The organism is Clostridium fessum, from assembly GCF_003024715.1.
Taxonomy (GTDB): Bacteria; Bacillota; Clostridia; order Lachnospirales; family Lachnospiraceae; genus Otoolea; species Otoolea fessa.
This window is the reverse complement of record NZ_PYLO01000003.1, coordinates 230,686-288,356: the sequence shown is the minus strand read 5'-3', so window position 1 is coordinate 288,356 and position 57,671 is coordinate 230,686. Positions and strand designations below refer to the sequence as shown.

At 43.9% G+C, this 57,671-nt stretch carries 59 protein-coding genes and 1 pseudogene (2 of these 60 only partly in view); 57 read left to right on the top strand and 3 right to left on the bottom strand.

Annotated features, from left to right (window positions below; translation table 11 throughout):
• The 46 genes from C7U56_RS16335 to C7U56_RS10380 all read left to right on the top strand — a co-directional run.
• Positions 1 to 220: the 3' portion of a hypothetical protein gene (locus C7U56_RS16335; protein ID WP_182434588.1), read on the top strand. Its footprint begins 227 nt before the window's first position; 220 of the gene's 447 nt are visible here — the last part of the coding sequence; the start codon falls outside the window, past its left edge; the stop codon is at positions 218 to 220.
• Between the two features lie 8 nt (positions 221 to 228).
• Positions 229 to 477: a DNA cytosine methyltransferase gene (locus C7U56_RS16330; protein ID WP_243035821.1), complete on the top strand. Its 249-nt coding sequence runs from the start codon at positions 229 to 231 to the stop codon at positions 475 to 477.
• Complete coding sequence (locus C7U56_RS10600) at positions 440 to 1,195, top strand: antirestriction protein ArdA (RefSeq protein ID WP_267895318.1); 756 nt, start codon at positions 440 to 442, stop codon at positions 1,193 to 1,195. Before C7U56_RS16330 ends, C7U56_RS10600 begins: the two co-directional genes overlap by 38 nt.
• A gap of 26 nt (positions 1,196 to 1,221) precedes the next feature.
• Positions 1,222 to 2,259 (top strand): hypothetical protein, encoded by a 1,038-nt coding sequence (locus tag C7U56_RS10595; RefSeq protein ID WP_227589682.1) that lies wholly within the window; start codon positions 1,222 to 1,224, stop codon positions 2,257 to 2,259.
• Between the two features lie 91 nt (positions 2,260 to 2,350).
• Positions 2,351 to 2,821, top strand: a complete 471-nt coding sequence (locus C7U56_RS10590; protein ID WP_107001182.1) for a PcfB family protein — start codon at positions 2,351 to 2,353, stop codon at positions 2,819 to 2,821.
• Entirely contained in the window at positions 2,818 to 4,641 is a 1,824-nt protein-coding gene (locus C7U56_RS10585) for a VirD4-like conjugal transfer protein, CD1115 family (RefSeq protein WP_107001181.1), read from the top strand. Before C7U56_RS10590 ends, C7U56_RS10585 begins: the two co-directional genes overlap by 4 nt.
• Before the next feature lie 89 nt (positions 4,642 to 4,730).
• A complete protein-coding gene (locus C7U56_RS10580; RefSeq protein WP_016306504.1) occupies positions 4,731 to 4,946 on the top strand; it encodes a Maff2 family mobile element protein in 216 nt (71 codons plus the stop codon).
• Between the two features lie 39 nt (positions 4,947 to 4,985).
• Positions 4,986 to 5,852 carry a VirB6/TrbL-like conjugal transfer protein, CD1112 family gene (locus C7U56_RS10575; RefSeq protein WP_009901636.1) on the top strand — a complete coding sequence of 289 codons (867 nt, stop codon included), beginning with the start codon at positions 4,986 to 4,988 and terminating at the stop codon, positions 5,850 to 5,852.
• A 41-nt stretch (positions 5,853 to 5,893) separates the two neighbouring features.
• Positions 5,894 to 6,433, top strand: a complete 540-nt coding sequence (locus tag C7U56_RS10570) for an MT-A70 family methyltransferase (protein ID WP_107001180.1) — start codon at positions 5,894 to 5,896, stop codon at positions 6,431 to 6,433.
• A gap of 42 nt (positions 6,434 to 6,475) precedes the next feature.
• Positions 6,476 to 6,898 (top strand): SpoVG family protein, encoded by a 423-nt coding sequence (locus C7U56_RS10565; RefSeq protein WP_227589684.1) that lies wholly within the window; start codon positions 6,476 to 6,478, stop codon positions 6,896 to 6,898.
• 42 nt (positions 6,899 to 6,940) lie between these two features.
• Positions 6,941 to 7,561: a DUF7007 domain-containing protein gene (locus C7U56_RS10560; RefSeq protein WP_182435827.1), complete on the top strand. Its 621-nt coding sequence runs from the start codon at positions 6,941 to 6,943 to the stop codon at positions 7,559 to 7,561.
• Positions 7,562 to 7,605: 44 nt separating this feature from the next.
• Entirely contained in the window at positions 7,606 to 7,992 is a 387-nt protein-coding gene (locus C7U56_RS10555; protein WP_016306500.1) for a PrgI family protein, read from the top strand.
• Positions 7,910 to 10,339 (top strand): VirB4-like conjugal transfer ATPase, CD1110 family, encoded by a 2,430-nt coding sequence (locus C7U56_RS10550; protein WP_370823662.1) that lies wholly within the window; start codon positions 7,910 to 7,912, stop codon positions 10,337 to 10,339. Before C7U56_RS10555 ends, C7U56_RS10550 begins: the two co-directional genes overlap by 83 nt.
• Before the next feature lie 279 nt (positions 10,340 to 10,618).
• Positions 10,619 to 12,286 (top strand): C40 family peptidase, encoded by a 1,668-nt coding sequence (locus C7U56_RS10540; RefSeq protein WP_107001176.1) that lies wholly within the window; start codon positions 10,619 to 10,621, stop codon positions 12,284 to 12,286.
• 22 nt (positions 12,287 to 12,308) lie between these two features.
• Entirely contained in the window at positions 12,309 to 12,575 is a 267-nt protein-coding gene (locus C7U56_RS10535) for a DUF4315 family protein (protein WP_005927622.1), read from the top strand.
• Positions 12,562 to 13,209 carry a DUF4366 domain-containing protein gene (locus C7U56_RS10530; protein ID WP_107001175.1) on the top strand — a complete coding sequence of 216 codons (648 nt, stop codon included), beginning with the start codon at positions 12,562 to 12,564 and terminating at the stop codon, positions 13,207 to 13,209. Before C7U56_RS10535 ends, C7U56_RS10530 begins: the two co-directional genes overlap by 14 nt.
• Positions 13,206 to 13,403, top strand: coding sequence for a hypothetical protein (locus C7U56_RS10525; RefSeq protein ID WP_005927616.1), 198 nt, complete (start codon positions 13,206 to 13,208; stop codon positions 13,401 to 13,403). The genes C7U56_RS10530 and C7U56_RS10525 overlap by 4 nt, the downstream gene beginning before the upstream one ends.
• On the top strand, positions 13,404 to 13,805 hold the full coding sequence (locus C7U56_RS10520) for a cysteine-rich VLP protein (protein ID WP_050005650.1): 402 nt from the start codon (positions 13,404 to 13,406) through the stop codon (positions 13,803 to 13,805).
• Between the two features lie 132 nt (positions 13,806 to 13,937).
• Positions 13,938 to 14,528: a defense against restriction DarA-related protein gene (locus tag C7U56_RS10515; RefSeq protein ID WP_227589686.1), complete on the top strand. Its 591-nt coding sequence runs from the start codon at positions 13,938 to 13,940 to the stop codon at positions 14,526 to 14,528.
• A 12-nt stretch (positions 14,529 to 14,540) separates the two neighbouring features.
• On the top strand, positions 14,541 to 14,723 hold the full coding sequence (locus tag C7U56_RS10510) for a DUF4316 domain-containing protein (protein WP_107001173.1): 183 nt from the start codon (positions 14,541 to 14,543) through the stop codon (positions 14,721 to 14,723).
• A complete protein-coding gene (locus tag C7U56_RS10505; protein WP_015553878.1) occupies positions 14,723 to 15,064 on the top strand; it encodes a plasmid mobilization protein in 342 nt (113 codons plus the stop codon). Before C7U56_RS10510 ends, C7U56_RS10505 begins: the two co-directional genes overlap by 1 nt.
• 160 nt (positions 15,065 to 15,224) lie before the next feature.
• The gene (locus C7U56_RS10500; RefSeq protein ID WP_016306492.1) at positions 15,225 to 15,563 is read left to right on the top strand and encodes a hypothetical protein; all 339 of its coding nucleotides are present in this window, start codon (positions 15,225 to 15,227) and stop codon (positions 15,561 to 15,563) included.
• A gap of 3 nt (positions 15,564 to 15,566) precedes the next feature.
• Positions 15,567 to 15,935, top strand: coding sequence for a VapD family protein (gene vapD, locus C7U56_RS10495; protein WP_016306491.1), 369 nt, complete (start codon positions 15,567 to 15,569; stop codon positions 15,933 to 15,935).
• A 161-nt stretch (positions 15,936 to 16,096) separates the two neighbouring features.
• A complete protein-coding gene (locus tag C7U56_RS10490; protein WP_023042378.1) occupies positions 16,097 to 16,387 on the top strand; it encodes a CD1845 family protein in 291 nt (96 codons plus the stop codon).
• A gap of 94 nt (positions 16,388 to 16,481) precedes the next feature.
• Positions 16,482 to 17,882 (top strand): relaxase/mobilization nuclease domain-containing protein, encoded by a 1,401-nt coding sequence (locus C7U56_RS10485; protein WP_431833070.1) that lies wholly within the window; start codon positions 16,482 to 16,484, stop codon positions 17,880 to 17,882.
• Between the two features lie 635 nt (positions 17,883 to 18,517).
• Complete coding sequence (locus C7U56_RS10480) at positions 18,518 to 19,054, top strand: hypothetical protein (protein WP_107001171.1); 537 nt, start codon at positions 18,518 to 18,520, stop codon at positions 19,052 to 19,054.
• 808 nt (positions 19,055 to 19,862) lie between these two features.
• Positions 19,863 to 20,285 carry an RNA polymerase sigma factor gene (locus C7U56_RS10475; RefSeq protein WP_107001170.1) on the top strand — a complete coding sequence of 141 codons (423 nt, stop codon included), beginning with the start codon at positions 19,863 to 19,865 and terminating at the stop codon, positions 20,283 to 20,285.
• 490 nt (positions 20,286 to 20,775) lie between these two features.
• Positions 20,776 to 20,976, top strand: a complete 201-nt coding sequence (locus tag C7U56_RS10470) for a hypothetical protein (protein ID WP_107001169.1) — start codon at positions 20,776 to 20,778, stop codon at positions 20,974 to 20,976.
• Between the two features lie 400 nt (positions 20,977 to 21,376).
• Entirely contained in the window at positions 21,377 to 22,885 is a 1,509-nt protein-coding gene (locus C7U56_RS10465) for a recombinase family protein (protein WP_107001168.1), read from the top strand.
• Positions 22,886 to 23,174: 289 nt separating this feature from the next.
• Positions 23,175 to 25,847, top strand: coding sequence for an NACHT domain-containing protein (locus C7U56_RS10460; protein ID WP_107001167.1), 2,673 nt, complete (start codon positions 23,175 to 23,177; stop codon positions 25,845 to 25,847).
• A gap of 11 nt (positions 25,848 to 25,858) precedes the next feature.
• A complete protein-coding gene (locus C7U56_RS10455) occupies positions 25,859 to 26,050 on the top strand; it encodes a helix-turn-helix domain-containing protein (protein ID WP_092071476.1) in 192 nt (63 codons plus the stop codon).
• 14 nt (positions 26,051 to 26,064) lie between these two features.
• A complete protein-coding gene (locus C7U56_RS10450; protein WP_107001166.1) occupies positions 26,065 to 27,681 on the top strand; it encodes a type I restriction-modification system subunit M in 1,617 nt (538 codons plus the stop codon).
• A complete protein-coding gene (locus C7U56_RS10445; protein ID WP_107001165.1) occupies positions 27,678 to 28,901 on the top strand; it encodes a restriction endonuclease subunit S in 1,224 nt (407 codons plus the stop codon). Before C7U56_RS10450 ends, C7U56_RS10445 begins: the two co-directional genes overlap by 4 nt.
• A 23-nt stretch (positions 28,902 to 28,924) precedes the next feature.
• Positions 28,925 to 29,542, top strand: coding sequence for a restriction endonuclease subunit S (locus C7U56_RS10440; RefSeq protein WP_207655661.1), 618 nt, complete (start codon positions 28,925 to 28,927; stop codon positions 29,540 to 29,542).
• Positions 29,543 to 29,562: 20 nt separating this feature from the next.
• Complete coding sequence (locus C7U56_RS10435) at positions 29,563 to 32,754, top strand: type I restriction endonuclease subunit R (RefSeq protein ID WP_107001163.1); 3,192 nt, start codon at positions 29,563 to 29,565, stop codon at positions 32,752 to 32,754.
• Between the two features lie 31 nt (positions 32,755 to 32,785).
• Positions 32,786 to 35,272 carry an AAA family ATPase gene (locus C7U56_RS10430; protein WP_107001162.1) on the top strand — a complete coding sequence of 829 codons (2,487 nt, stop codon included), beginning with the start codon at positions 32,786 to 32,788 and terminating at the stop codon, positions 35,270 to 35,272.
• Complete coding sequence (gene mcrC, locus C7U56_RS10425) at positions 35,269 to 36,324, top strand: 5-methylcytosine-specific restriction endonuclease system specificity protein McrC (RefSeq protein ID WP_107001161.1); 1,056 nt, start codon at positions 35,269 to 35,271, stop codon at positions 36,322 to 36,324. The genes C7U56_RS10430 and mcrC overlap by 4 nt, the downstream gene beginning before the upstream one ends.
• The gene (locus tag C7U56_RS10420; protein ID WP_107001160.1) at positions 36,321 to 36,629 is read left to right on the top strand and encodes a DUF6508 domain-containing protein; all 309 of its coding nucleotides are present in this window, start codon (positions 36,321 to 36,323) and stop codon (positions 36,627 to 36,629) included. The genes mcrC and C7U56_RS10420 overlap by 4 nt, the downstream gene beginning before the upstream one ends.
• 811 nt (positions 36,630 to 37,440) lie before the next feature.
• Entirely contained in the window at positions 37,441 to 38,136 is a 696-nt protein-coding gene (locus C7U56_RS10415; RefSeq protein WP_107001159.1) for a hypothetical protein, read from the top strand.
• 21 nt (positions 38,137 to 38,157) lie between these two features.
• Positions 38,158 to 38,871, top strand: a complete 714-nt coding sequence (locus tag C7U56_RS10410; protein ID WP_107001158.1) for a hypothetical protein — start codon at positions 38,158 to 38,160, stop codon at positions 38,869 to 38,871.
• A 575-nt stretch (positions 38,872 to 39,446) separates the two neighbouring features.
• Positions 39,447 to 41,570 (top strand): penicillin-binding transpeptidase domain-containing protein, encoded by a 2,124-nt coding sequence (locus C7U56_RS10405; RefSeq protein ID WP_107001157.1) that lies wholly within the window; start codon positions 39,447 to 39,449, stop codon positions 41,568 to 41,570.
• Positions 41,571 to 41,658: 88 nt separating this feature from the next.
• The gene (locus tag C7U56_RS16030; RefSeq protein ID WP_267895328.1) at positions 41,659 to 42,006 is read left to right on the top strand and encodes a DUF6070 family protein; all 348 of its coding nucleotides are present in this window, start codon (positions 41,659 to 41,661) and stop codon (positions 42,004 to 42,006) included.
• A 4-nt stretch (positions 42,007 to 42,010) separates the two neighbouring features.
• The gene (locus C7U56_RS10395) at positions 42,011 to 43,276 is read left to right on the top strand and encodes a DUF6070 family protein (RefSeq protein WP_107001295.1); all 1,266 of its coding nucleotides are present in this window, start codon (positions 42,011 to 42,013) and stop codon (positions 43,274 to 43,276) included.
• Between the two features lie 59 nt (positions 43,277 to 43,335).
• Complete coding sequence (locus C7U56_RS10390) at positions 43,336 to 43,767, top strand: hypothetical protein (RefSeq protein WP_107001156.1); 432 nt, start codon at positions 43,336 to 43,338, stop codon at positions 43,765 to 43,767.
• 25 nt (positions 43,768 to 43,792) lie between these two features.
• Positions 43,793 to 45,019 (top strand): hypothetical protein, encoded by a 1,227-nt coding sequence (locus tag C7U56_RS10385; protein WP_107001155.1) that lies wholly within the window; start codon positions 43,793 to 43,795, stop codon positions 45,017 to 45,019.
• A 52-nt stretch (positions 45,020 to 45,071) separates the two neighbouring features.
• Entirely contained in the window at positions 45,072 to 45,512 is a 441-nt protein-coding gene (locus C7U56_RS10380; protein WP_107001154.1) for a hypothetical protein, read from the top strand.
• Between the two features lie 96 nt (positions 45,513 to 45,608).
• Here C7U56_RS10380 and C7U56_RS10375 read toward each other — a convergent pair whose 3' ends face one another.
• Both C7U56_RS10375 and C7U56_RS10370 read right to left on the bottom strand, forming a co-directional pair.
• A complete protein-coding gene (locus C7U56_RS10375) occupies positions 45,609 to 47,405 on the bottom strand; it encodes a BlaR1 family beta-lactam sensor/signal transducer (protein WP_107001153.1) in 1,797 nt (598 codons plus the stop codon).
• Between the two features lies 1 nt (position 47,406).
• Positions 47,407 to 47,793 (bottom strand): BlaI/MecI/CopY family transcriptional regulator, encoded by a 387-nt coding sequence (locus tag C7U56_RS10370; RefSeq protein WP_107001152.1) that lies wholly within the window; start codon positions 47,791 to 47,793, stop codon positions 47,407 to 47,409.
• 289 nt (positions 47,794 to 48,082) lie between these two features.
• On the opposite strand from C7U56_RS10370, the pseudogene C7U56_RS10360 reads away from it, so the two are divergent.
• A pseudogene (locus C7U56_RS10360) lies at positions 48,083 to 48,682 on the top strand (terminase TerL endonuclease subunit); the annotation flags it as partial.
• A gap of 51 nt (positions 48,683 to 48,733) precedes the next feature.
• On the opposite strand, the gene C7U56_RS10355 reads toward C7U56_RS10360, so the two are convergent.
• Entirely contained in the window at positions 48,734 to 49,255 is a 522-nt protein-coding gene (locus C7U56_RS10355; RefSeq protein ID WP_107001151.1) for a type III toxin-antitoxin system ToxN/AbiQ family toxin, read from the bottom strand.
• Between the two features lie 269 nt (positions 49,256 to 49,524).
• On the opposite strand from C7U56_RS10355, the gene C7U56_RS10350 reads away from it, so the two are divergent.
• The 10 genes from C7U56_RS10350 to C7U56_RS10310 all read left to right on the top strand — a co-directional run.
• Complete coding sequence (locus C7U56_RS10350) at positions 49,525 to 49,752, top strand: hypothetical protein (RefSeq protein WP_420867023.1); 228 nt, start codon at positions 49,525 to 49,527, stop codon at positions 49,750 to 49,752.
• A gap of 142 nt (positions 49,753 to 49,894) precedes the next feature.
• Positions 49,895 to 50,299 (top strand): SH3 domain-containing protein, encoded by a 405-nt coding sequence (locus tag C7U56_RS10345; RefSeq protein WP_107001150.1) that lies wholly within the window; start codon positions 49,895 to 49,897, stop codon positions 50,297 to 50,299.
• Positions 50,300 to 50,466: 167 nt separating this feature from the next.
• Positions 50,467 to 50,883 carry a recombinase family protein gene (locus C7U56_RS10340; protein ID WP_107001149.1) on the top strand — a complete coding sequence of 139 codons (417 nt, stop codon included), beginning with the start codon at positions 50,467 to 50,469 and terminating at the stop codon, positions 50,881 to 50,883.
• A 218-nt stretch (positions 50,884 to 51,101) separates the two neighbouring features.
• Entirely contained in the window at positions 51,102 to 51,680 is a 579-nt protein-coding gene (locus C7U56_RS16235) for a recombinase family protein (protein ID WP_420867022.1), read from the top strand.
• A gap of 57 nt (positions 51,681 to 51,737) precedes the next feature.
• Positions 51,738 to 52,154 carry a recombinase zinc ribbon domain-containing protein gene (locus tag C7U56_RS16230; protein WP_338108861.1) on the top strand — a complete coding sequence of 139 codons (417 nt, stop codon included), beginning with the start codon at positions 51,738 to 51,740 and terminating at the stop codon, positions 52,152 to 52,154.
• Between the two features lie 78 nt (positions 52,155 to 52,232).
• Entirely contained in the window at positions 52,233 to 53,420 is a 1,188-nt protein-coding gene (locus C7U56_RS10330; protein ID WP_338108864.1) for a recombinase family protein, read from the top strand.
• 129 nt (positions 53,421 to 53,549) lie between these two features.
• Positions 53,550 to 53,801, top strand: a complete 252-nt coding sequence (locus C7U56_RS10325; protein ID WP_107001148.1) for a single-stranded DNA-binding protein — start codon at positions 53,550 to 53,552, stop codon at positions 53,799 to 53,801.
• A 1-nt stretch (position 53,802) separates the two neighbouring features.
• A complete protein-coding gene (locus C7U56_RS10320; RefSeq protein ID WP_107001147.1) occupies positions 53,803 to 54,933 on the top strand; it encodes a DNA cytosine methyltransferase in 1,131 nt (376 codons plus the stop codon).
• A gap of 13 nt (positions 54,934 to 54,946) precedes the next feature.
• Positions 54,947 to 57,568, top strand: coding sequence for an ATP-binding protein (locus C7U56_RS10315; RefSeq protein ID WP_181357226.1), 2,622 nt, complete (start codon positions 54,947 to 54,949; stop codon positions 57,566 to 57,568).
• 1 nt (position 57,569) lies between these two features.
• On the top strand, positions 57,570 to 57,671 hold the 5' portion of the coding sequence (locus C7U56_RS10310) for a hypothetical protein (protein ID WP_107001145.1). It continues 1,920 nt past the right edge of the window; only the first 102 of its 2,022 coding nucleotides appear in the window; it begins with the start codon at positions 57,570 to 57,572; its stop codon lies beyond the right edge, outside the window.

The window sequence follows — 57,671 nt, the reverse complement described above, 5'->3', positions numbered from 1 at the left end:
TTTAAGCCCCGTCCAATGCTCCCACTTCCTCCGCCTTGCGGAGAGGGCGGGCGGGCCGCCGCCGAAGGAGATCGAACAGCTTCTTTTGAAACAGGGCGGCAGATACCAGTCATCCACCCCTTTCAGTGCTTCCGTATGCGGGGAGCGGCAAAAAGGCAGGAAGAAACGGCCTTCCGAAACAGCTTCGGATTACCAACTGACCCTTTTCCCACTCTTTTAGCCAGTGACGTGACGCCCTTCGCCTTCTGGTATGAGGGCGACCCGGAGGGCGGCTGTATCCGTTTTCTGACGGAAACGGAAAGCGAACGGCTGATGGGGCTGCCAGAGGGCTGGACAAAGTACGGGGCGGACGGCGTGGAGATCCGGCCTCTGCAACGCTACAAGGCGCTGGGGAACGCGATTGCCCTCCCTTGCGCCGATTACATTATGGCCGGGATCTATGAGGTGCTGGCTGACCGGGCCGGAAAGGAGGAATGAGCCCATGTTTGAAGCCTATATAACCAATACAGCCCTATACCCCTTAATGGGGATTGAGGTAGGGACAACGGTACATTTCCCCACGACGACACAGGAGTTGCAGGCCGCCCTTGCCAAAATCGGGATAGACGGGAAACGGTACAGCGAAGTGTTCTTTACCAGCTTTGACAGCGATGTGCTGGGGCTCTACGATCATCTCTACGAATGTGAGAACATCGACGAGCTGAACGAGCTGGGCCACGCCCTGCTGGAAGTACGGGATAAGGGCGGACTGGAAACCTTTGAAGCCGCTCTTGTCTTGGGAAACCACACACGGAGCGTGAAGGATTTGATAAACCTGACGCAGAACCTTGACCTTTACCGCTTTTACCCGGATATTTCCGATGATGAAGGGCTGGGCCGCCTTTACGCCGACGAGCTTGGGACCATCGACATACCGGAGCACATTCAGAACTACTTCGATTATGAAGCATACGGGCGGGATGTGCGTATCAACGAGGGCGGCGTATTCGCTCCCGGTGGATATGTGTCGGCAGTCCCGGAGGGCTTCAAGGAGTATTACCACGGGCCGCAGGACATTCCGCCGGAACACCGGATATTTGCCTATCCTGAAAAGGCCGAACCTGTCCACTCCATTCTCGTTGCACTCAAACGGTTTCAAGAAGCCCCGCCCGCTCCGAAAAAGGACAAGGCGGGGCCTTCCCATGAAGAACGGTAGGACTTCGGGCCAGCATGGCCCGAAGCATGAAGGAGGTGCATACCATCAACTATTACCCTATCAATGAAGGAGCCGCCCGCCGGGCAAAGGAAATGAACAGCTTTTCCGACTACAAGGAAGGGAGCGCAACGGCGGAATACCGGGCAATGGTGGACAAGGCCGCCGCCATAGCGGAAAAGCAGAAATCCCGGGTGGCCCCCATGTACCATGAGAAGATCGACCATTTGTTAGACACCTATGCCCGAAAGCTGGCTGAAAACATGAACCAGGGCTTTGCCATTGACGCAAGGGTTCCCTCTGTGATGATCGCCGGACCTGCCAATTTCCCGGTGGGGAAGAAGGAAAAACAGAACCGGGCCCGGGACAGCAACATGGAGGAATGGCAGTATATTCAAGGGCTGCTGGATAAGATACGCAGTACCGGCATGGGCGGGATCAGCGCCGATGACCCGGCAGCGATTGAAAAGCTCCAGAAGAAGCTGGACGGGCTGGAACGCTCCCAGCTCATTATGAAGGAGGTCAACGCCTATTACCGCAAGCATGGCAAACTGGATGGCTGTGCGCTGCTGTCGCCGGACCAGATCGAAAAGCTGAAAGCAAGCATGGCGTCAAGCTGGCGGAGCGACCCGAGGCCCTTTGAAAGCTACCAGCTTACCAACAACAACGCGGAGATCCGCCGGGTAAAGGCCCGTATCGAACAGCTTTCCAAACAGGCACAGCAGGAATTTTCCGGCTGGGAGTTCGATGGGGGTCGTGTGGAAATGAACCGGGAGGACAACCGCTTGCAGGTGTTCTTTGACGGAAAGCCTGACGCGGACACCCGGGCCGAGCTGAAAAGCAGCGGCTTTCGTTGGGCTCCCAGCGTGGGTGCATGGCAGAGGCAGCTCACGGACAACGCCATCCGGGCGGCTGACCGGCTGGAATGTATCAAGCCGCTGTCCGGCGAAAAGCCCTCCCAGCTTCAAAAGAAGCCCTCTATCTTGCAGACCATGCGGGAACAGGGCGAAAAAGTCCAGACGGAGCCGGAAAAGAAAGCTCCGTCCGGCAGGGATGCCGAGCGGTAAGCCTCGGGCCACATTGGCCCGAGGCTTTCTGTTCGCCGAGATTGTACGGGGGCCTCCCGGATAGCGGGAACCCCGACGGAAAGGAGGTTTTATGCAGGAAGAAGTAAACCAAAAAACGGTTGCCCTTTCGATCAGGACAACGAAGCTCACGGGAAAAGTGCTGGCTGCCGCTCTTGGGAAGGTGGTGCGGACGCTGCAAAAGCACCACCGGAAGGCGCTGACCCCACAGGGACGCCAGAGTGTGAAAAAGCTGATGAACCACTATGGCGGCAAAAGCGCCATGCCCTATGTGGGAGCCCCGAAGGATTTTGACCGGATCGCGAAGGAGTTCCATGTGGACTACGCTTTCCATAAAGTGAGCCCCGGCCATTACCTGCTGTTTTTCAAAGCCAATCAGGCGGACGCTATCACGGCGGCCTTCCAGAAGTACAGTGCAAAGGTGCTGGACAAAGAGCAGGACAAGCCTTCTATCCTCGGCCAGCTTCGGAAATTCACGGAGCAGATCAGGACGCAGGCAAAGGAGAAGCAGCGGACCAGAGAGGCGGTGAAGGACGGACGTTGAGTGACAAGATCAGAAAATATGTGCTCCCCAACCTGCCGTACCTCTTTGTGTTCTGGTTTTTTTCCAAAATCGGGACGGCCTACCGGACTGCACCCGGCACAGACTTCGGGACAAAGCTCATGGGGATGCTCGACACCTTCCCGAAAGCCTTTGAAACCTACTGGCCGGGGCTGGGCGGTATTGACCTGCTGGTGGGCCTTGCCGGTGCGGCTGGGATGTATCTGCTGATACAGTCAAAGATCAGGAAGGCAAAAAAATTCCGGCGGGATGCGGAGTACGGCACCGCCCGCTTTGGAACAAAGGAGGATATAAAGCCGTTTGTAGACCCTAAATTTCAGAACAATGTCATTTTAACCGGGACGGAGTTCCTTACCATGAACACCCGTCCGAAGGTACCTGCCAATGCCCGGAACCTAAACGCCTGTGTCATCGGCTCGTCCGGCTCGGGAAAGACAAGGTTCTGGCTGACCCCGCAGCTCCTTCAAGCCCATTCCTCGTATGTGGTGGTAGACCCGAAGGGCGGCACCCTCGACCAGTGCGGGCGGTTCCTGCAAAGGGAAAAATACAGGGTGCGGGTGTTCAACAGTATCGACTTCTCCAAATCCATGCACTACAATCCGCTGGCCTATATCAAGACGGAAAGCGATGTTTTGAAATTCGTTACCGCCCTGATTGCCAATACCAAAGGCGATGGCAAGGAGGGCGACGAGTTCTGGACAAAAGCCGAAACCCTTTTGTACTGCGCCCTTGTGGCCTATATCGTCTTTGAGGGGCCGGAGGAAGAACGCAACATGAATACGCTGGTGGAAATGATAAACAGCATGGAAGTCCGGGAAGATGACGAAACCTTCAAAAATGCGGTTGACTATATGTTCGATGGGCTGGAACGCCGCAGTCCCCAGCACTTCGCTGTGAGACAGTATAAGAAATACAAGCTGGCCAGCGGCAAGACAGCTAAAAGCATACTGATTAGCTGCGGAGCCAGACTTGCCCCCTTTGACATTCCCCAGCTTCGGGAGATCATGTCCTATGACGAACTGGAGCTTGATAAGCTGGGGGATGAAAAATCAGCGCTGTTCTTCCTTATCAGCGACACGGACACCACCTACAACTTTTTGGTTGCCCTCGCTTTTTCGCAGATGTTCAACCTTCTGTGTGAACGGGCTGACAATACCTATGGCGGGCGTCTGCCCTACCATGTGCGGGTGCTGTGGGACGAGGCTGCCAACACCGGGCAGGTGCCGGGGCTGGAGAAAATTGTGGCTGTCATCCGTTCCCGTGAGATCAGCCTGACACTCTTTTATCAGGCTATGAGCCAGTGCAAGGCATTGTACAAGGACCATTCTGAAACCATCATGGGCAACATGGACAGTATCGTGTTCCTCGGAGGCCGGGAGGCTTCCACCCTAAAGGATATTTCGGAAAACTGGCTGGGCAAGGCCACCATCTCCATGCAGACCGAAGGCCGGAGCCGGGGGCAGTCTGAAAGTTACAGCCAGAATATGCAGCGGCTTGGCCGGGAGCTGATGACTACCAGCGAGATCACCACCATGCCCGGGGATAAATGTATCTTGCAGCTTCGGGGGCTCCCGCCCTTCCTGTCCCCGAAGTATGACTTGAAAAAGCACCCGAATTACAAGTACACAGCCGAATTTGATAAAAAGAAAAACGCCTTCCGCTTGGAAAGCCTGTTCCGCCACCGGCCATTGAGACTAAAGCCGGAGGACGAATACACGGTGTACGAAGTGGACGGCTCCGACACGGACGAAGAAGCTGACCTGTTGAACTTCGATGATCTGGACAGCGACGAGTTCGTGTAACTTCGGGCCATGATGACCCGAAGCGCCGCCGATGTGGGCGGCTTTTTTTGTACCCAAAACCATCAAACAAACAAAATGGAGGAACGTATATGGAATTTTTCAATCAGGCAATCGACATTCTTAAAATTCTGGTCATGGCTCTTGGCGCCGGTCTGGCGGTGTGGGGTGTCATCAACCTTCTGGAAGGTTACGGGTCGGACAACCCTGCGGCAAAATCACAGGGCATTAAGCAGCTCATGGCTGGCGGCGGTGTCGTTCTGATCGGCCTTCAGCTTATCCCTCTGCTGTCCGGTCTGTTCAGCTAAGTGTCACCCGTTGTCCCTTTTTCCAGAAGGAGCTGATGTATGGACTTTATCATCGACGCAATCGTTGAATGGCTGAAAGGTCTGCTCGTCGATGGTATCATGGGAAATCTGGACGGCCTTTTCGATAACGTCAATCAGAGCGTTGGCGAGATCGCCACACAGGTCGGCACGACCCCGGCGGACTGGAACGCCGGGGTCTTTTCCATGATACGACAGATCTCTGAAACTGCCATCCTGCCAATCGCCGGGGTCATCCTCACTTTTGTAATGACCTATGAGCTGATACAGATGCTCATAGAACGCAACAACCTCCATGAAGTTGACACATGGATGTTTTTTAAGTGGGTGTTCAAAACCTTTGTGGCTGTGATGATCCTGACGAATACCTTCAATATCGTGCTGGCGGTCTTTGATGTGAGCCAGCATGTGATACAGCAGTCAGCGGGCATTATCCAGAACGGGACAGAGATCACGCCGGATGTGCTGGACAGTCTACGGACAGAACTTGAAGCGATGGAGTTGGGTCCTCTGTTCGGACTCTGGCTACAATCCTTCCTGATCCAGCTTACCATGATTGCCTTAAATATCGTGATCTTCGTCATCGTATATGGCCGTATGACTGAAATCTATTTACTCACAAGTTTAGCGCCTATCCCGTTTGCCACAGTCCCCAACAGGGAAACCGGACACATGGGGCAGAACTATTTCCGCTCCCTCTTTGCGGTGGGCTTTCAAGGTCTGTTGATCTTAGTCTGTGTCGCAATCTATGCGGTGCTGATCCAGAGTATCGCCACCGACGGCGACCCCATCGGGGCGATCTGGGGCTGCGTGGGATATACGGTGCTGCTGTGTTTTACCTTATTCAAAACAGGCAGTCTTGCAAAATCCATCTTCGGCTGCCATTAAGAGACTTCGGGCCATGCTGACCCGAAGCGGAAAGGAGGATCATGCCGAAAGAAAAATTTTCGATAATCTATGCAGATCCACCGTGGCGGTATGAGCAGAAAAACAGGCAGGGATCAGCAGAGCTTCATTATCCCACTATGAGTATTGAAGAAATTTGTTCCCTTCCAGTGGCCGACTTGGCTGCAAAAGACAGCGTTTTGTTTCTGTGGGCAACATTCCCACAACTGCCGGAAGCCTTAAAGGTCATTAAAGCATGGGGCTTTTCTTATCGTTCTGTGGCTTTTGTATGGATAAAGAGGAACCGGCGCTCCTACTCATGGTTTTACGGTCTGGGGTATTGGACCAGAGGCAATGCAGAAATTTGTCTTTTAGCAGTAAAAGGACATCCGAAGCGTAAGTCTACCGGTGTTCACCAGCTTATTGTTTCCCCGATAGAGCGCCACAGTAAAAAGCCGGACGAGGCCAGGCGGAAAATTGTAGAACTGATGGGCGATATACCACGAGTGGAATTGTTCGCCAGAGAAAAAAAGCCCGGATGGGACGTGTGGGGAAACGAAGTTGAAAGCACTGTAAACTTGTAACAGCTTCGGGTCATGCTGACCCGAAGCGGAAAGGAGAAATCCATGCAGGAAAAAAATGCGGGCGGAACACCAGCTGCCCCTATAAAGCTGGATGTAAGCGTGCGGGTCATCGAACCTGTGAAAAACCTCATGGGCTTTGCCAGCGTGAAATTCAATGACTGCTTTGTGGTGGAAAATCTGAAAATCGTACAGGGCAGCAAGGGGCTCTTTCTTGGGATGCCCAGCCAGCCAGACGGCAAAGGCGGCTACCGGGATATGGCCTACCCTGTCACAAAGGAGTTCCGGGAACAGCTCAACACCGCTGTTCTGCAAGCCTATGAGGCAAAGCTGGAACAGATGGCGGAGCGTGGCTCTGTGGGGCGTGCATCCATCAGCGACCAGCTCAAAGCCGGAAAAGCGGCTGCCGAACAGGCAAAGGCAGAACGGCCTCCGAAGGAAAAGCCCAGCCGCAGCGCAGAGCGTTGACCTCGGGCCATGCTGGCCCGAAGCAGAAAGGAGGCGGGAACCATGCCACGCAAACGGACGGGCTATGACGCGGCCTGCTATTACGACGGAAAACTGCTGGGCCGCTGTACCAAAGCGGACAGCGATGCCTATACCCTGTTGATGAACGCCTGCGGCGGGGAGGCCGCCCGTGTCCTGCGGGAATACGCCTACTTTTCCCCGGAACTTCGCGCCATATTGGAAAAGGCGGCGCTCATGCAGGCGGACCGGAGCCGGACGGGCGGAATGTTCCATGCGCCGAAAAGTTCCCCGTGGGGTGATGTGCAGAGCTGTGAAACCCTCTGTCCAGGGGTGTTTCTGGTATCTACCGCCAGCCACGGCGGAACGATGGTGGCAAACGAGGTAGCCGCCGTCCTCTCCCCAGCAGCGAAAAAGTGCGGCTTCAAGGATAAGGGCTATATCTGCTATGAGGAGGACGCGCAGGAAAGTGTGGTGCTCCGGGAACTGTTGGACAAAAAGCTGTGGAACATACCTGACCGCATTAAGGACAAAGGGCAGTTTGAAGAAAACCTCAACCAGTCCATCCGGCAGTATAATCCCGAATACTGGCGGGCAAGGCAGAGCGGACGTAAGGCCGCCGAAGCCGCCCGCAGTACAGCCCCGGCCAAAGAGGCCGCAAGATGACCTCGGGCCATGCTGGCCCGAAGCAGTAAAGGAGGTGTACCCAAATGGCCTATGTGCCAGTACCAAAAGACCTTTCCAAAATTAAGACAAAGCTGGCCTTCAATCTGACGAAGCGCCAGCTTGTTTGTTTTTCCGGCGCAGCGGCGGTGGGGCTCCCGGCCTACCTGCTTTCCCGTGACAGTATCGGGAACAGCGCCGCCATGTTCCTAATGATCGGCCTCATGCTCCCGTTCTTCTTTCTGGCTATGTATGAGCGGGACGGCCTGCCATTGGAAAAAGTGCTGAAAAACATCATCCGCACCCGGTTCCTCTATCCCCGGGTGCGGCCTTACAAAACCGAAAACTTCTATGCGCTGCTTAGCGCCAGAAAGGAGGCGCAGCCGATTGCAAAACAGCAGAAGGGCCGGAAAGCCCGCAGGCAGAAAGCCTGAAAAGCAGGGCCTTACCGGCCTGTTCACAAAGGGAAAGAACATTCCCACCACCGCCCAGCAGACCCTCCCTTACCGGGAAATGTACCGGGATGGGGTGTGCCGGGTAACGGACCGCTATTACACCAAAACCATTGAATACGAGGACATCAACTACCAGCTCGCACAGTCCGAAGATCAGGCGGCCATCTTTGACGGGTGGAGCGCCTGCCTCAACTACTTTGACAGCAGCCTTCCGTTCCAGCTTTCCTTCCTCAACCACCGAAGCCGCCCGGGCAGCCGGTACAGCGTGAACATCCCCATGCAGGATGACGATTACAACAGCGTCCGGTGTGAGTATGTGGAAATGCTGGAAAACCAGATCGCCAAAAGCAACAACGGCATTGTCCGCACAAAGCTCCTGACCTTCGGCGTGAACGTGGACGACCTTTCCACCGCCAGGGCAAGGCTGGAACGTGTAGAGGCGGACATTTGCGGGAACTTCAAAAAGCTGGGCGTCAAGTGCCGCTCCCTTTCAGGGCTGGAACGGCTGGAGCTTCTTCACGGGCAGCTCCACCCCGGCAGCGGCTCCCCCTTCCGGTTTTCATGGGATATGATCCCCAAAACCGGGCTTTCCACCAAAGACTTTATCGCCCCGGACAGTTTCGATTTTCGTTTCAGCCGACTGTTCCGGGTGGGGACGACTTGGGGCGCTGCCTCCTACTTGCAGATTTTGGCCTCGGAGCTCTCGGACAAGCTGCTGGCGGAGCTTTTGGAAATGGATGCGGAAATGACCATCACCCTCCATATCCAGACCGTTGATCAGGCCGCCGCCGTAAAATCCATCAAGGCCAAAGTCTCCGACATTGACAAGATGAAGGTGGAGGAACAAAAGAAGGCAGCCCGGTCAGGGTACGACATGGACATACTTCCGCCCGACCTCGTAACATACAGCAACGACGCAAAGACCCTTCTGGAAGATTTACAGAGCCGGAATGAAAGAATGTTCCTGCTGACCTTCCTTGTGGTAAACATGGCTCCGACCCGCCGGGAGCTGGACAATGACCTGTTCACGGTGTCCGGTATCGTCCAGAAATACAACTGCACCTTGAAGCGGCTGGACTTCCAGCAGGAGGACGGTTTTCTTTCCAGCCTTCCGCTGGGCCATAACGGCATTGAGATCAAGCGCGGCATGACGACCAGCTCCACGGCCATTTTCGTTCCCTTTATGACGCAGGAGCTCCGCATGGATGGCGAAGCCGTCTATTACGGGCTCAACGCACTTTCCCATAACGTCATCATGGCGAACCGGAAAAAGCTCAAAAACCCCAACGGCCTGTTCCTCGGCGTGCCTGGCTCCGGCAAATCCTTTGCCGCAAAGCGGGAGCTTGTGAATGTGTTCCTTGCCACAAAAGACCGCATTATCGTGGTGGACCCGATGGGCGAATATTCGCCCCTTATCAGGCGGCTGGGCGGACAGGTCATCGAGATCGCCCCGGACAGCCCCCACCACATCAATCCGATGGACATTGATTTGAGCTTCGACGAGGAAAACCCGATGGCGCTGAAAGCCGACTTTATCCTGTCGCTGATGGAGCTGATCGTTGGCGGCAAGGACGGCTTGCAGCCGGTGGAGCGTACCGTCATTGACCGCTGTGTGCGCCAGATGTACCGGGAACACTTGCAGGACCCGGAAACAAGCAAAATGCCGACCCTCCAAACCCTGTATGACCTGCTCTGTTCCCAGCCGGAGGGCGAGGCGGTGCGGCTGGCGACGGCTCTTGAAATCTATGTGTCCGGTTCCCTTAACGTGTTCAACCATGAAACCAACGTGGACTTAAACCGCCGTCTGGTATGCCTTGACTTAAAAAAGCTGGGAGCCGGGCTTCGGACGATTGCCATGCTCATTATGCAGGACTTGGTAAACTCGCAGGTGTCCATGAATTTCCTCCGCGGTATCGCTACATGGTGCTACTTTGACGAATTTCATGTGCTGCTCCGTGACCGTCTGACGGCAAGCTATTGTGTAGCGATCTGGAAAATGCTGCGGAAAAAAGGGTGCGTTCCGAGTGCTTTAACGCAGAACGTAAAGGATTTTCTGGCAAGCCCGGAGATCGAGAACATCTTTGAAAACTCGGACTTCCTTGTGCTGCTCTCGCAGGCACAGGGGGACCGGCAGATTTTAGCCAAACAGCTTGGGATCAGCCCCCACCAGCTTTCCTATGTGACCCATACCAATTCCGGCGAAGGGCTGCTGTTCTTCGGGAACACCACCATCCCGTTTGTTGACCGCTTCCCGCAGAACACCGAGCTGTACGCCATTATGACCACCCGCCCGGAGGACAAAAAACAGGAAATGAACCGGGCATAACACACTTCGGGCCATGCTGGCCCGAGGTTTGGAAAGGAGGGATACATCATCGGAAAGAAACCGGACAAACGGAGTTTTCAAAGGCCGGGGCCGACGGAGGATACCGGGGGCAATCGCCCCGGACCGGCGGAACGGGAAGGGCCTTCCCCTGCACCATCCCGACGCCTGCGGTTTGAGGACGAGGATACCGGGCAGGACAGCCCTTCGGGCCACGATGGCCCGAAGTCCAAAAGCGGCAAGTTTCAAGAGGACAGCCGCAAAAGCCGTCCCTCTGACCGCATGAGGCAGGAGGATGAAGCGGGCGGGCCGCAGGATACCAGCAAGGCACAGGAGCCGGAGGGCTCCGCAGAGAATGCCGGGAGCAAAAAGGACAAGTACCAGAAAGCACAGGCAAAAGCGGAACACGCCGGGAAAAAGCTGGGAAAGGCTCGGGAGAAACTGGACAAGACCGAGGCAAAACGGGCAGCGAAGAAACCGCCGGGGCTTGCAAAAAAGGCAGTCCGGGGAGCCCGTACAGAAGCATGGTTCTATGTCCACAACAAGATCCACGAAGTCGAGCATGAAAATGTGGGTGTGGAAGGAGCCCATAAGTCGGAACTTGTGGCCGAGGCCGGAGCCCGGAAACTGACCCGGTATGCCAAACGCCGCTGGCAGGAACACCCGGCCCGGAAGGTGGCAAAGTGGGAACGGAAGGACATAAAAGCCCGGGCCAATATGGATTTTCAGAAGATGGCCTCCGAGCACCCGGAGCTTGCCAGCAATCCGCTTTCCCGTGTGCAGCAGAAATGGAAACTGAAACGCCGGTATTCCAAAGAAGCAAAGGCGGCTGCAAAACAGGGCGCAAAGGCCGCAAAGAAAACCGCTGCCGCTTCGGGAACTGCGACCCGGCGGGCGGCGCAGTTTGTGACCCGTCATCCCGTGGCGGTGCTGGTCCTGCTCCTGCTGTTGCTGCTCTGTTTTCTTGTGTCGGCGGTAAGCTCCATCTTCCCCACGCTTGGCAGCGGCCTTGCCAATGCGTTATCCGGCACCTCCTACGCCTCGGAGGATACGGACCTGCTGGGCGTAGACGAGGACTACACGGCGCTGGAAAACGAGCTGGCGCAGACGGTGGCAAACATCGAAAGCACCCATCCCGGCTATGACGAGTACCGCTATTCCGTGGACGAGATCGGCCATAACCCCTATGAGCTGGCGTCCTATCTCTCGGCAAAGTACCATGTGTATTTCCGGGAACAGGTGCAGGACGAGCTGCGGGAGATCTTTGAGGCACAGTATGAACTGACCTTGACGGAGGAAGTCGAGATACGCTACCGCACCGAAACCAGCACCGACCCGGAGACAGGGGAAACCACCACCGAGGAAGTCCCCTATGAGTATTACATCTTAAATGTGACCCTCACAAACAAGACGCTGCCTGCCGTGATCCTGCCGAGGCTTAACGAACAGCAGCGGGAAATCTACACCGTTATGCAGCAGCTCAAAGGCAACAAGCCCTATCTGTGGGAAGGGATTTACAACGGCGGCGAAGATACCGGCCCCAGCTATGAGATACCCGGCGAGGCGCTGGATGACCCGGCTTTTGCGGCGCTCATGGAAGAAGCCACAAAGTATATCGGCTGGCCCTATGTGTGGGGCGGCTCCAGCCCGTCCACCTCCTTTGACTGTTCGGGCTTTGTCTGCTGGGTGTACACGGCCAGCGGCGTCCACAACCTGCCCCGTACCACGGCGCAGGGCATTTACAACCAGTGCGCTATCATTTCTCCCTCCGAGGCAAAGCCCGGCGACATTATCTTTTTCACGGGAACCTATGACAGCCCCGGCCCTGTGTCCCATGTGGGGATTTATGTGGGCGACGGGATGATGCTTCATTGTGGTTCGCCCATCCAATACGCAAACATCAATTCAAGCTACTGGCAGACACATTTCTATGCCTTCGGGCGTTTGTGAGCCAGAGGAAAGGAGTCCTTGCATGAACAAGATCGACAAGCTCGATAAGGAACTGGAAAAAGCCCGGGAGAAGGCAGCCGAGTGGCAGGCCAAAATCCGGGAGCTGGAAAAGCAGAAACAGGAGGAAGAAAACAGCCAGATCGTGCAGGCGGTGCGCTCGCTCAAACTGACCCCCGCCCAGCTTATGGCTTTTTTGAATGACCCCAAAAACAGCCTTACCGCTTCGGGCCATACTGACCCGAAGCCGGAGGCACCCGAAAAGGAGGACACAGCCCATGAAGAAAACTAAATACCGCAGGCTGGCGGCGATGGCTGCCAGCCTTTTGTGTTGCCTGATCTTTACGGTCCCGGCCTACGCCCAGAGCAGCGAGCCGCAGCCGGAGACAGCTCCCGCCCCGGTGGAAACCGAAGCGGAGCCGGAAACCCAGAACCCCTTTACCCCGGACGGGACGGGAACCGTGGTGGACAACGCCACCGACGAGGACGGTAAAGAGTTCTACACCATCACCACCGCAGACGAGAGCGTGTTTTATCTGGTGATCGACAAACAGAAAACCAGCGAGAACGTCTATTTCCTCAATACCGTTACCACAGACGACCTTCTGCCTCTTGCCGAACAGGGTAAGGAACCGCCCCAAGAAGTGACCCCGGAGCCAGAGCCAAAGCCCACCGAACCTGTGGAGGAAGTACCGGAACCCGAGCCGGAGAAAAAGGACAGCCCCCTTCTCTCTCTGCTCCTGATCGGTGCGGTGGTGCTGGCCGGCGGTGGGATTGGTTACTATTTCAAGATTTACAAGCCGAAGCATGAGGCCCCGGATTTGGAGGATGATTACTGCGAATATGAGGACGGGGAGCTGGAGGAGATCGCAGAGGAACCCGAGGACGAAGATACCCCGCCGTGGGAGGAAGATACGGAGGAATGAGAATGAATTTTACAAGCAGCCCTTTTGAACGAATGATGAAGGAAGTACCGCACCCCGGCTGGGACAATGACGATCCTTGTAAGGGATGCCGTTACTACAAGGAGTGCAAAGGAAAGAAAAAACAGTGCCGGAAGAAGTTCCGGGCGCTGATCGTGGAGCCCCGCCCTTCGGGCCATCGTGGCCCGAAGTCATAAATGGACGCCCGGGAGCTGACCCGTGACGAGAAGAAGAAAATCCGCACTCTGGTCACGGGGATGTGCGCCAACTATGACCGGGAAAGCGGCCTGTGCCTTCCTCTTGACTGTGCCTGCTATATGCTGCACAAGTGCTGGACAGGGGCGTACTGCCGTTATTTCCGTGAGGCTGTCCTGCCTCTTAACCCGGAGCTTCAAGCGTCGCTGACAACGGAAGGCATCTCCCCGGAGCTGCGGGCCTGTGCGGTCTGCGGAAAGGCGTTTTTGCCCGAGGGGCGTCAAGCCTACTGTTCCGACGCCTGCAAGGCCGAAGGGAACCGCCGGAAAAGCCGGGAACGCATGAGGAAAATGCGGGAGAAAAGGCCGGGCGGCTGTTACGATTTGCCGCCTCCAAAGGCTTGACATTCCGGGCTTTTTTGAGGGTGTTTCCGGGGTGGGAATATCTTATTACATTCCTCCCCGGTCTGCCCTCTTATTTCGTAACATCCAGCACTTCGGGTCATGTTGGCCCGAGGCACAGAAAGGAGGGATCTCTTGGAGACAGTACAAGGATATGTGATTTTGAAAGCTGCCACCTTTGAAACTGGACACGGCTTTGCGCTTGGGCATAATCCGGGAGCGCCGAGCCCCTTTGTGACCTGGCAGTTTACCGAGGGGGAAAACGGCCATCGGGATTACTACTGGGGCCGCTATGGAAACAGCCAGGCATGGGCGCAGCGGGATTTTGACCGCCGGGTGGACGATTATCAGCAGCTTTACCATGCGGCGGTCAAGCATACCGAGCTGGGACCGGAAGGCGTTTACCGCTATTATTCCACCCAGCGGCCCGTGGACATAGGAACTTACCCGAAGCCGCCGGATAACCAGCCTCTTTCCATTGTCAACTACGACGATGACAGGCGGCGTCCTGTGGCAGACGGCAGGCTGATGGCATGGGGCGAACTGACCTACACAAAGCCGCTGACCGAAAAGCAAATGGAGGATTATGAACTGAAACCAGCACCGGGCAATCCTGACCGGGTGCGCTCATCCATTACCGCCCGGCTCAAAGAAGGAACCAGAGGGCAGGAACCCCCGAAGGAGCCCGGCCAGAAGCGGAGCCATAAAAACCATGAGGAACGATAAAGGAGGATCGCCATGCACGAAAAAGACAACTATCTGAAAACCGCCGAGCTCTCCACGGAGCAGAACTGCAACATGATTGACGGCGTACCCAACAACACGCCCATCCAACCCACGCCCCCGGAGCTGGACGCAAAACCGCTGGATAAGGTAAAGGAACCCAAAAAGCGCCGGAAAGGCCGGGAGCTGGAACGATGATGGAGAACCGCAAGCGGAATGTCCATCTGCACGTCATGGTAACGCCGGACGAGCTGGCAGCCATCCATGAACGGATGGCCGAGGCGGGCATTTCCAACGCCGGGGCCTATGTACGGAAAATGGCTCTGAACGGGTATATCCTGCACATCGACCTTGCGCCCGTAAAAGAATTGATCTCTCTGCAACGGCGCTGTTCCAACAATCTCAATCAGGTCGCCGTACACGCACACACCTATGGCGTGTACCCGGAGGAAATCGACGGATTGAAGCGGGACTATGAAAAGCTGTGGGGCGAGGTGTCAAAAGTGCTGCGGGAGCTTTCCGAGCTGGTGGCAAAGTAAGACGAGGGCGGCAGGCTTCCGTTGTGGGGCTTGCCGCCCTGCTCTTTTTTTACCACTTCGGGCCAGCATGACCCGAAGCCCGTCATAAAAAATTCAGATTTTCAAGATTGTAGAACCAGCTCTATAATGATATAATAATTCAAGAAGGGAGGCTGATACCATGCTGAAAATGGTTATTCGCATGAATGATGATAAAATCACAGCCGAAAATAAGTACCGGCTGGATGGCATTTACAACACAATCAATCATACATTCCAAACCGTGGGCCTTCCCCGTATGGAGGATGGTTCCGGCGCTTTGGTATTCCGTGACTGCGGCAGAGCGAGGGATTTTAGTCTGTTCGGCCGGATCGTCAATACCTTGAAGCGGCAGACATGGTTCATGGATAATGTTTCTGTGTGGCGTCTTTGTGACAGTGACGATTCTGACAGTCCAGATGATTTCAATGAAGAAGATCTGTTGACCCACTATCAGGAAAAAACAGCAATGAGGGCTTGAGTTTTGGAGAGAAAATATTTCAAAGCCTTAAATTTTGATCTGGACACCCATCAATTAAAAGAGCATTACCCCGGAGCCAATTACCGGCAGGCGTATGACGACTTGCGCCGGTTCTTCAAACGGCATCGTTTTTCTCACCGTCAAGGCTCCGGCTACATATCGGATGATAAGCTGGCAACTGCTGATATATACGACTTGATGGATGAATTAAGCAGACAGTTTCCGTGGATTGGAATATGCGTGAATAAAATTGATGTGACCAACGTGGGACGGCAGCACGATTTGACAGAGCTCTTGAAACCAGCAGAGGATATTGTTATCGACACTTCGCTGCTGACAGTTCCCGATTGCCCGCAGCAGGAAACAGAATAGCAGAAATTTGGCAGGACATGAATGTGTCCTGCTTTTTCTGTTTTCGGGCCATCATGGCCCGAAGGTTTGGGACAGGATTCACTAATCTTTCGCAACATTTATGTCCCCGGGAAGGCATGATAAAATAGAGGTAGGAAGGATAGATAAAGGAGGTTTTGGAGATGAAGATACTGCTGAAAATATTGGTTGCTCCCTTTGCTTTAGCGTTGTCCCTTCTGGCGGCTCTGCTGGTATTCCTGTTTGATATTTGTGCCGTCCTGCTGACGATTGCCTCTGTGATTCTGGTGGTGCTGGGTGTCGCTCTCTTTTTCACGCCGACGCCCATAGGCGGGATTGTATTTCTGTTTCTCGCTTTCCTTCTTTCGCCGTATGGACTGCAAGCGGCGGCGGGCTCCCTTCTTTGGGCGCTGGACGGAGGCAAATCCGCTCTGTACCGGTTTCTGGCAAGTTAAACAGCCTCGGGCCATGTTGGCCCGAAGTCGGGGCGGTCTGGATGGGCCGCCCTTTTCTCATGGAAAGGAGGGATGATTTCTGGCTACCACAACTTTGTTGCAGCGCCATGCGGGCGAAGGCGAAACGATTGCCGAGGCAATCCGGGATTGTCTGGACTATGGCAAGGACCCGGAGAAAACAGAAAGAGGAAAGTATATCTCCGCTTATGAATGTGATCCGGCCACCGTGGCGGACGAGTTCCTTTTGGCAAAAGCCAGCTATGCCGCTATGACGGGCCGGGAACAGAAAAAAGAAAATGATGTGCTGTGCTATCAGATACGACAATCCTTCTATCCGGGCGAGATCACCCCGAAGGAGGCGAACCGTATCGGCTATGAGCTGGCTATGCGCTGGACAAAGGGGCGGCACGCTTTTATCGTTACCACGCACACCGATAAGCAGCACATCCATTGTCACATTTATTACAACTCCACCACCCTTGACTGCACCCGGAAATTCCGAAACTTTTGGGGCTCCAGCTTCGCCCTCCGGCGGCTCTCTGACAGGCTGTGCCTTGAAAACGGGCTGTCCATTGTAGAGAACCCGAAGCCCCGGAGCAAGGGCAAGTATCGGAATTATGGAGAATGGCAGAAAGAACGAAAAGGGCCGCTTTCCTATCAGGACAGACTGCGCCTTGCCATTGATACTGCGCTGGCGGAACGCCCCGCTGATCTGGACGAATTTCTCAATCTGATGAAGCGGGCCGGATATGAGGTCAAGACGGTTCGGGGCGGCGGTATCAGTTTCCGGCTGACCGGGCAGGGACAGGAACGCTTTACCCGTCTGCGGGCTTCCACGCTGGGAGACGGCTACGACTTGCAAGATGTTCTGTCTGCCATTGAGGGCAAAGAAAAACGCCCCGGGCGCTCGGAACGGAAAATCAGTCTGGCGGTGGATATTCAAGCAAAGCTGGCTGCCGGTAAGGGGCCTGGATATGAACGCTGGGCGAAGGTATTTAACATTAAGCAGATGGCCGCCGCTCTTGCCTATATACAGGACAATAACCTGACCGATTATGAGCAGTTGGCGCAGAAAGCCACCGAGGCGGCAGACCGTTTCCATGCTATTTCCGAGCAGGTCAAGCAGACGGAACAGGCTATGAAAACCAATGCCGGGCTAAAGGCTGCAACGGTTCAGTATGCCAAAACCCGCCCAGTCTTTGAGCAGTATAAGGCGACGAAGTACAGCAGGAAATTCCTTGCGGAGCATGAGGCCGACCTTGAACTGTACCGGGTTGCACAAGCGGAAATGCGCTCTCTGCTGGGCGGGGCAAAGCTCCCCAAAATGGATGTGCTGAAGGAAGAAGGCCGTAAGCTCACAGCAAAGAAAAAACAGCTCTATGGAGAATACCAGAAGGCACGACGGGATATGCAGGAGATCGTCACAATCAAGGCGAACATTGACACTCTGATGGGCTACACCGAGCCGGGAAGAAAGCAGGAAAAGGAGCGTTAAGGTTATGAAAATAAGGAGCAAAGCGACGCTGACACTTCGGGCCATGTTGGCCCGAAGATATGGGTTTGGGGCGAGCCCCAACAAGCAGCCTTTGTGCCACTTGTGGCCACAGAGGCATTGCTTGCCATTTAGCTATTTAGCAATATACTGCAAAAAAGATTATTGAGTTTATACAACATCTATTGTTTTACGCAATACCTCCTTAAAATATCTATATTAAGAAAATTCGCCACAAATTTTCGGTGATTTATCAATCGCTTTTCGAGTTTTTATATGTTTATGCAAAAAGAATGATATTTTTTTTATATCAACAAGTTCTCTTTCTTTTTATCGTTTTAACTCAAACATCAAAACACAAAACTTGAATACCCGGTTTTTATATCAGAAAAATATACGATATATGTTGATAATTAACAATTTATTAAGTTTTATTTACCATTTTTAGATTATATTGCATATATAGGGATTCTGTGGTATACTACAGTTAGTTATAAAAAGCTCATAACCGATTAGTAAAGGGAGGGATACCATTGGGGCTATAGAGGAGGAGAATTTGAGAGAATAGTGCCTTACATAATGGTGGGCGCTAAAAAATCTGAGTTTGTTACTATGGTAAAGTCTCAAGGAGGTCATTTATGAAGAAAGGTTTGAAAAAGGCATTGGGTCTGTTGGTAGCGCTGAGTCTCATGGTAGTTGGTAGCGCATTTAGTGCTCTTGCTGCTGATTCTCCAGAACAGAGACAAACATTCAGTGTCGATCTGAATAATTTTGACGAAAGCCAGCCCTATTCGGAAACATTACATTTCGAGAAGGACGGTCAGCCGGTAACAGTGACACTTAGCTATACGCCTCCTTTAACTCGTGATCCTGCTACTGAAGGAACGTGGAAATCGGATGCATTTTGGGGTGTCGCAGGTATGGATTACAGATTTGACTTATCAAAGAGTGGTAGCCAGTGGAAAATTTCTAATGCACGTGATTTAAATACCTACTGTGTTGGCGGAACGGTTGAAGATGAAAGTTTAGCCATTGGCCGTGCAACATCTACCTCAAGCAAAGCGGCCGAAGTGACTGGCTCTATGAGAGCAAATGTAGTCGGCGGAGTAGGAACACTTTCTTTCGCTTTAAGAACGGAAGTTTTTAATGGAGAAGTTTCTACCGTATTAAATTAAGAATAATATAAGTAGAGTCCTATTCAAAAAGGTGTTGATGTAAATATGTCGGCAATGTCTATATTTTTTCTAGTTGTATGCTCCGTCCTTGGACTTGGTGTTTTATACTGTATAGCTCGAATTATAGGATGGCTATTCAATCAGATAAAAAATAATGCTGATTAAGTGAAAGCAATTATACAATTTAAAAGGGTTGTTGCAAAGAGAAAAGTAATGTTCTGTATATGGTAGATTTAATAATTGACATATACTATATATAGTAAATTGAGTCTGTTTTGTAACAACCTTTTTAAAAGAAAATTTTTAGTAACAATTAGATAGAGTAGAGGTACGTTAACCATTAACATATCCTCTACTCTATTTTTTTATTTTTGCCTCCTATCTACGACAAATTTTGCAAAAAATACATTATATGATAATAAAAGAACTACGAGATTTTTACGCGGAGGTTGCTAATAACATGAGTTAGATTATTGAGAAAAAATAGATGAAGCAACGCCCCTTTTGCTTTACCTCCTCCTAGATGGGAGGAGTTTTATTCCAATTTAAACTTTTTTAAGGCTCAAACAAGCTGTTATTTGTTTGAGCTTTTTTTATGTTCGACACCTTATTTCAGGATTTGCTATCGAAACAGAGCCAGTCTTGAGATAAGCTGTCGAGGCTTTTTTAGAACGAGTAGCCATCTTTACTATTTTATAGATTTTTCACTGTTATTTTTTGAAAATTTCAGAAATTTCAGCCTACATATACGCTCCCCGCCGCTTCTGTTTTGTTGTCCATCCATCACAAAACAAAGCGGAGGTTCAATATGGCTATTATAAATTTACGGGACTATTACCCTTTTTATACGTCAGACTACTTTATGGAAGTACCAGAAGATGTTGTTGAAATGTTCAAGGAGTTTGACCGGAAGGAAGCCGCTTACCGTCTGCGTACATACCGGCACAAAGCCTATTACTCCCTGGATCGGAATGATGGAATTGAGCATGAGGCGCTTTTCGTTGCGTTCTCTCCCTATGAACTGTATGAGCGTAAAGTGACGATACAAGAACTCTATACCGCCATCTCACGACTGCCCGACAAACAGGCAAAGCGCATTTACGCTCATTTCATTCTCGGCTTGACGAAACAAGACATTGCCCGGGCCGAGGGTGTGGATGAAAAGGTCGTGCGGCTCGCCATTGAGCGCGGCCTTCGGAACTTGGAAAAAATTTTAAAAAAATTTTTATAAGGTGTACCGATTTCGCCTCAAAAATGAAATGGCTTATGAGAGGCAGTCAAAGCCTCGGGCCACATTGGCCCGAAGCGGGACACGCCTCACGCAGATTGAAAACTGAATAAAAGATAGACGGATACGAAGGGTGCTTGTGTCCAGTGACAGGCCCGCCATGACCTCTATTTTTACACTAGAGAGAGCGACCAGGCCCATGCCGTAGGCAGACTGTGGCAGGTCTGCCGGACAAAACACAAAACCCGGATACTTGCGATTAGTCACAATCCGAGCGTGCAGCGGTGTTGCGAACCGTGAGCCGTCGCAGGTAATGAGATCGCCTTGCCATCAGAATGGGGAGAGCTGAAATGCTATGGGACAAAAAGCCAACTGTCCGTCCGGTCTATCTGAAAAAACTTTCTAACCTGTGGGGCCCTTCCTCTATTACTGTCTGATGATAGGGCAACCGTTCTGGCTGGGCCCCATATTTTTCTATGAACAGGAGAATTTTATGAAGGAAAATATATCTAGTCCAGAATTAACGCTGAATATATGGAGTAATGACGCCTGCCGGGGCTATGTGATTATGGCCATGCAGGACTGTGGATTCACCCATAAAGATATTAGCCGTGTAGTAAATCAGCTTTATGGAGTGTTTGACTTATACACACTCAACGAGGCTGAACAGAAATATTATAACGGCGATTATTAGCTTCGGGCCAACGTGGCCCGAGGCTGGGGAAAGCTCAAAGGGCAGTTCCTTCCAGGGAGCCGCTTTTTTAGGTTTCCCCAGCAGACAAGAGGGAAGCTGGCCGCTGTTCATCCGTACTGAAAAGTGGAGGTTTTCGATGGTTCAATCTGTTACATACCAAAGCGAAAAACAATCCGTATATTTTCAAGGGAAACTTATCGTATTGGAAAATCTAATTCCGGTACTATCCCCGGATGAAAAGAACAAGCGAAAAAGAGAAATCGAAAATCACTTATATGATGTGTTCAGTAAATACACGGACAGATTTTACTAATCAACCGCAACATTGTTGTCCGGGGCTGCCTATGGTATAATATAATTGTAAGGTTGGTAGCTCCATTCCATACGGAAGGAGCCCAATATGGACATTATCAGAGAAGATTGTATATACGCGAGACAGTCGGTAGACCGTAAGGACAGTATCAGCATTGAAAGCCAGATTGATTTTTGTAAGTATGAGCTGAAAGGCGGAAGCTGTAAAGTATTCAAGGATAAAGGCTATTCCGGGAAGAATACGGACAGGCCGGAGTTTCAAAAGCTGTTAGGAGAAATCCGAAAGGGCCGGGTGCGGCGGGTAATCGTTTATAAGCTGGACAGAATCAGCCGTTCCATTCTGGACTTTGCAAACATGATGGAGCTGTTCCAGGAATATGACGTGGAGTTTGTTTCGTCCACAGAAAAGTTCGACACCTCAACCCCAATGGGGCGGGCCATGCTGAATATTTGTATCGTATTCGCACAGCTTGAACGTGAGACAATCCAGAAACGCGTCACGGACGCTTACTACTCCCGGTGCCTGAAAGGTTTTCACATGAGCGGACAGGCCCCCTATGGTTATCAGTTGGAGCCGACAGTGGTTGAAGGTATCCGCACAAAAAAGATGGTGGCAGACCCCGAAACTTCCCAATATGTAAAGCTCATGTTTGAAATGTATTCCGAGCCGGAAACGTCTTTTGGTGACATTACACGGTACTTTGAGGAACAGAACATCAAAGTTTACGGTAAATCGCTATTCCGTACCTTTATTTCACAGCTTTTAAGAAATCCTGTTTACGCACAAGCAGATTTAGAACTCTACGAATTTTTTAAAAGCCAGGGGGCGGCTATTGTCAATGACGCTTCCGATTTTGCCGGAACCAATGGCTGTTATCTCTATCAGGGCCGGGACGTGAAGGAGGATAAAGACAGGAGCCTGAAAGACCAGATACTTGTAATCGCTCCACATGAAGCGCTCATACCGTCTGATGTATGGCTGAAATGCAGGAAGAAGCTAATGACAAATAAGAGTTTTCAACAAGGACGTAAGCCGAAAAATACATGGCTTGCCGGAAAAGTTAAATGCGGGTGTTGCGGATATGCCTTAAAGGCAACACACGTTCCGAACAGCGAAGGCTATTTTCGCTGTAGTAAACGGACTGAAAATAAAGGCTGCCCGGGCTGTGGTAAAATCCGTAAATCTGAATTTGAGGAATTTATTTTCAGTGCTATGCGGGCGAGATTTAAAAATTTTCAAGTCCGCCATAGCCGGGAGGAAAAAGTCAATCCCAAACTGACCGCCCATCAAATTGAACTGGCGCAAGTTGAAGCCGAGATTGAAAAACTACTTGATACGCTAACCGGAGCCAACGCAACACTTCTTGCCTATGCTAACAAAAAAATTGAAGAACTGGACACTCGCCGCCAGACCATTTCAAAGGAGATTGCGGAAATGTCCATTGAAACAATGTCACCCCAAAAGGAGCAGGAACTCTCTTATTACCTCGACCATTGGGACAGCATTGAATTTGACGACAAAAGGAAAGCCGTTGACGGCCTGATTATTTCAATCAGCGCAACTAGCGACCACGTTCAAGTAGAGTGGAAAATCTAAGCTCTAACTTCTGGATTATCCCACTCTACTTACTTTCAAATCTATCTTTTCTTTTTAATCTTGTTTGTACCCCTTGTACACCGTTGCTTGCTAGGTTGTTTGCACCTAGTTCGTAAGGTTCATATGGTTTTTTAGGTTCATCTTAAAAAAATTCAAAGATTACCAGATACAATTTGACGTACCCAATTGAAGAATCTGAAGATGTGTGATATTCTATAATTAACTATGAATAACTTGTAATAAGATAGAAACGGCTCATAGCCGTATCGATAAAGCAGGAGGATGATGAATGAAAGAGAGTACATGTCCTCGTCTTTGCGGTGGTACCTTTTTCACGCTGGTACTTCAAGGTTTAAAACAACGAACAAAGGCTAGAGAGCACTATAGGGGTGAACGCGATGGATTGTCTGATCCAGAAGTCCTTGTGGGACTAATTCGCGTAATAAACCCGGATTACAAAGCTCCAGAATTAAACATAATTAAATCAAAGACGAACGAATATAAATCGTGTAGTACCTCTACTGGGAAGTATTTTCCTTTTGGAAACACAGCTGAGATGAGTGAGTTTGCTCGAAGAATTCAAACTAATTATTCATCTGCTCTTGAAGCAATGACGGAATTTGTCTACGAATTTCTTGAAATTGACACTGCTAGTAAGCGCGACATGAGGCTTGCTGCAGCTCTAATCGAATTAGTCATAGATGATGACAGCATTGAACCGGATGAAGAATTCTTTGTGATTGAAGATGGAAGTAAAATAAAAAAGGCCACTTTTAGTGACCTTAATGAAGTGTGTCTGCCAGCTCTCCTTTTGGGAATTTGGCATTATGCAGTTACTAAGAGAAAAGATAACAAAGTTGGAAAACAAACCTATGATAACTGGTGCCCGCCAGCAGGAGGAGGACCAAGAGTATATCAGGGGGACATTGGAGAAAGAGTGAGGTCTAATATTTCCAGGGTATTCGTGCCTACTCGCAATCTCCATACAGGACATGCATCGAAGAATTCTGAAAAAACGATACAGAATACTCTGGATGAATCAAAAAAGACATTTACGGCCTACATTGAGAAAGCTACTGAACGATACAATGTGATGAGATTGATTGGTGGAAAAGAGGTCTCACTAAAAGATTTTTTTGTCTGTAACACTATTGGCGAAAAAGAACGCGTATTTGCTGATAAAAAGAAAATAAAATGCTTGTATTTAGATAATCCGCGGATGAATACCATTAGAAATATGTATTTAAAGCAGCGCGGGTATGACAACAAAAGAACACTTTTAATTGGTAGCGGAGGATGTGGAAAGTCTCTCATGCTGCAGCATCTTTTCCTTGAAGCTGCGGAGGATTACACAACAACAGGAATTCTCCCTATTTTTCTCGAACTCAGATACTTTACTCAAGAAACTGAAATGCTACAGTTTATAGTTGAGACGGTATCATCAAAGGATGAAAGTTTTACATCTGAGGAAGCAGAGAAAGCCTTATACGAAGGACGTTGCCAACTTTTGATGGATGGATTTGATGAGATTGATCCATCTGATATTGATTCATTTTTAAAGAAGATAAATAGTTTTCTAGATAGATATCAGAACGTGCAGGTGATAATTACTTCTAGAGAAAATGAGTATCTTACCGGGCTGAATCAATTTGTACATTTATATGTGTGGCCATTTGATACAGATCAATCTATGCAGTTAATTGATAGGATACTTACGTATCAAAACCAACCAGACGAACGGGATGCAATTGTAGATTACATTGGTAAGGGCTTTTTAAAGAAAGATGGAATTTTTGCGTCAAACCCACTGCTTTTAACTTACGTGTCTATGCTTTATCCAAACTATAGACGCTTTAATGAAAACCATCAACTTTTCTATAAACTGACGTATGAGGCACTTTTATCTGGCCATGATGATAATAAAAAGCCTTATGATCGGGTATTTAAAAGTGTAGATGACGCTTCCCAGTTTTCCAAGGTATTTGAACAATTTTGTGCTTTAAGCTATCAGGAGGGCGTTCTTGAGTTTGATGCGAATACTTTTGAAAAGTATTTCAACTTAATAACGGTACATAAAGAATTTGAAAATCCGCACAAAATGAATATCAAAAACTTCAAACATGATGTGTGCTCAACAGCTTGTATGATGTATGAACAGGAATGTGATGTTTTTTATATAGATCCAGGATTCCAGGAATATCTTTTTTCAGAGTATTATGTGAAAGCTGATATTCCTGATATGGATCAGTTGTTGAATTCGTTAAAAAACCTGCCTTATAAAAAATTGTTAAAGCTTGATGCACTGGAGATGCTGTATTCACAGTGTGAGGATAAATTCAAGGAATACTTACTCATCCCTTTTTTGAGTAGTGTATTTACAAAAAAAGATACGGATGCATTTGAAAGGTTTCTGGGACAATATTTTGATGAAGTGTACATATGTGTTCATGACAAAAAGCAGGAAGTTTCCACATCAGCTATTTGTGATGTAGAAAAGGTTATTTATTCAGACGTTGAGAATTATCCATCAAGTGTTCTTATGAATTTTGTATTGAAAATGGTTGGAGAACACATTGATTACTCATTTGCACTCCATTCATCGTTAGTAGAATCAATTCCAGAGAATACAGAAGAAACGGGAAAACTCATAGCAACAGTAAAAGAGATTGAGAGAAAGAAAATTATTCAAATTGAGAATAAGGCATCAGACTTATATGAAGCAATAAGAATATCCCATAAGCAAGGATATGATCATTCATGGATTACAGACACAGACCAGAATCTGATTTGCTTCGGGAAAACAGTTAAAGTTGATAGCTATGACCTTTGCGAGTCTCCGGAGAGTTTTATGGAGATAGCAAATGATATTGCAAGGCAAAGTAACAACACATATAACGTATTTTTAAATATTGAGAATTATTATAAGCAACTTAAACGTGAGCAGCATAGACGGAGACGCTAAGAGGAGGAACGATGGAAGATTTAGAAAGATGGCTTAACCTGGAAGAAATCGCCCAGTATATTGGGTGTAGTAAAGATACCATCCGAGGATGGATCAGAAAAAAGACAATTCCATTTTACAAGGTTGGAAGACAATATAAATTTAAAGTGTCTGAAATTGATCACTGGATTCAAAGCGGCAAAAGTGCTGATGCAGATAAATGAAAGGGGATGCAATTATGCCAATAGATAATAAGAAAGAACAAGAACGAGAAGAACTGCATCGTGCAATCTGGGCCATTGCAGATGAACTCCGTGGTGCCGTAGATGGATGGGACTTTAAAAATTATGTCCTTGGTACAATGTTTTATCGTTACATTTCTGAAAATCTCACTGCTTATGTAAATGAAGGTGAGTGGGAAGCAGGAGACGAGACATTTGATTATACGCGTATGAGCGATGAAGAAGCAGAAGAGGCTCGTGAAGGTCTTGTAGAGGAGAAAGGATTCTTTATTCTCCCCAGTGAGCTTTTTTGTAATGTTCATGCAAAATGCAACAATGAAAAAGCTACATTCAAGGATCGAGAAGGTAAGATCAAAAATATAAAAGATAACTTGAATGAGCTTCTGGAAATGGTATTCCAACATATAGAAGAATCCGCACAAGGCAGCGAGTCAGAAAATAGTTTTTCGGGGTTATTTGATGATTTTGATGTAAACAGCAACAAACTGGGAAGCACGGTCGCGAAAAGAAACGAGCGTCTTGCAAAGTTGCTTGATGGTATTGCTACCATGAACCTCGGCTCTGTCAAGGATCATGATATCGATGCGTTCGGTGATGCCTATGAATATCTGATGACGATGTATGCCAGCAATGCGGGTAAATCTGGTGGTGAGTTCTTTACGCCTGCAGACGTTTCAGAACTTCTTACTCGTTTGGGAACGGTTGGAAAGAAGAAGGTAAACAAGGTTTATGACCCGGCATGTGGATCAGGTTCTCTGCTTCTTAAGGCTGTAAAAATTCTTGGAAAAGACGCAGTTACAACTGGATTCTTTGGACAGGAAATAAATATTACAACCTATAACCTTTGTCGTATCAATATGTTCCTTCATGACATCGGATTCGACAAATTTGATATTGAGTGTGAGGACACATTAATTAATCCACAGCACTGGGATGATGAGCCATTTGAACTGATCGTTTCAAATCCTCCTTATTCTATTAAATGGGCTGGAGATGATAACCCTCTGCTTATCAATGATCCTCGCTTTGCTCCGGCTGGAGTTCTGGCACCTAAGAGTAAAGCGGATATGGCTTTTATCATGCATAGTCTTTCATGGCTTGCGTCAAACGGAACAGCAGCAATTGTATGCTTCCCCGGTATTATGTATCGCGGTGGCGCAGAACAAAAAATCCGTAAATATTTGATAGACAATAACTACGTTGATTGCATTATTCAATTACCAAGTAACCTTTTCTTTGGAACTTCCATTGCAACCTGCATCATGGTAATGAAGAAGAATAAAGTGGATAATAAAACCTTATTTATCGATGCAACAAATGAGTGCATTAAGGTTACGAATAACAATAAGTTGACACCAAAGAACATTGATCATATTGTCGATGTCTTTGCAAAGAGAGACGAAGTTGAGCATTTCTCACATTTAGCAAGTTATGAAGAAGTATCAGGCAATGATTATAATTTATCAGTATCCACCTATGTTGCAGCTGAAGATACCAGAGAGAAAATTGATATTGTGAAGCTGAATGCAGAAATTAAAGAAATTGTTGCTCGTGAACAAGTGCTTCGTGATGAGATTGACAAAATCATTGCAGAAATCGAGGTGAACGCATGAGCAGGTTAGATGAGCTGATTGCAGAACTTTGCCCAGATGGAGTGGAATACAGGAAAGTTGGAGATATAGCAAATATTAGTCGCGGTAAAGTCATGTCAAAAGATTTTCTAAAAGAAAATGCTGGAGAATATCCTGTGTATTCATCGCAAACGGAAAATGAGGGCAAGCTAGGATCTATAACCACATACATGTTTGATGGAGAGTATTTAACATGGACTACAGACGGTGCAAATGCGGGGACTGTATTTTACAGGAGTGGCAAGTTCAGTGTCACAAATGTCTGTGGGGTTATAGATAATGTATCCGAAGATGTGAATACAAAATATCTTTATTATGTTCTGAATAGAGTGGCACCAACCTATGTTAATTCCGGGATGGGTAATCCTAAATTGATGAGTAATGTGATGGCAAGAATAAGTTTGCCTGTACCTCCTCTGGAGGTACAACGTGAAATAGTCCACGTGCTGGACTCTTTCACGTTACTTACAGCCGAGCTTACAGCCGAGCTTACAGCTCGGAAGAAACAATATGATTTTTATAGAGATGAATTGTTAAAACCTAAGGCCGATATTCCTTTGGTCACATTAAAGGAGATTGCCACTGATATATATCGAGGTTCCGGGATTAAGCGTGACCAAGTAACTGAAGAAGGAATTCCATGTGTTCGTTACGGAGAAATCTATACCACCTACAATACATGGTTTGATAATTGCGTATCACATACACAGCTTGAATATGTTTCCAGTCCGAAATATTTTGAGCATGGTGATATTCTCTTTGCCATTACGGGTGAAAGCGTGGAAGATATTGCAAAATCTGTAGCATATGTAGGCCACGAAAGGTGTCTTGCAGGTGGAGATATTGTTGTATTGAAGCATAAGCAAAATCCGAGATATTTGGCTCATGTACTTTCAACACAACAAGCGAGAGAACAGAAAAGCAAAGGAAAAGTAAAAAGTAAGGTGGTTCACTCTAATGTTCCATCTATCGAGCAAATTACTATACCATTGCCGCCACTTGATATTCAGAAACGCTATGCAGATGTCTTGGATAACTTCGAGAAAATCTGTACCGACCTGAATATCGGTCTTCCAGCCGAAATTGAAGCACGCCAGAAGCAATACGAATATTATCGTGATTTACTCTTGACATTTGCTGAAACCGGCAGCACGCTCGTGACAGACAGACAGACAGACAGACAGACAGACAGACAGAACTGAACGCAATTAAGCTCATTCAGTATGTGTTTGGATATGCCATAGCTTCGGTTGGAACATTGTTTGAAATAAAAAACGGACTTAACAAAGGAAAAGAAGCATTTGGCAAGGGAACGCCAATTATAAACTTCACAGATGTGTATAATCATCGATATTTGAATCACAACTTTATAAAAGGATTAGTCGATGTAACAGATGATGAAATCAAAAGATATAGTGCTAAAAAAGGAGATGTATTTTTTACACGAACATCAGAAACAAAAGAAGATATTGGAATGTCCAGCACTTTGATTGAAGATATACCAGATTGTGTCTTTAGCGGCTTTGTATTGAGGGCAAGACCAATAACAGATTATTTGCTTCCTAAGTTTTGCTCATATTATTTTTCAACGACAGCTGTGAGAAATGTCATTATAAGGTACGCTTCAGTTACTACACGCGCAACAACTACTGGTCCGAAATTGTCTAAAATCATGGTTCCAATATTACCAATTGAGGAACAAGAAAGAATTGTATCTATTCTCGACCGCTTCGACAAACTTTGCAACGACCTGTCTACGGGACTTCCAGCAGAAATCGAAGCACGTCAGAAGCAATATGAATATTACAGGGATAAGCTTCTAACCTTCAAAGAGAAGCAATAGAAACAGAGAGGAGTGATGGTATGCCATACTTCAACATCGTTGCTGAAACCAACGAAAATACAGTAGTTACAGAGTATGAGCCTGTCAAAAAACGTTCTGATGCGTATCAGAGTGAAGCAGAACTGGAGCAGGAATTTATTCGTCTACTCTGTGAACAGGGGTATGAGTATCTTCCAATTCATACAGAGGAAGATTTAATTCAGAATCTACGTACTCGACTTGAAGACTTGAATGATTACAAGTTTTCCGATACTGAGTGGGAACGTTTCTTCACTGAGAAGATTGCAAATAAGAATGAAGGCATTGTAGATAAGACACGGAAAATTCAAGAAGATTCTGTACAGGTATTAAAACGTGATGATGCCATGTCCAAGAACATCATGCTGATTGATAAAAAACAGGTTCATAACAATCGCCTGCAAGTAATCAACCAGTATGTTATCGGGCAGGAACAAGGGGCAAAACATGATAACCGTTATGATGTGACTATTCTTGTAAATGGCTTGCCTCTTGTTCATATTGAATTGAAACGTCGCGGTGTTGCGATTCGAGAAGCGTTCAACCAGATCAACCGTTACCAGAGGGATTCCTTCTGGGCTGGTTCTGGCTTATTTGAGTATGTTCAGATTTTTGTGATCTCCAATGGAACGAATACAAAGTACTATTCAAACAGCACTAGGTGGAACGCAATTAAAGATGCAAACTCTGGAAAGACAAAGAAGGAAAAGACAAGCAATAGCTTTGAATTTACTTCCTTCTGGGCGGATGCCAGCAATAAAGTAATCCCGGATCTGATTGACTTTACGAAAACCTTTTTTGCAAAGCATTCTATTCTGAATATCTTGACAAAGTATTGTATTTTCACATCTGAAAATATGTTGATGGTTATGCGTCCGTATCAGATCACGGCAACAGAACGAATATTGAATCGAATAGAGATCGCTCATAATTATAAGAAGTATGGCACCATAGCAGCTGGCGGATATATTTGGCATACCACAGGATCTGGTAAAACTCTGACCTCATTTAAAACAGCAAGGCTCGCTTCACAGCTTCCGTACATTGATAAAGTCTTGTTCGTCGTAGATAGAAAAGATCTTGATTACCAGACAATGAAGGAATATGACAGGTTTGAGAAAGGTGCCGCCAATAGTAACACCTCTACTTCAATTCTTGCAAAGCAGCTCAGTGATCGGAAGTCTCATATCATTATTACGACGATCCAGAAACTGTCAACTTTTATCAAGAAAAATAAAGAGCATCCGGTTTATAACAAGCAAGTAGTCATTATTTTTGATGAGTGCCATCGTAGCCAGTTTGGTGACATGCATACAGCAATTGCTGGCGGCGTCGATAAGAACGGAAACAAGAAGAGTGGTGCATTTCAAAAGTATTATATGTTTGGTTTTACTGGCACTCCGATCTTTTCTGTTAATGCCAACACTTCATCAAAATCCATGCTTTTCACGACAGCACAGACGTTTGGTGATCAGCTGCATGAGTATACAATTGTAGATGCCATCAATGATAAGAATGTTCTTCCTTTCCGCGTTGATTATATTAAAACCATGGATTCCGATAAGGATATTGATGATGAACAGGTCTGGGATATTAATCGTGAAAAAGCATTTATGGCTCCGCAACGTATTTCACAGGTCACCAAGTACATACTGGATCATTTCGACCAGAAGACGTATCGAGGAGATAAGACTTATATTTACAATCAGCTCACCAATATTTCAGATGTTGCATCTGCAGAGCGCGGTGCGGTAGAAGAAATTAAAAAGAAGCAAAGAGTGAGTGGTTTTAATTCTATCTTTGCAGTAGCGTCTGTTCCAATGGCGAAACTGTATTACAATGAATTCCGAAAACAGATTGCCGAAGATCCTACAAAAGCACTGAAAATCGCGGTTATCTACAGCTATGCCCCAAATGAGGAGGAAGCTGACGGACTTCTGGAAGAGGAGAATCCAGAGGATACATCTGCACTCGATAAGAGCTCACGAGACTTCCTTGATGATGCCATCAAAGATTACAATGTGATGTTCCATACGAACTATTCGACGGATAGTGATCAGTTCCAGAATTATTATAAAGATGTTTCTCTCCGTATGAAGAATAAAGAACTGGACCTTCTGATTGTCGTAAATATGTTTTTAACCGGGTTTGATGCAACAACTCTGAATACACTATGGGTAGATAAGAATTTGAAAATGCATGGTCTGATTCAGGCATTTAGCAGAACGAATCGTATCTTGAACAGCATCAAGACCTTCGGTAATATTGTTTGCTTCCGCAATCTGCAAAAGCGTGTTGACGCAGCAATTTCCTTATTTGGAGATAAGAACGCCGGTGGAATCGTCTTATTGCAGAGCTTTAAAGACTATTACTACGGCTATGAGTCTGTTGATGGAAAACAGATGCCTGGTTATGTAGATATGATCGAGGATTTGCAGAATAAGTTCCCGTTATCAGAGACACAGATTGTGGGTGAGCAGAATCAGAAGGATTTCATTGCTTTGTTTGGCGCGCTCCTTCGTATGCGGAACTTGCTTGTTTCCTTTGATGAGTTTGTAGGTAAGGAAATGATCTCTGAGAGAGATCTTCAGGACTATCTTGGTAGATATCAGGATCTGAGAGATGAATGGAAATGCAAGCGAGAAAATGGTGAGAGCACTGACATCATTGACGACATTGTTTTTGAAGTTGAGCTTATTAAACAGATCGAAATCAATATTGACTACATTCTGATGCTGGTGAAAAAGTATCACGATACGCACTGCGAAGATAAGGAAGTGCTGATAACGATTCATAAAGCAATTGATGCCAGCCCAGAGCTTCGCAGTAAAAAACAACTGATTGAAAACTTTATTGCAGGGATCAACGATGTCGATGATGTAATGACCGAATGGAACGGCTATGTTGCTGAACAGCGTGAAGCAGATTTGGAAGCTATCATTAAAGATGAAAAGCTCAAGCCGGAAGAAACCCGTAAGTTCTTAGAGAATTCTTTCCGAGAGGGAGAAGTTAAAACTGTCGGCACAGATATTGATACAATTATGCCACCGGTCAGCCGCTTTGGGGGTGGTAATCGTGCAAAAAAGAAGCAGACGGTTATTGATAAGCTAAAAACTTTCTTTGAAAAATATTTTGGAATTGGCGGTCCGGTAAAGTTCATAAATACGGAGGATGGGAATCAGTCAGACATATAGAGTGTTGTATTCGACAGGAGGTGTGACGTAGATGCAATATGATTGGATAGATTTTTACACAGAGTTTGCAACGAAACTCCTGCCTTTCAAAGCTGACAGAAAGGCACTAATTCAGAAACTATATGCGGTGTATAACATGGCAGGAATGAGCGTTCCTAAGCTTGAGAGTGGCGATGAGATTATTGACATCGACCCATTTACTATCTTTGGAACCTTTAATAAGGGAATAACAAATGCTAATAGAATCGCGATTCTTAATGGGATTGCGTCAGAGTTCGAAATTTCTGCAACAGTTCCGAGCAATTTTGATGGAATTCCGGTTCTCAATAATCTGAAAGCTACATTCTATGGATTTAAGGATGATAGAAAAACAGATGATATTGATAATCTGTGGAGTTTGTTTGAGATTGCTCTTGTACTTGCCGATAATGACACAGTAGATAACCGCCGGAAATTTTCTGAAGTATATGATATGGTACATGATCAGCTTTGCATTCGATGGAATATTACGATGGGTCTGTATTGGATTCGCCCTTATGCATTTATCAATCTGGATTCCAGAAATCGCTGGTTTATAGCTGATACCAAGAACATGCCTGGCGAGGTTGTGGTCGCAGCTGAGAAGACCTTTAAGAAAGTGCCGTATGCCGCAGACTATCTTGGGATAAAAGATTTGTGTAAGAAAGTTCTGGATACGGGCGAATATGAGTACAAGAGCTTCCCGGATTTGTCCTATACAGCATGGATTATTTCTGAGAAGGTGAATCAGGAAAAATCAGTTGAAAAAGGAAAAAAGACATCGAAAGCAGAATTTCTCAAATGGTTCATGCCATTATTACAGGCACTACGTGATTTGGGAGGATCTGCAACACCGGTAGAAGCAAGAAAGAAAATTATAGAAAATGAGCACTTGTCGGATGAGGTAGTAAACGAAACTAGAGGTAAAACGAAGGTTAACAAATTTGAAAATGAAGTTGCTTTTGCAAGAAATTATCTCGTTGGATCTGGATACATTGATAAGAGTGTAAGAGGTGTGTGGACACTTACCGAAGCAGGTAAGACAGTGGAATTAACAGCGGAGATGGCATCGGATATTTTCAAAAAAGGTGTTTCTGATGCAAAGAGCAATAAAACGAATGATAGCGATGCTCTTGCAGACAATGATGTCGATACTGTTCGTTATTGGCTCTATGCTCCGGGACAGGGTGCTGATAAATGGGAAGAGTGCTATAGGAATGGCTATATGCTGCTGGGCTGGGGTGAAATTGGAGATCTTGGAGTATTCAGCTCTAAAGATGAAATGAAACAGCAGATGAAGCAGGAATATGGCGATAGCAGCTCTTATAGGAATTCAGCTCATGCCACATGGCAGTTCGTCCATGATATAAAGATTGGTGATGTTGTATTTGTGAAGAAAGGAAACAATGGAATTCTTGGTAAAGGAATCGTTGAGTCTGACTACGAATACGATGCTGATCGTGCAGACGAGTATTCAAATATCAGAAAAGTTAACTGGACTAATAAGGGTAATTGGACAATTAATCATCAGGCACCACAGAAAACATTGACTGATATTACTCCATATAGTGACTTTGTGCAGGAAATCAAAGACTTATTTGAAGACGATGATATGGTTGACGACGAGCAGGAAGTTACCTATCCAGAGTACACAGCGGAAAATTTCCTTGATGATGTCTATATGTCTGAAGAAGACTATTCCAGATTGGTTGGCCTGCTTAGAAACAAGAAAAACATTATTTTGCAGGGAGCTCCAGGCGTGGGAAAAACTTATGCTGCTAAGCGCCTAGCATATTCCATGATGGGTGTAAAAGATGTAGAGCGTGTGATGATGGTGCAGTTCCATCAGAGCTATTCCTATGAAGACTTTATTATGGGTTTCCGCCCATCTGCTACAGGATTTGAACTGAAGAAGGGAGCATTCTATAACTTCTGTAAGAAGGCCGAGATAGACAGTGATAACGAGTATTTCTTTATCATAGATGAAATCAATCGTGGCAATCTGAGTAAGATCTTCGGTGAGCTGTTTATGCTGATTGAAAACGATAAACGCGGAAATGCTCTGCAGCTTCTGTATTCCGATGAGAAATTTGCGGTTCCGAAAAATGTCTATATCGTCGGTATGATGAATACTGCAGACAGAAGCCTTGCTATGTTGGATTATGCACTTCGCAGAAGATTTGCTTTCTTTGATATCAAGCCAGGGTTTGAGACTCCGGGTTTCAGAGAGTATCGCATGGCATTAGACAATGAGAAGTTTAACAAGCTGATTAGTTGCGTAGAAAATTTGAATGGTGTGATTGCTTCTGATGAATCTTTGGGTGAGGGATTCTGCATTGGACACAGTTACTTCTGTAATTTACAGCCTGACACAATCGACGATGATTGGCTTTATGGTGTTGTGGAGTATGAGCTGATACCGATGTTGAAAGAATACTGGTTTGATGAACCTATGAAGGTAAAAGATTGGAGCGAAAATCTAAGGAGCGCGATTAAGTGATACCGATACAAAACGTCTACTATATGCTGTCCTATGCATTTCAGGTATTGAATGAGCAAGGCTATAAGAATATAGCCACAGAACAATTTCATAATACTGGCGAGCTGATGGCGGCTATCTTAGAAAAAGGTATTGCGATTCAGCTAAAGCGAGGACTTGGTAAAGAATATATTCCGCAGACGGAGGCGCTCTCTTCTCTGCGAGGAAAGATTGATATTGCAGAGTCCATCAAGACACAATCAATGTTACGGAAACAGCTAATCTGTACATACGATGAGTTTTCGGTTAACAGTACCATGAACAGAATCATCAAATCTACAGTTGCGCTTCTTCTTCGGTCAAATATATCGAAGCAACGCAAGAAGAATCTCAGAAAGCTGATGATGTATTTTGGAGAGGTGAATTTTATTGATTTGCACACAGTAAATTGGAATGTTCAGTACAATCGAAATAATCAGACATATCGCATGCTGATTTCAGTCTGTTATCTGGTAGTGAAGGGCCTGCTTCAGACTCAGTCAGATGGAAGTACTCAACTGATGGATTTTCTGGACGAGCAGCGTATGTGCCGATTGTATGAGAAGTTTATACTGGAATACTACAGGAAAGAGTATAAAGACCAGATTACTGCGAATGCATCACAGATTCCGTGGCAACTGGACAATGAAGAAAATACCATGCTACCGGTGATGCAGAGTGATATTATGCTTCAGCATGATAATAGAGTGCTAATCATTGATGCAAAATATTATGAGCATAGCACACAGGTGCAGTTTGACAAGCATACGCTTCATTCGAGCAATCTCTATCAGATTTTCACCTATGTAAAAAACAAGGAATACGAGCTGAGGGATAGGGAACACAAAGTCTCAGGAATGTTACTGTATGCAAAGACTAAAGAAGAGGTGTATCCGAATAATGTTTACCAGATGAGTGGTAACCAGATTACCGTCAGAACATTGGACTTGAATTTGCCATTTTCGGATATTGCTAAGCAACTGAATACCATTGCGGCAACGCACTTTGATTTACCGGAGAGGAGCAAGGGATGACAAACGAAGAAAAGATAATGAAGTTTAGGCAGTTGCTCTCAAATATAAATGTTACCAATAGCTATGAGGTGCTTGAAGAGACTGGTGACCTAAAAACAAACTACTGGGATTACATGACCACAGAGCCTATAAATTGCAATGAAGAGTTAAAGCGATTGGAACATGCTGATTATGATTTATGTTCAGCTTTGTTAACGATGCTATTACGAGAAGATCATTTTTGTAATGGTGCTTTTGATCAGAGAGTGGAATCCGGGCAGGTTGAACGTATTGTTCAGCGGATGATAAAATTGCTTGAAAAATAAGAAAAGGTTTATTTATAGCATTTATCTGCAACAGGATTCAGTTATTCGAAAAAATCGAATAACTCATAATTACAAGAGGGTTCAGTTATCTGATAATTTTGGATGACTGCTGGTAGTGGTTATTCACAGGACGAAATTGGAAAAACAGTATTTACCCAATTCGCAAATTAGTTTAAATGAACTATTCGGAATTTCCGGATAGTTCAAATCTAATGGAAACTAGGGCATATGTGATACAGATAAAATGATGACCGGATATCAGGTCGAGACGGTGAAATCCGGCAACTCAACTCCCTGCGAGTGTATGGCCAACTTGTGGTTAGAGCGGAAGGATTGTGTAGAAGTTTAGAGGCATTCACTGTCTCGACGGTCGAGACAGTGGCAGGCGGCAGCAGTGTAAACTTGCCTTGTATTATATAGGTAGAAAAGGCCTTATACTGACTTGTTCCCATAGACTGTGGTGGTCAAGACCGTGATATGGATGTCATTTTTGCCACAGATTGCATCTGTTTGTAGTTGTGAATGCGCGGTTTCAGAAGGCGTGGACCTGTTTCCGTTTTGACAGGATATGTTTCCGAGAACGGGCAGAATACCTGACATCAATCAGAAGGTATCGTGCCATGTGGAAACAGTCACTCTTCTGACGAGAAAAGCCAGGTAAATCAAAGGGTTGCGCCGATTTGTGGCAAAAATGGTTGTGTGTTTCAGTTTCCGCAGAAGACACATGCGGAAACTGATTTACCCCAGGGGTAAGATTTTCGGAATTGTTGATATACATTTTGGCAAAAGGCAAAGTGTAGGGAGGATACATATGAATTTAAGTATTTTATTAACTGACTTTATTGATACGAAAGGAATGCTTAAAACATATAGGTTTATACCCATTAATCAATATAATAGAATAGTGGTTGATAGATTATCTGATATTTGTACAGATGTAAAGGAAAATACAGATAAGGATGTGGGATTGCTAAGAGTATATAATTCTGACAAATGTCAGTTGCTTTCTACTACTTGTAAAATTAAAGATTTTACAGACAGTTATGGTAAGATTTTTTTCTGTTTTGAGCATATGTTTATACCTGTTGAGAGTTCTAGATATGGAAGCTGTGGTATTTATAATTTTATTTTACCTGTAGACTATAGATTGACAGAATTACATATTGTAGATCCTTTTGATAATAATAAAAATTTAAAAAAGAAAAAGCACTTTAAATATGATGTTTTTTATGATTGCGAAAGCCATATTCAAGTTGTACAAATGCAGTTACGTTCGGCAAGAGGTAATTTTTCTTTTATTCTTACAGGAGAAGCATGTATTGATGATGGTAAGAACAAATTTATAGACTGTAAAGAGCAAAACATATACTTAGATGAGGATATTCGAGAATTCTTTTTTGATGATGGTATAAAGAAGTCATTTTGGAAAAATTTGAAAGAATCAATATTATTAGAGCCTAATTTTAATGGGATCGGGATAGATTTAAAGAAATTATTTCAAAAATAGTATAAGATTGGAGGGTAAAGATTGAGAACAGCGAATGAATATGAGATTGCAATTTTTAAGAAAGAATATTGTAAAAATGGAGAGGATAGAATCAGTATAGGAAAAGATTTTGAAGTTGATGTAGAGTCTTTTGAAGAATTATTGCCTGGGAAAATTGTCAGCAGTTATGCAACGGGTAATCGTAATATTGAAAATTCTTTCATAATGTTTAGAGTTTGTGACGTAATCAAGGATATCCAATATTTCCCGGTTTTTTCAGAGACAATTGGAAGGAAAATGCTTAAGAGTTGGAATAAACCAGTACCAAAGAAGCGAAGTATCTTCATAGAAGATAACAATGGTGTAGGAAGAGGTAATGGTGGAACTGGAAATGGGAATAAAAACAATGTAGAAAATTCTAAATTAAGAAGTTTGATTTTGTTTGCACGTTCATTAATGATTTTACATATTAATGATCCGCAACCAATGAATGGAATGCTAAAAGAAATATATGAAAAATTAGAATTACATCCATATTGGAATGTGAGAAATTATGAGGTCAAAGCTGTAAATACTGCGATAGGAAGTTTTTTACGGAAAGATATTAATGTTCAAAATGAAAATTTTCAAAACTTGCAGGACTATATACTTTATTTGCAAACAAATGTAACTGGAAGGCGTTTAAGAAATACTAATTTCGATACGTTACGAAATATTATGGGAACAGAATACCCGGCAGAACAAGTATATTTTTGAGTTAAAAAATATGTGAAGAAATATCAAAAAAGTAAAACACTACCCCAATCCTGAATATACATTGCATACTTTCGCTATGCAGTATAAAATCAAAGTTCAGGGGAATATTGAAACCGTCTGTCTGCTTTCAAGGAAACCTTGATTTTCTGCGGTTTGTGGGATATTAAGGAGCAAAAATGGATGTGTGTTTTGTAGCCTTATGAATGAATCATTTGAATATCGTAGCAGAGGGGCGTTTTGAGACTCTGCTGAATAATAGGCTTTTGCTAAAAGGTATCATTTTTGCGAAAATGTATGATACCTCCTGGCAGGAGCCTTTTTGTATAAAGATAACTTGACTTATAAATCTTACTGATGTAATATTTACACAAGTGCAGCAGGATTGCGGACGAAATTTTTTTGTTGCGAAATCTTACGCATGTAATAAAAAGAGAGGAGGAATGCATAGTACGATATACCCAGCAAAGAGAAATTTTTTTATTTTAAAATCTTACGAATGTAATATTTTGAAGATATAACGTACATTGAAAATAGAATATGACCATATCAGCAAAGCAAAATGAATGGAGGTCAATATGAAGAAAGGAAAAAGCAGAAACAAGCGAAAGAAAACAAGAAGCAGGCTCCTATGGATTGCGATTGCTGTTATAGGAATAGCTGCGGTAATTTCTGCAGTATGCGTGGCAGGAATGTTGGCAACAAAGGAAAATGCCTGGAGGACACCGGAAGAACTTCTGGTGGAGTACATGGATCATATTCCAAAACAGGAGTATGAAGAAATGTATGCGATGCTACATATTGAGGCATCGGGGAATGTCAGTCAGGAGGATTTTGTAACTCGAAATTCAGCTATTTATGAAGGTATAGAAGTCCAGAATATGGCTGTTCAGATTATTGCATATGATGAGGAGCAAATGGCGGTAACCTACCAGACTTCTTTTGATACAGTTGCAGGAACTATCAGCTTTGAGAATGAAGCACTCTTCCTAAAGGGCGAAGATGGATATAAGTTGGTTTGGGATGATTCCATGATTTTTCCGAATCTGACTTCTACAGATAAAGTAAGAGTTTCCACTACACAGGCAGTAAGAGGAGAAATTCTGGATAGGAACGGACGTGTCCTTGCAGGAAAAGGTATAGCTTCTTCGGTTGGAATCGTTCCGGGCAAGGTGGAAAACAGAGAGGAAGCAATTGCACAGATTGCAGAACTGTTGGAAACAACTCCGGAAGCGATAGAAAAGATGCTGTCGGCACAGTGGGTAAAGGATGACTCCTTTGTGCCGATAAAAACCATTCCGAGGGTTGAAGAAATCGAGTTGATGAAGATTGAACCGGACGAAGAGGTGCTGAAAGAAAAGGAAAGACATGAAAAGCTACTGGAAATTCCCGGAGTGATGATATCTGATGTTGAAGTGCGTGAATACCCATTAGGAGAAGCGGCTGCACATTTGGTCGGGTATGTTCAAAGCGTTACTGCGGAAGATTTAGAGGAACATGCAGGAGAAGGCTATACAGCCAATAGTGTAATCAGCAGAAGCGGAATGGAGGGCTTGTTTGAGAGTGAACTGAAAGGCCAGAACGGTTGCAGGATTTACATTGTAAATTCGGAAGGCAAAGAGAAGGAGGAACTGGCTTGTATTCTGGTACAGCATGGGCAGGATATTCAGCTTACGATAGATGCCAATTTGCAGGTTTCCTTGTACGAACAGTTTAAGGAAGATAAAAGCTGCTCAGTGGCCATGAATCCTTATACCGGAGAGGTATTGGCCTTGGTCAGCACACCGTCCTATGACAATAACGATTTTATTATGGGATTGTCCAGTGAACAGTGGACTGCGCTTAATGAGGATGAGAATAAGCCAATGTATAATCGGTTCCGGCAAGTGTGGTGTCCGGGGTCTACATTCAAGCCAATTACCGCTGCAGTCGGCTTGGAATCAGGAGCAATCGATCCGATGGAAGATTACGGGAACGTAGGCTTAAGCTGGCAAAAGGATGCATCGTGGGGTTCTTATCATGTAACAACACTCCATGCATATGAACCAGTCATTTTAGAGAATGCCTTGATTTATTCCGATAATATTTATTTCGCAAAGGCAGCATTAAAGATTGGCTCAGAAGAGATGGAGAGTTCTTTGACCGGACTTGGTTTTAATGAGGAACTGCCATTTGAGATTAAGATGGCAGAGTCGCAGTATTCCAATACAGAGGGAATTGAAACTGAAATACAGTTAGCTGACAGCGGTTACGGACAAGGACAGGTTTTAGTGAATCCGTTACATATGGCTTGTATCTATTCTGCTTTCTGTAATGAGGGAAATGTCATAAAACCGTATTTGGTATATCAGAAAGACGCAGTAGCTGAGTATTGGATTCCAGGAGCCTTTTCTAATGAGACAGCAAGTCGTGTATTGGAAGGAACAAAGAAGGTTGTGAATGATTCTAATGGAACTGGATATGCAGCCCATCGGGATGACATTCTTTTAGCGGGAAAAACAGGTACGGCAGAAATCAAGGCATCGAAGGATGATGCTTCGGGTACGGAATTAGGATGGTTCGCAATTTTTACAACAGAAGATACGGTAGAACATCCTATATTGATTATTAGCATGGTAGAAGATGTGAAAGGTAGAGGAGGAAGTGGATATGTTGTTAAGAAAGACGGCCTGGTTCTGGAAGAGTGGTTTAGTAGTAATTAGTTTTTTACTGATGCATAGTGTTTCGGGGTGTAGCGATGCACCCCCGGAAGAAGATACAGTTTCGGAAACAGTAATTGATATTTAGGCTATTCCAGAAGAACCTCAGGAGAATGCAGAAGAAATTATAAACATCTGTATAGATCTTTATAAGAAGGCAGCAGAAGAAAACAAGATAGCTGATTTGGAAACGATTCGCAGTATTGTAAATTGCCTTGGAGAAAATGGATATCCGGCTGTTGACAGCAGAAATCAAGTTAACATGACTGAGGCAGAGCAGGTACTGGAATTTTGCGAAAAGGTGGATGCACAGGAAGAAGCAGAAATAACGATTCTTGAAGTCAGTTATTTTGGCGGATTTGTAAAATACGATTTGCACTCAAAAGACGGAAGTGTGGATGTGGTCAGAAGCTATTACAAGTATGAAAAGAAAGGATGATATTATGGCATTAAAAAGAAAAAGCATTCTACTGATCATGGTATTTCTGATTGGGTGTTTCGTGTGTGCCTGTGGAAAAGAAGATAGTGTTGCGGGAGAATCTCTTGTGGAAGATACGGAAGAAGTATCTTCCACGGAGAAAATAAAAAATGCCGAGGAAGAGGCTGCAGTACAATGGGAAAAGGGCTACAATCTTCCGGTAGATGAACAGGAAAAGGAAGAAGCTGAGAGTGACTGTAAGAAGCTGATGGAACTTTATCTTGACATTTATGAAACAGCAGATAAAGGGATAGCATCTAATGTTGTTTTGGATAATCAAACGGTTCTTGAAATGCAGAAGAAGATAAAGGACGCAGGATATCCAATTGCTACGATGGTAACGTATTCTACCATCGAGAATTATGAAAGTGTTGACAGTTTTCTGAAAGAATGTATGGAAGGGAAAAGAGGCTCTGTGGTGATTTATGAAATCCATAATGATGGTGGACTGGGCAGAATGAAATTCATTTTTGATGGAACGGATATGTATGTTGTGAGTACAAGAGGAATCAGGAATGCTGACAACAAGCTGGGAATTTCGTACATTTCTTATACGAGACTCAAAGAATGGAAATACACGGAAAAAGGATGGTTCTGCTATGAGTTGTGTGTGCCGGAGCCACCGGAAGTCAGTGAAATTGTGGATGGAAGCTGCCTGATTAGAATAAAACCTATGACAGAGGAACAGCGTGAAATGTCTGAACGTTGTGTTCGAGGTCTTGGATATCAGGGAAATAACCTTTTGTGTTCAAACTGGAATATAGAAAATCTGAATGAGTTGGATTATAACGGGATGTTTGAATATCTGTATGGAATGAAATATGGAGAAAAATTTAATTCCGAAGATTATCCAAATGGTATCCCAAAAGAAAAATTTGAAAGTCTGATTATGGAATATCTTCCGATAACAGCAGAGCAGATACGGGATTACGCAGTATTTGATGAGGAAAACCAGACGTATTATTGGGTGCGACTTGGATGCTTTAATTATGCGCCTACCTTCTTTGGGACATCTCTGCCGGAGGTTGTCGACATCAAAGAAAATGAGGATGGGACGGTTACGTTAACGGTGGAGGCAGTTTGCGACATGGTCATTTGCGATGATGCAGTCATTACCCATAAACTTACGGTAAGATTTTCAGAGGATGGCAGTTTTCAGTATTTGGGGAATGAAATCCTAAATGACGGAATTATGCAGATACCCGATTACCAATACCGGATTAAAGAATGATTTGATGATAATGGTGTTCTATGATAATCTTACATGTGTAAGAAAAGAAAGGAGGACACATGAAAAAATTAAAATTAGTTGGAATATTGGTAGCAGTTGTATTGATAGGCGGAGTAATATCCATTTCATTCATAAATAATAACATTGCCTATAAAGTAGAAAAGGAATTATGTGAAACACCACTGCCAGAGAAAACGGAACTGATAGAGTCAATATCACGGGCAGGGAAGCTGACAGGTAACGGAAACGGGATGCAATATTTTGGTGCGATTCTAATTCAGAGCGAGTTGTCCTTGAAAGAACTGGATGATTACTATTCGGATCACAGAAGCAATGAATGGGAGTATCTTGTGGAAATTCAGGAAGGACAGTCTATTGATGTGATTGACAACGAAACTCTGAATTTTGGGAAAGAAATAAATGACGCCGGATATTACATTGTATATTCATGGGAAAGAGAAAATTCTCTATTGAAAGAACTGGATATATGAGGACATTAAAAAGGGGGCTATATCAATGAAAAAATTTATGCTATGTATTATGGGCTCGCTCATTGCACTGTTTGTAGTATTTTGGTGTTGCATTTCGTATACGGTAAATTACAAGAAGATAACTTGCGATACATCCGTTTCACCAGATAAAAAATATGAAGTGATACTTCAAGCTGTTGGAGAACCGGAATGGCCTTTTGGTTCAGCAAGTGGACGGTTAGTCCTTAAAGAAGGCGAAGATAAGATATCGCAAACAGATTTTGAATTGTACAATGACGGTGCAAGCATCAGTAGCAGCTGTTGGAAGGTTACCTGGCATGAGGACTATGTAGAAATAATTCTATCAGGTGAAGAACAATTTGATGAACAAGTCATTTTATATTTCGATGGTACGAAAGAAATACAGCAATTGACAGATATTGCAGATATTGAAGTGGACTATCCATCAGAAGAGAAATTAGATGAAAGCCGGGTTATAACCGAACAATCCTTTGAGGTGGATTTGAATGATTGGGGCGAGGTACGATTTGTGTCTTATCTACCGACTTATGATACGCTTTGGGAAGATGTCTCATTTGTGCTGGCTAAGGACAATCAAATTGTGTACCATTTCCCAGCTTATTTTGAAAACAATAGTACTGAGAATGATAACGTAGGTATGTTTGACAGCGTAGAGGCAGTTGGATTTCAGGATATAGATGGAGATGGTGCAAAGGATGTGATTGTCATCATAAACTATGTTACAGGAGCAGGACCGCAGGGAATGATGCCACGAAAGACCATTAGAATATTCAGTTCACAGGATAATGGTTTTGTCATTCAACACGATTTAATGGATGAATTAATGGAAAATATGAAAGAGGATGATATTTCTATTCCTGCGATCTGTGATTATGTGACATTAATGGAAACAAATGAAATATATGATGGATATCGTACTATATATCAACAATACTTCGCAGACGAAGGATGTGATTTTATGATATCATACGGTGCGAATGGAAATTCTAGAGTTATCTTAAATGAGAATGAGGAAATAATAGAATATCTTGTATATGACAGACTTTCGGAGAATGAAAAATGCGAATTATATGTTTTATACAGAAGTAAGAAAAACACAGATGGTTCATGGTATATCTCAGAGGCGGAGATCCTTGATATATTTGCATATAGTATGTCTACAAAAGATGTGGTCAGTAGTGGTAAAACATCATGGTCAGCGACTGGAAGTGAAGAGCATGAAATAAATTAAGATAAGCTTTTGATTTTAATTCGATTATCTACATGTGGTGTGAGGTGTTTTTATGAGAAAGTTTGTTAGAACGTATTCTCCATTTTTAGTATATTTTGTATGTGTGGCTTTGGCTTATTTTCTTTGTTTTTATTTATTTCCCAAATATAATGCGGCCTTAGCCTATTTGGGCTTTTTAATTATATATACATATATTGATATTGGGGTTTTTATTTTAGGTTTTTTTATGGGAAAAATCATTGTCAAACGCAGCATTGACATTAGCTTTTTGCTGTGCCTAATATATGCATTAATTTCTTTCGGGTTGATGCTCTTGATAGGTTCTCTGAAATACGTTTTTTATGATTATATGTATAGTAACTTTACGTTTACATTTTCAATCTTCATTGAATCATTAGGTGATAGAGATAGTTTGTTTGTTTCAATTGGGACATTTATATCTTTTTTTATTGGAGAAATTATAGAATACATCAATGATAAATCTAATTCTTGACGTATAGAACTGGATAATTGAAACGCTTTTATGCATAAAGTGAAAATAAAAAAATCGGGCAAAGGATTATACGACTATGACCTTTACCCGATTTCTTTATTTCCAGATATTCATGTCGGACAAGATAGACATGGTTATTTCAGTTGCGTTGCCTCCGGTAGCATCGCTGTCTGCACCAATGTTGGTAGCGAAAAAGTATGTATTATCTACAGTTTCGATATAGCCGATAAACCATCCGTTCACATCTTGGCCATCCACACGTCCGGTTCCGGTCTTTCCGTAGAATGTTCCGGCATCGGAAGAGGAAAGGCAGATGGCATCTTTTACTGCATTGATATTTTCAGGGGCGAAGCCAAGGCTGTTATTCTGCAGCCTGGTTAGAAGTTCGACCTGCTCTATTGGGGAAATCTTCAAGGAAGATTCCATCCAATAAGTGGAGAAATCACCACTTATATTTTCGTTTCCATACCCAATTTCCTCAATATAGTTGGAAATGTCAGCGGTTCCAAGCTGTTCGTCCACAGATTCAAAATACCAATTCACGGAGGAATTCATTGCAGACTGTAAAGTCTGATCCGCATTCCATGCTTCAAATGGATAGGTTTCGCCATTCCATGCAATGAACGAATTTTCCGGTGTAATGATCTCTTCTTCCAATCCGAACAGGGCATCATATATCTTGTAGGTGGAGTTTGGAGCAACTCGTAAGGTGGCATGCTCCATGTCGTGTATGCTCCATGCATCATTTTCTAAATCATATAAAACAAAGCTACCTTTGTATTCTCCGAAGTATGTGGAGAGGTCTACATAGGTAACATTCTCAGAAGAGGAATCCCATTGGTAGTAGCTTCCATCTGCTGCGTATGTAGAAATAAAAGGTGCGAATCCAAGTAGAAGGACAGCAGTCAACATGAATGCAGTTGTACCTTTTATTCTCTTCATAAATGTCGGCTTCTCATAAGAGGCAATGTTAATAATTCTCCGTTTCATCTGCTCCATGTTTCCACCAAGGCCGGCAGAAAACGGAAAAGGAGTAAGTGAAACCTTCTCTGCAAAGTTAATCAGTGTATTGCCATAATCTTCGTAAGCATCCTCTTCAAGCATCTTCAAAACGGAAGTGTCACAGGCAACCTCTCTGTCATTACGCATTTCTTTCAATGCATACCAGACAAGAGGATTGAACCAATATACCACTCCGGCAAGGTTCATCAGATAACTGGCAATAGCATCATGGTGCTTGTAATGCTGCAGTTCATGTAACAGCATATACCGCATATCGGATTCGTTATAATCAGAGATCAGATGAATCGGAAGATAAATACACGGTTTCAAAAGTCCAACAATAATCGGGGATTTCAAAAATGCGGTACTGTAGACAGGAATATCTCTGTGAATCCCTATCTCTTCTAAGCAGTGATGATACAGTCTGCGGACTTCCTTGTTCTGAAGGGGAAGTGCAGATTTCTCCAAGTTGCGTAAACGGAGAGAGGATTTGATTACCAATATAATCATTGCAAAAATGCCTACAATCCATATCCCTAACAATATGTATCCGGCAATGGATGGTGTCTCGCTATTTACAGAAAGTGCGAAGTCATTCATCCAGTCTGTATTTCCTGCTGGATTAATTCCCACAGCTTCTCCTATAGCGGTTGCGGTACCAGAAGCAGGAGAGCTTCTTAAGTTACCAAGCCACGAGAAGATTTGTGGAAATCCGATGAGACGGAACGGTATAAAGGGAAATGTCAGCAACCCAAGAAGCAGGAACCACAGATTATACTGCATACGGCTGGAAAGGTTGTCTTTGAATATCCGCTTGGCTATCAAAAGAATTCCGATGATACCGCTGATAAATACATTGCATATTAAAAAGCGTATCATAAAATCAGCCACGTTAATTGCCTCCTTTTTTTGACCTCTTTGAAAGAAGGGAGCGGAGGGTATCTATTTCTGTTTCAGACAGTCTGTCATTTTCTATATAGGCAGACAGCATGGCAGTGATATCTCCGTCATAGTATCGTTCCAGAAAAGAATTGCTTTCCTGGCCGATGTATTCGCTTTCCTTCACGACTGGGGTGTAAACAAACACTCGGCTCTGTTTTTCATAAGTCAGAGCGCCTTTGGTCACAAGGCGTTTGATTAAAGTCTGTATCGTTTTCGGACTCCAGCTTGTGGTCTGTAATAATTTATCTGTTATTTCATTTGTACTGATCGGCGCATGTTTCCATACGATTTTCATAACTTCAAATTCAGCTTCAGAAATCTGTGGTAAATCGCTCATTTCAAATCCCTCCTTAAATCTTACAGTTGTAATAAAAATATTATAGACGCTATTTATGTGGTTGTCAATTTCAGAAAAAACAGATTGACTTGAAATCTTACTCGCGTAATAATTGAAATATTACAAGAGTAAAATTTGGAGATGGCAACAAAAAGAAAAGAACCAGAATCACAACGGATTAGCTGGTTCCTTTACTCGTTTGAATTACCTCTTTTATGTATAAGTGCTAAGAGGTATTCAATTGCTGGAAGAATCTCGGCTGCCTCTTGCTCATCACATTCCTGTAGCATCAATAACATCAGATATCACGGCATTTGTACTTGTGTTTCCACCGAGAAATGATGAAGAGAAATACATCATTTTACCATACTGTTGGATACCGGAAGATAATATGAGACTCCGTGTCAGAAGGGACCATGTTCCTTATGATGTGTGGACAGCAGAAGGGTGTCTTGAAACTACGGAAGGAAATGTCATTCATTATGGTTTTATAGAGAAATTTATAGAGGAACTTGGAACGAAGTACCATATAAAAGAAATTGCTTTCGACCGTTGGGGAGCAACGCAAATGGTACAGGATTTGGAAGGAATGGGATTTACTGTTGTTCCTTTCGGGCAGGGGTACAAAGATATGAGTCCGCCAACGAAGGAACTTATGAAGCTGACACTTGAGGAGCGAATTGCCCACGGTGGGCATAAGGTTCTTCGTTGGATGATGGACAACGTGTATGTCAGACAAGACCCTGCCGGAAATATCAAAATGGATAAAGAAAAATCCACAGAGAAAATTGATGCTGCAGCCGCAACCGTCATGGCACTTGACCGTGCAATTCGTAATCAGGGCAGCGAGGGAAGTGTATATGATGGCAGGGGAATTCTTGTTTTTTAAGAAAGAAAACCTCTCCGGCAGATGGAGAGGTTTGAAGGATCATGGTTTTGTTTATGTATCGGAATAAGAACTGCATTTTTCTTCCAGCATTTTGAAATTACAGCATCTTGCAGCAAGGGAAGAATCCGGCTTGGCAATGCACTTCTGGTATAATTTCAGGGCTTTGTTTTGCAGAGTGTCCTGAACATTGTCAATCAGGGCTTTTTCTTTCTGGAGAAGGTAAACATAGTCGGTTTTTTCCTTTTCGTTGCTGAAAGAACGGAAACTTCCTACCTGATTATATTTTAACTGAGTAAGGCAGTTATCAGGAACCGGAATCATATTATTGATATTTAATACCGCATAAAGATATCCGGTGGATTCATCCTGGAGTTTGTGGAAATCCAGACTGTTGGACATCTTCTGATGTTTTGGTTTTGCAGAGGAAATAGGGACATAGTAGTGGAAATCTCCGATAGTAAGAAGAATTCCCACATGGAGTTTCAAACGTTCCCCATACTCCACATATCCGACACGGGAATCAAACTGTGTCAGGTAATTTATGTATATTTTATCGGCAACGAACCAATCCATAGAGCCTCCTGAAAAGTAAAAAAGCGGGTGGATTACTCCACCCACTGCTGTTAACCGATTGTTTTAATTGGACAATCTAACCGCTTTTAAACGAGCATTTTAACTGGACGCTCTAACTGCTGCACAGATATTTCTATCTGTGTTTTTATTATATGCAATTTACAGCAAAAAATCAATGCCTTTAATTGCTAAATTTTTATGAATTTTTTCGATGTTTATAGATTCGATTTTATCACAGGCAGATACAAAAAGAAAGAGAGGGATAGCAGATGGGAATAAAAAGTTTGTTTGGTTTCGGTCAGGCGAGGGATAAGCCTGTACGGAATTACAGCAATGGTGAGTATTCGTTCAATTTCGGACGAAGCACCAGCGGAAAGAGCGTCAATGAAATGACAGCCATGCAGACTACTGCAGTTTATGCATACACCACAGTTTGGTATCAGGGCACAGGTTCAGCATTTGAAAGCCTATGCTTCCACAGTGGATTTGAAGTATAAATGCGTTGATCCGCGATTTAAGTATGTCACAAGAGGCTGTGCTGAATATGTGTAGTGGCTTGGACAGAAAGAAAATCCAGATGGAAGGGGATGGGCAGCAGGAGCCGGATATGGTGCAAAGATTATTACAATCTTAAATGCCATGATTGGAATTAAGAACGAGACAGCAGAAGCGGAAGAAGTCTGGTATCGTGTGCGTAAGACATGGGCGGATGCTGCTACACAGAAGGGGGCATTCCATAGTTTGGAAAATGCCAAGAGGTGTGCAGATGAAAATGAGGGATATTCCGTATTTGATGAATCCGGTAAAGTGATTTATTCCAATGCTACATTCACACCGTATCTTGTGAGAGTATCTATCGAAGATTTGAACATCCGCAAGGGTCCGGGAACAGACTACGACAAAACAGGTAAGTACACCGGAAAAGGTGCTTTCACTATTGTGGAAGAAGCAGAAGGCAAGGGTGCGAGCCTTTGGGGGCTTCTGAAATCTTATCAGAAAAATCGTGATGGATGGATTTCAATGGATTATGCCGAGAAGGTTTAGAAGCAAGCCGGACAGAGACAACAGGTTTCTGTCCGGCTGCTTTTTTCGGTTCCTGACAAGTTTGGGCAGAGTGAAAAAAGAGTGGGTGGAAACCGTAGAATTGCTTGACTTTACAGGGGTTTAGAGTGATTTATACACTACCAAAAACGAAAGGAGTACTTATTTATATGGTGAATGCAGGAACGATAAATAGGGTGGCTTTTTACTGCAGAGTCAACCATCGTGACAGAGACTATGAAAAATATCTGGACGATGTAATGAGGCGGTTGGAAGAAGAATATGGAAAACAGAAATGGGATTTGCAGATATTCTTTGAGGAAGCTTCAGGAGCCGACCCGAACAGAAAAGAATTTAATCGTCTGAAAGCGGAAATCGCAGCAAAGAAGATAGATGTGGTGGTTACCATGAGGGCTGCCACGATTGCCCGTAACTGGGGACAGTTTATGGAGTTCATGCTGATTTGCAGTAAGAAAAATGCGGATGTGGTGTGCATTGACAAGGTAGAAGATGCACAGGCCATTTTCCGAAGAATTCATGAGTTTAAGAAAAGGTTTTTTGAAGGAAGTGATGTAACGTGCGAGTAAAAGTGATTAACAAACGACCAGCTTCGGTCTTACAAAAGAAAAGGGTTTGTGCTTATGCCAGAGTTTCCACAGACAGCAGAAGACAGGAAGACTCTCTTGAAAACCAGATGGAAACCTATGAGAGACTGATTACTGGAAATCCGGAATATAAATTTATCGGAGTATTTGCTGATTAGGGTATATCCGGCTATTGTGAAAACCGCCCACAGTTCCAGAGAATGATGGAGAAGGCAAGGGCAGGAGAAATTGATTTAATTATTACAAAATCCATATCGAGATTTGCAAGAAATACCGTCACCGTTCTAAAGTTCGCAAGGGAACTGAAAGAACTGGGTGTCGGTAATTTTTTTGAAGAACAGAACATTAACACTCTATCAGGGGACGGTGAAATGATGCTTGCCGTCCTCGCTTCTTTTGCACAGGAAGAAAGCAGAAGCATGAGTGAAAACACTAAATGGTCCATTCGGAAGAAGTTTGAGAGAGGGGAAGTGATGATTACCACCTCTCGTTTCCTCGGTTATGATAAAAACGAATATGGAGATTTGATTGTGAACCGAAAGGAAGCGGAAATTGTCAGTCTGACTTTTGACCTTTATCTGATGAATGTTGGCTCGTCAAGGATTGGGGAACTGCTTGATTACCTGGGCGTGAAAATGGTGACGGGAACTACATGGGAAAGTGGGACCATCAACGGGATGCTTTGCAATGAAAAGTACAAAGGGGATTTCCATCTGCAGAAGTATTATACCCCTGAAAACAAAAGAAACTATACAAGGAAAAACAACGGGGAAGTGTAGAGTTATTACATTTCGGAAAACTACGAGCCAATCGTAACGCCTGAGGTATGGGAAAAGGTGCAGGAAGTCAGGGAACAGCGGAAGCGTGACAGGAATATCGGACAGGACAGCACAATGAAGTTCCAGAACCGCTATCCCTTAAGCGGAATGCTGATTTGCCCTTACTGCGGAAAAACGCTCCGGCGCAGACAGGTTTACAAGAAGAAAATTCAATGGCTCTGCAGCACCTACATTGAAAAGGGAGTCAAGGCGTGTAAAGGGATACGAATTGATGATGCAGAATTGCAGGGATTGAATATTGCGGAACAGACAGTAGTTGAGGAGGTGATTAAAAATGGCAAGAAGCATTACTGTTATACCAGCAAAGCAGATTTCGACTGCGGAATCAGGAACAGCACAGTCAGTGCAGAAATTGAAAATGGCAGCGTACTGCCGAGTGTCAACCGACCAAGAAGAACAGTTATTAAGCTATGAGAATCAGGTCAATTATTACACAAATTATATTAGCAAAATCCTCTTTATGAATATGTAGGGACTTATGCGGATGAAGGAATTTCGGGAATCAATACCAAAAAGAGGGATGAATTCAACCGCATGATTGCTGATTGCAGGGCGGGGAAAATAGACATGATTATTACTAAGTCCATTTCCCGATTTGCAAGAAATACGCTGGACTGCTTGAACTATGTGCGAGAATTGAAAGATTTGGGGATAGGGATTATTTTTGAAAAGGAAAATATCAATACCCTCGATGCAAAGGGCGAAGTGCTGCTGATCATTCTTTCCTCACTGGCACAGGATGAGAGCCGGTCCATTTCAGAGAACTGCACATGGGGAATTCGTAGAAGGTTTGAAACAGGAAAACACAAAATGAGTACAAAGCGTTTTCTTGGCTACGATACGGATGAAACGGGGAAGCTGGTAATCAACAGGACACAGGAGCCGATTGTAATTCGGTTGTATCAGGAATTCATGGACGGAAAAACAACCGATTACATCAAGAGGATTTTTGAACGAGAAGGCGTGAAAAATTGGGATGGCGGTACGAAGTGGCAGTCCACAACCTTAATGAGTATGTTGGAAAATGAAAAATACAAGGGTGATGCCTTGCTGCAGAAAAGTTATACGGTGGATTTCCTCACCAAGAAACGGACGCAGAACAAAGGGAAAATTCAGATGTTTTATGTGGAGGATGACCATGATGCCATCATTTCAAAGCGGATATGGGAATGTGTACAGCTTGAAATAAAACGCAGGAAAAAGTATCTGGAGGAGCATGGGACAAACTCCTATTCCCACCGGCCGGAAAGCAATCCATTTGCATCCAAGATAATTTGCGGAGACTGTAATAAAGTATTTGCACGGAAAGGCTGGCGGAGCAGCACAGGTGTTGACCGGAAGGTATGGCAGTGCAGTGAGCGGTACAAGGTTAAGGGTGTGGTAGGCTGCACTAACCGACATGTAGAGGAGGAGACGTTGGTAAAAGCGTATTTATTGGCTTGGAACGCATTGGTTGAGAACCGAGAAAGCTTTCTAGAATGGTGGCAGAAGCAAATACAAGGAGAGGATTTGTTGGCCGGATATCGGGCGGAGAAGTTTATGGAGTACACGGATGGAGTAGAGCCGCTAGTGGAAATGGATACGAACTTTATGTTGAAGATATTGGATCATATAAAGGTGTTTGAGGATGGAGTGCTGGTGGTGGTGTTCTTGGATGGGACGGAGATTGAGTGCAAATAAATATGAAAAACAGAAGTGTATAAAGTCATTCCATATTTATTTACAAAAGGAACTGGTGCTTTCCGTTGCAGTATGTTATAATTGTTGTCAACAACATTGTTTACAACGATGAATAAGCGGAGGAAGAAAATGTCTGATGTCAATAAATTATTAGAGAGAGCAATATATGAAATAGATTTTGTTGAGGTGGATGAAATATTTTTGGTTAAAGATTTGTTCAAAGGCTATGAGTGGAAACGCATTCCACGAAGTGACAGATTGTTGCTAGGAACTTTATTCTTGAATTATGTAAATACCGTTTCTGGAGTAATAAAACCGATTGAAAAGACGTCTTCTAATCAGCAGCAATATAAAAAAATAGCAGATAGGATTGAGAAATAAAATGCCAAATATAGTGATATTTTCATTTTTTTCGGGTGTGGGAATTTTAGATTTAGCATTTGAAAAAAATGGTTATGAAATAGTGTTTGTAAATGAGTATGAAAGTTGTTTTATGGAGGCATATAGGTTTTCTAGAAGAAACTTACTAATAAAAGAGCCTCGTTTAGGATATTCAAATAAAAGTGCTTTGGTTTATACAAAGGGTAAAAATAAGCAGAAATTAATAAGAATGATTCAAGAAGAAAAAGCAGCAGGCAATGTTGTTGGATTTATTGGAGGACCTCCCTGTCCAGATTTTTCGATAGGAGGAAAGAATAGAGGTGCATCGGGGAAAAACGGAAGATTAACAAAAACGTATTTTGATTTGATTGTTAGATGCAAACCGGATTTTTTTCTATTTGAAAATGTGAAGGGACTTGTAAAAACGGAAAAGCATAGAAGGTTTTACAATGAAATGAAAATGAAAGTAACGCATAGTGGTTATGTAATATCTGATAAGGTTGTGAATGCTTTAAGTTATGGGGTTCCGCAGTTTAGAGAGAGAATTTTAATGGTGGGATTTTGGGGAAATGATTTTAGAAGAAAAGGAGTGCTTAATGTTGACGAGAGAAACTACTTTAGCTTTCCGTGGGAGAAATATAAACAATTTGACATAGAAAAAATTCTAAGCTTAAATTGGCCGGTTGCTGAAGAATTTAAGGAAAATAGTAAGCGAGATTTTGTGTATGACGTACCGGAATCGTTAACAGTAGAATATTGGTTTAGGAAAAACAAGGTCACGGAACATCCAAACCAGAATAAGGTGTTTTCTGTGAAGGATGGATTAGAAAAAATCAAAAGAATATTTGAAGGTGATACAAAAAGAAAATCGTTTAAGAGACTTCATCGCTGGAAATATTCTCCAACAGCAGCATACGGAAATAATGAGGTGCATTTACACCCTTATAAAGTACGTCGATTATCAGTTGCTGAAGCAATGGCAATACAATCTTTGCCAGAAAAATTTATTTTACCTAATGATATTCCTTTGACAGCTATGTTTAAGATGATAGGAAATGGTGTTCCTTATTTGATGGCTGAATGTATAGCAAAAACACTTAAAGAACTTGTTAGTCAAGTATATGATGTGTAGAAAGGACAAAAAAATGGAGCATAAACAAATAAAAATTAGTCCAAGAGTAATTAAGCATTTAGGAAAGGATTTAATTACCACTTCCGAAGTGGCTATTATTGAGTTGATAAAAAATTCCATTGATGCTAAAGCACCAAATATAAAGCTTCTGCTTTTTGAAGATGGTAACATGTTAGGTGGGGCAGAAAAATTTTCAATTCCTGTATGCATGGATGACATATCCGAACTAGTACCCCGGTCTCTTTTGGGTGAGCCTTTGTTGATTGTTGAAGATAACGGTAAAGGTATGAATGAATTTCAACTGGAAAAAGGGTTTCTGGAAATTGGGACAGACTTGAAAAATAATAATGGTGAGACAACGTTGGGAGAAAAGGGTATCGGTAGATTGGCGGTACAACGATTAGGAAAATATTTACTGGTTGAAACTGCATCTGAATCAGAACCGTTTGCTACATTGACGTTCATTAATTGGGATGAAATAAGTAGTGCTAGTAATAGTGATTATTTTGTTCCATATAAAAAAGTAAGGAAAATGGGAGAGAGTTATACAAGATTATGGATTCTAGGAATTAATATTAGCGATTTTTTAGAAACTCCGGCTCAGATGGTATTACATTTTGATAATTCAAGTTTAGTAGTTAATAGAGAGTTAAAATCGGCTATTAATTTTTTGATTTCACCTTTTAGTAAAGTAAATAAGAAAACTACAATTCAAATGTATTATAACAATATAGAATTAGATATTGATTTTCCGGATAAAATGTTGCAACTTTCGGAGAGCATTCATAAGTTTAGAATTGTTGAAAATGGGGGAGAAATACTATTAAAGTATGAACTTAGTTTGCAACCTTGGTATATAGAGCGTGTTCATAGAGTTTTGGCGAAGCCTGAAGCATTTAAACGGCTCAAAAAAGAGCATAGATTTTATAAAGAATTGTTAGATACAAATAGAGATAGAATCGAAAATGTTCTTGTACAAGAAGTGCGTTACGATGAGTTGTTTGACTTAGTTGCACAGACATTTTATGACATGTTCGAGCTGGGTATAACAGATAAAAATATAAGAAAAGAGTTTGCGGAACAAAAAGCAAATGAATGTATGAAAGCACTAATAAAAATAGTGCCTATTTCGGGTGAAATTTTTTCGTTTAAACAGAATGCAGCAATAGGAGAGAACATAATAATTGAGTCTTTAAAAGAAATCGAAAAAGATCAGGAATATAATTTAAAAGCATTAAAGGAGTTTTTAAAGGATTATAATGGTATAAAGCTATATCGTGATGTATATAGAATCGGCTTTTTGGGAGATAAGGAAAATGACTGGATTAAACTGCAACAATTCAGGACGAAAGGTCAACAATGGTATAGATTTGATTTGGGTAATACAGTAGGATATGTTTCAGTAAGAGATCCAGAGCAGAAAAATATTCAGGAGATTAGCTCTCGACTAGATATAAATCAGAATGAAGTTTCTTATGCATTTAAGATGCTGATAGGTATTGTTTTCAATAATTTATTTTATGAATTAAACAGAAAGTCAAATGATATTATTAAAGTCTTGCTTACTGAAAATGGATTATTGGAAGATAATATATCGAAGCGTGTAAAGAAAAATTCAACGGACATTGAAAAGTTCATTATGCGTAATAAGCGAGTAATGGCTGAGATGCAGAAAATCACTAAAGAATTTAGTGGCAATATTAAAATTGAAGGTGAAAAAGCATCTATGCCAATCAGTTTGTATGAAAAGATGGAAAAGGTTTTTCAAAATGTTACAGAGCATTTTGGAGAAAACGAAAAGGTACAAAAGCAAGCAGCTAATTTATTAGTAGAAGCGGATGAACAATTAAAAGCAATAGAAGTAGAGTCTTACAACAATTACAAATTAATGGCAAATGGATTAATAACGGAGACAATTACGCATGAGTTGCATTCTATTAGTAAAACGGGTATAGATGAAAATATCGAAGAACATTTTGGCTATTTGAAGGATTACTTTGTAGCACAAAAAAACGTAAAAGTTTATAACACACATGTTTACCCGATTCAAACAAGTTATTCAATTGTTGCAGGAAAAATGAATGATGTGGCGAATTTATATTCTTTTCTAGAGAATACGTTTATCAAAAAAGGTACTTACGATGAATTTATACTTCAACAAATACAAGTAGTTGTAAAAAACATAGAAGAAAATCTGGTAAAAACAATCAAGGATAATGACATTAATATAGTTTGCAAAACAGAAGGTTTATCGTGGTTTGTTCCTAAAGGCGTTTTAATACATGTTTTTTACAATTTGTTTAATAATTCAATTTACTGGATTGATAAAAGAAGAAAATTTGCGGAGGTAGATAATGTATATGAGTATTCGGAAAGGGATCAGATAACAGTAGAACCATATGGAAGTGATATCGTGGTATACGATACAGGAACAGGTGTAATTAAAACGATGGAGGATATTTTGTTCGAACCTCTAGAATCTGGTAAGCCAAATCATGAAGGCAGGGGAATGGGGTTATATATAGTGAAGAAAATATTAAATTCATTCAATGCAAATATCGAATTACTATCTGAACGAAATTCATATGGTAATCGTTATAAATTCCTTATATCTATGGTAGATGAGGAGGGTTAAAATGGCTATAACATATGATAAATTTTTTAGAATTACGAACTGCGATACTATCATATTTTTAGAAGATGATTTTGCGTTTAAAAATAGCAAAGAAAGCCTTTTT

Bases quoted from the DNA above. Each gene is read 5' to 3' on its own strand.
- C7U56_RS10555 (WP_016306500.1), top strand. From the start codon at position 7,606: ATGGCCTATGTGCCAGTACCAAAAGACCTTTCCAAAATTAAGACAAAG.
- C7U56_RS10350 (WP_420867023.1), top strand. From the start codon at position 49,525: ATGGGAATAAAAAGTTTGTTTGGTTTCGGTCAGGCGAGGGATAAGCCT.
- C7U56_RS10560 (WP_182435827.1), top strand. From the start codon at position 6,941: ATGCCACGCAAACGGACGGGCTATGACGCGGCCTGCTATTACGACGGA.
- C7U56_RS10600 (WP_267895318.1), top strand. From the start codon at position 440: ATGAGGTGCTGGCTGACCGGGCCGGAAAGGAGGAATGAGCCCATGTTT.
- C7U56_RS10525 (WP_005927616.1), top strand. From the start codon at position 13,206: ATGAGAATGAATTTTACAAGCAGCCCTTTTGAACGAATGATGAAGGAA.
- C7U56_RS10530 (WP_107001175.1), top strand. From the start codon at position 12,562: ATGAAGAAAACTAAATACCGCAGGCTGGCGGCGATGGCTGCCAGCCTT.
- C7U56_RS16235 (WP_420867022.1), top strand. From the start codon at position 51,102: ATGATGGAGAAGGCAAGGGCAGGAGAAATTGATTTAATTATTACAAAA.
- C7U56_RS10405 (WP_107001157.1), top strand. From the start codon at position 39,447: ATGAAGAAAGGAAAAAGCAGAAACAAGCGAAAGAAAACAAGAAGCAGG.
- C7U56_RS10570 (WP_107001180.1), top strand. From the start codon at position 5,894: ATGCCGAAAGAAAAATTTTCGATAATCTATGCAGATCCACCGTGGCGG.
- C7U56_RS10385 (WP_107001155.1), top strand. From the start codon at position 43,793: ATGAAAAAATTTATGCTATGTATTATGGGCTCGCTCATTGCACTGTTT.
- C7U56_RS10580 (WP_016306504.1), top strand. From the start codon at position 4,731: ATGGAATTTTTCAATCAGGCAATCGACATTCTTAAAATTCTGGTCATG.
- C7U56_RS10450 (WP_107001166.1), top strand. From the start codon at position 26,065: ATGCCAATAGATAATAAGAAAGAACAAGAACGAGAAGAACTGCATCGT.
- C7U56_RS10320 (WP_107001147.1), top strand. From the start codon at position 53,803: ATGCCAAATATAGTGATATTTTCATTTTTTTCGGGTGTGGGAATTTTA.
- C7U56_RS10535 (WP_005927622.1), top strand. From the start codon at position 12,309: ATGAACAAGATCGACAAGCTCGATAAGGAACTGGAAAAAGCCCGGGAG.
- C7U56_RS10575 (WP_009901636.1), top strand. From the start codon at position 4,986: ATGGACTTTATCATCGACGCAATCGTTGAATGGCTGAAAGGTCTGCTC.
- C7U56_RS10480 (WP_107001171.1), top strand. From the start codon at position 18,518: ATGAAGAAAGGTTTGAAAAAGGCATTGGGTCTGTTGGTAGCGCTGAGT.
- C7U56_RS10445 (WP_107001165.1), top strand. From the start codon at position 27,678: ATGAGCAGGTTAGATGAGCTGATTGCAGAACTTTGCCCAGATGGAGTG.
- C7U56_RS10315 (WP_181357226.1), top strand. From the start codon at position 54,947: ATGGAGCATAAACAAATAAAAATTAGTCCAAGAGTAATTAAGCATTTA.
- C7U56_RS10390 (WP_107001156.1), top strand. From the start codon at position 43,336: ATGAAAAAATTAAAATTAGTTGGAATATTGGTAGCAGTTGTATTGATA.
- C7U56_RS10550 (WP_370823662.1), top strand. From the start codon at position 7,910: ATGCGCTGCTTAGCGCCAGAAAGGAGGCGCAGCCGATTGCAAAACAGC.
- C7U56_RS10595 (WP_227589682.1), top strand. From the start codon at position 1,222: ATGAAGGAGGTGCATACCATCAACTATTACCCTATCAATGAAGGAGCC.
- C7U56_RS10500 (WP_016306492.1), top strand. From the start codon at position 15,225: ATGCTGAAAATGGTTATTCGCATGAATGATGATAAAATCACAGCCGAA.
- C7U56_RS10460 (WP_107001167.1), top strand. From the start codon at position 23,175: ATGAAAGAGAGTACATGTCCTCGTCTTTGCGGTGGTACCTTTTTCACG.
- C7U56_RS10505 (WP_015553878.1), top strand. From the start codon at position 14,723: ATGGAGAACCGCAAGCGGAATGTCCATCTGCACGTCATGGTAACGCCG.
- C7U56_RS10395 (WP_107001295.1), top strand. From the start codon at position 42,011: ATGGCATTAAAAAGAAAAAGCATTCTACTGATCATGGTATTTCTGATT.
- C7U56_RS10520 (WP_050005650.1), top strand. From the start codon at position 13,404: ATGGACGCCCGGGAGCTGACCCGTGACGAGAAGAAGAAAATCCGCACT.
- C7U56_RS10325 (WP_107001148.1), top strand. From the start codon at position 53,550: ATGTCTGATGTCAATAAATTATTAGAGAGAGCAATATATGAAATAGAT.
- C7U56_RS10465 (WP_107001168.1), top strand. From the start codon at position 21,377: ATGGACATTATCAGAGAAGATTGTATATACGCGAGACAGTCGGTAGAC.
- C7U56_RS10340 (WP_107001149.1), top strand. From the start codon at position 50,467: ATGGTGAATGCAGGAACGATAAATAGGGTGGCTTTTTACTGCAGAGTC.
- C7U56_RS10455 (WP_092071476.1), top strand. From the start codon at position 25,859: ATGGAAGATTTAGAAAGATGGCTTAACCTGGAAGAAATCGCCCAGTAT.
- C7U56_RS10435 (WP_107001163.1), top strand. From the start codon at position 29,563: ATGCCATACTTCAACATCGTTGCTGAAACCAACGAAAATACAGTAGTT.
- C7U56_RS10475 (WP_107001170.1), top strand. From the start codon at position 19,863: ATGGCTATTATAAATTTACGGGACTATTACCCTTTTTATACGTCAGAC.
- C7U56_RS10415 (WP_107001159.1), top strand. From the start codon at position 37,441: ATGAATTTAAGTATTTTATTAACTGACTTTATTGATACGAAAGGAATG.
- C7U56_RS10470 (WP_107001169.1), top strand. From the start codon at position 20,776: ATGAAGGAAAATATATCTAGTCCAGAATTAACGCTGAATATATGGAGT.
- C7U56_RS10510 (WP_107001173.1), top strand. From the start codon at position 14,541: ATGCACGAAAAAGACAACTATCTGAAAACCGCCGAGCTCTCCACGGAG.
- C7U56_RS10355 (WP_107001151.1), bottom strand. From the start codon at position 49,255: ATGGATTGGTTCGTTGCCGATAAAATATACATAAATTACCTGACACAG.
- C7U56_RS10370 (WP_107001152.1), bottom strand. From the start codon at position 47,793: ATGAGCGATTTACCACAGATTTCTGAAGCTGAATTTGAAGTTATGAAA.
- C7U56_RS10345 (WP_107001150.1), top strand. From the start codon at position 49,895: ATGATTGGAATTAAGAACGAGACAGCAGAAGCGGAAGAAGTCTGGTAT.
- C7U56_RS10565 (WP_227589684.1), top strand. From the start codon at position 6,476: ATGCAGGAAAAAAATGCGGGCGGAACACCAGCTGCCCCTATAAAGCTG.
- C7U56_RS10380 (WP_107001154.1), top strand. From the start codon at position 45,072: ATGAGAAAGTTTGTTAGAACGTATTCTCCATTTTTAGTATATTTTGTA.
- C7U56_RS10490 (WP_023042378.1), top strand. From the start codon at position 16,097: ATGAAGATACTGCTGAAAATATTGGTTGCTCCCTTTGCTTTAGCGTTG.
- C7U56_RS10540 (WP_107001176.1), top strand. From the start codon at position 10,619: ATGAGGCAGGAGGATGAAGCGGGCGGGCCGCAGGATACCAGCAAGGCA.
- C7U56_RS10430 (WP_107001162.1), top strand. From the start codon at position 32,786: ATGCAATATGATTGGATAGATTTTTACACAGAGTTTGCAACGAAACTC.
- C7U56_RS10590 (WP_107001182.1), top strand. From the start codon at position 2,351: ATGCAGGAAGAAGTAAACCAAAAAACGGTTGCCCTTTCGATCAGGACA.
- C7U56_RS10420 (WP_107001160.1), top strand. From the start codon at position 36,321: ATGACAAACGAAGAAAAGATAATGAAGTTTAGGCAGTTGCTCTCAAAT.